The 57,671-nt window shown below is 55.6% G+C and carries 55 protein-coding genes (2 of these 55 cut by a window edge); 19 read left to right on the top strand and 36 right to left on the bottom strand.

The genetic code is table 11. The features are described 5' to 3' along the window. The 8 genes from QRN85_RS03460 to QRN85_RS03430 all read left to right on the top strand — a co-directional run. Positions 1 to 503, top strand: partial view of a polysaccharide biosynthesis protein gene (locus tag QRN85_RS03460; protein ID WP_284757254.1) — the final stretch only. 1,444 nt of this gene lie to the left of the window's left edge; 503 of the gene's 1,947 nt are visible here — the last part of the coding sequence; its start codon lies off the left edge, out of view; it ends in the stop codon at positions 501 to 503. A 21-nt stretch (positions 504 to 524) separates the two neighbouring features. After that, positions 525 to 1,436, top strand: coding sequence for an NAD-dependent epimerase/dehydratase family protein (locus QRN85_RS03455; protein WP_284757225.1), 912 nt, complete (start codon positions 525 to 527; stop codon positions 1,434 to 1,436). A gap of 59 nt (positions 1,437 to 1,495) precedes the next feature. Continuing rightward, positions 1,496 to 2,062 carry a sugar transferase gene (locus QRN85_RS03450; protein WP_284757226.1) on the top strand — a complete coding sequence of 189 codons (567 nt, stop codon included), beginning with the start codon at positions 1,496 to 1,498 and terminating at the stop codon, positions 2,060 to 2,062. A gap of 146 nt (positions 2,063 to 2,208) precedes the next feature. Continuing rightward, positions 2,209 to 3,312, top strand: a complete 1,104-nt coding sequence (locus QRN85_RS03445; RefSeq protein WP_284757227.1) for a glycosyltransferase — start codon at positions 2,209 to 2,211, stop codon at positions 3,310 to 3,312. A 380-nt stretch (positions 3,313 to 3,692) separates the two neighbouring features. Then, on the top strand, positions 3,693 to 4,181 hold the full coding sequence (locus tag QRN85_RS24480; protein WP_350225062.1) for a nucleotidyltransferase domain-containing protein: 489 nt from the start codon (positions 3,693 to 3,695) through the stop codon (positions 4,179 to 4,181). Then, positions 4,178 to 4,549: a HEPN domain-containing protein gene (locus QRN85_RS24475; protein WP_350225063.1), complete on the top strand. Its 372-nt coding sequence runs from the start codon at positions 4,178 to 4,180 to the stop codon at positions 4,547 to 4,549. Before QRN85_RS24480 ends, QRN85_RS24475 begins: the two co-directional genes overlap by 4 nt. A 129-nt stretch (positions 4,550 to 4,678) precedes the next feature. Further along, entirely contained in the window at positions 4,679 to 5,920 is a 1,242-nt protein-coding gene (locus tag QRN85_RS03435) for an AAA family ATPase (protein WP_284757228.1), read from the top strand. Then, positions 5,917 to 6,540 (top strand): retron system putative HNH endonuclease, encoded by a 624-nt coding sequence (locus tag QRN85_RS03430; RefSeq protein WP_284757229.1) that lies wholly within the window; start codon positions 5,917 to 5,919, stop codon positions 6,538 to 6,540. Before QRN85_RS03435 ends, QRN85_RS03430 begins: the two co-directional genes overlap by 4 nt. Before the next feature lie 26 nt (positions 6,541 to 6,566). Here the strand turns inward: QRN85_RS03430 and QRN85_RS03425 are convergent, their stop codons facing one another. Then, the gene (locus tag QRN85_RS03425) at positions 6,567 to 7,316 is read right to left on the bottom strand and encodes a hypothetical protein (protein ID WP_284757230.1); all 750 of its coding nucleotides are present in this window, start codon (positions 7,314 to 7,316) and stop codon (positions 6,567 to 6,569) included. Between the two features lie 1,882 nt (positions 7,317 to 9,198). On the opposite strand from QRN85_RS03425, the gene QRN85_RS03420 reads away from it, so the two are divergent. Further along, on the top strand, positions 9,199 to 9,948 hold the full coding sequence (locus QRN85_RS03420; RefSeq protein WP_284757230.1) for a hypothetical protein: 750 nt from the start codon (positions 9,199 to 9,201) through the stop codon (positions 9,946 to 9,948). A gap of 26 nt (positions 9,949 to 9,974) precedes the next feature. On the opposite strand, the gene QRN85_RS03415 is transcribed toward QRN85_RS03420, so the two are convergent. From QRN85_RS03415 to QRN85_RS03345, 16 genes are all read right to left on the bottom strand, one after another. Beyond that, a complete protein-coding gene (locus tag QRN85_RS03415) occupies positions 9,975 to 10,598 on the bottom strand; it encodes a retron system putative HNH endonuclease (RefSeq protein WP_284757229.1) in 624 nt (207 codons plus the stop codon). After that, entirely contained in the window at positions 10,595 to 11,836 is a 1,242-nt protein-coding gene (locus QRN85_RS03410; protein WP_284757228.1) for an AAA family ATPase, read from the bottom strand. The genes QRN85_RS03415 and QRN85_RS03410 overlap by 4 nt, the downstream gene beginning before the upstream one ends. 129 nt (positions 11,837 to 11,965) lie before the next feature. Beyond that, positions 11,966 to 12,337: a HEPN domain-containing protein gene (locus tag QRN85_RS24470; protein WP_350225063.1), complete on the bottom strand. Its 372-nt coding sequence runs from the start codon at positions 12,335 to 12,337 to the stop codon at positions 11,966 to 11,968. After that, entirely contained in the window at positions 12,334 to 12,822 is a 489-nt protein-coding gene (locus tag QRN85_RS24465; protein ID WP_350225062.1) for a nucleotidyltransferase domain-containing protein, read from the bottom strand. Before QRN85_RS24465 ends, QRN85_RS24470 begins: the two co-directional genes overlap by 4 nt. Positions 12,823 to 13,202: 380 nt before the next feature. Continuing rightward, positions 13,203 to 14,306 carry a glycosyltransferase gene (locus QRN85_RS03400; protein WP_284757227.1) on the bottom strand — a complete coding sequence of 368 codons (1,104 nt, stop codon included), beginning with the start codon at positions 14,304 to 14,306 and terminating at the stop codon, positions 13,203 to 13,205. A 146-nt stretch (positions 14,307 to 14,452) separates the two neighbouring features. Then, positions 14,453 to 15,019 (bottom strand): sugar transferase, encoded by a 567-nt coding sequence (locus QRN85_RS03395; RefSeq protein WP_284757226.1) that lies wholly within the window; start codon positions 15,017 to 15,019, stop codon positions 14,453 to 14,455. A gap of 59 nt (positions 15,020 to 15,078) precedes the next feature. Further along, the gene (locus tag QRN85_RS03390; protein WP_284757225.1) at positions 15,079 to 15,990 is read right to left on the bottom strand and encodes an NAD-dependent epimerase/dehydratase family protein; all 912 of its coding nucleotides are present in this window, start codon (positions 15,988 to 15,990) and stop codon (positions 15,079 to 15,081) included. Between the two features lie 21 nt (positions 15,991 to 16,011). Beyond that, positions 16,012 to 17,958: a polysaccharide biosynthesis protein gene (locus QRN85_RS03385; RefSeq protein WP_284757254.1), complete on the bottom strand. Its 1,947-nt coding sequence runs from the start codon at positions 17,956 to 17,958 to the stop codon at positions 16,012 to 16,014. Beyond that, the gene (locus QRN85_RS03380) at positions 17,949 to 19,316 is read right to left on the bottom strand and encodes an O-antigen ligase family protein (protein WP_284757224.1); all 1,368 of its coding nucleotides are present in this window, start codon (positions 19,314 to 19,316) and stop codon (positions 17,949 to 17,951) included. Before QRN85_RS03380 ends, QRN85_RS03385 begins: the two co-directional genes overlap by 10 nt. Beyond that, positions 19,313 to 20,050: a glycosyltransferase family 25 protein gene (locus QRN85_RS03375; protein WP_284757223.1), complete on the bottom strand. Its 738-nt coding sequence runs from the start codon at positions 20,048 to 20,050 to the stop codon at positions 19,313 to 19,315. The genes QRN85_RS03380 and QRN85_RS03375 overlap by 4 nt, the downstream gene beginning before the upstream one ends. Before the next feature lie 369 nt (positions 20,051 to 20,419). Next, positions 20,420 to 21,490: an ABC transporter ATP-binding protein gene (locus tag QRN85_RS03370; protein WP_284757222.1), complete on the bottom strand. Its 1,071-nt coding sequence runs from the start codon at positions 21,488 to 21,490 to the stop codon at positions 20,420 to 20,422. A gap of 3 nt (positions 21,491 to 21,493) precedes the next feature. Next, a complete protein-coding gene (locus QRN85_RS03365; protein ID WP_062587777.1) occupies positions 21,494 to 22,324 on the bottom strand; it encodes a carbohydrate ABC transporter permease in 831 nt (276 codons plus the stop codon). Between the two features lie 3 nt (positions 22,325 to 22,327). Next, on the bottom strand, positions 22,328 to 23,260 hold the full coding sequence (locus QRN85_RS03360) for a carbohydrate ABC transporter permease (RefSeq protein WP_284757221.1): 933 nt from the start codon (positions 23,258 to 23,260) through the stop codon (positions 22,328 to 22,330). Between the two features lie 113 nt (positions 23,261 to 23,373). Further along, positions 23,374 to 24,633 (bottom strand): ABC transporter substrate-binding protein, encoded by a 1,260-nt coding sequence (locus tag QRN85_RS03355; protein ID WP_113098104.1) that lies wholly within the window; start codon positions 24,631 to 24,633, stop codon positions 23,374 to 23,376. A 38-nt stretch (positions 24,634 to 24,671) separates the two neighbouring features. Further along, complete coding sequence (locus tag QRN85_RS03350; protein WP_284757220.1) at positions 24,672 to 25,847, bottom strand: PLP-dependent transferase; 1,176 nt, start codon at positions 25,845 to 25,847, stop codon at positions 24,672 to 24,674. Beyond that, positions 25,844 to 26,536, bottom strand: a complete 693-nt coding sequence (locus QRN85_RS03345) for a FadR/GntR family transcriptional regulator (protein ID WP_062587787.1) — start codon at positions 26,534 to 26,536, stop codon at positions 25,844 to 25,846. The genes QRN85_RS03350 and QRN85_RS03345 overlap by 4 nt, the downstream gene beginning before the upstream one ends. Positions 26,537 to 26,786: 250 nt before the next feature. Between QRN85_RS03345 and QRN85_RS03340 the strand changes: the two genes are divergently transcribed. Beyond that, positions 26,787 to 27,776, top strand: a complete 990-nt coding sequence (locus tag QRN85_RS03340; RefSeq protein ID WP_502870757.1) for an AraC family transcriptional regulator — start codon at positions 26,787 to 26,789, stop codon at positions 27,774 to 27,776. Positions 27,777 to 27,834: 58 nt separating this feature from the next. Beyond that, on the top strand, positions 27,835 to 29,043 hold the full coding sequence (locus QRN85_RS03335) for an MFS transporter (RefSeq protein ID WP_284757219.1): 1,209 nt from the start codon (positions 27,835 to 27,837) through the stop codon (positions 29,041 to 29,043). Positions 29,044 to 29,143: 100 nt separating this feature from the next. On the opposite strand, the gene QRN85_RS03330 is transcribed toward QRN85_RS03335, so the two are convergent. Beyond that, positions 29,144 to 30,055, bottom strand: a complete 912-nt coding sequence (locus QRN85_RS03330; protein ID WP_112962368.1) for a LysR family transcriptional regulator — start codon at positions 30,053 to 30,055, stop codon at positions 29,144 to 29,146. 141 nt (positions 30,056 to 30,196) lie between these two features. Between QRN85_RS03330 and QRN85_RS03325 the strand changes: the two genes are divergently transcribed. The 3 genes from QRN85_RS03325 (at position 30,197) to QRN85_RS03315 (ending at position 35,557) form a co-directional block, all read left to right on the top strand. Next, positions 30,197 to 30,994, top strand: coding sequence for an alpha/beta hydrolase fold domain-containing protein (locus QRN85_RS03325; protein WP_062587796.1), 798 nt, complete (start codon positions 30,197 to 30,199; stop codon positions 30,992 to 30,994). A 49-nt stretch (positions 30,995 to 31,043) separates the two neighbouring features. Next, positions 31,044 to 32,234, top strand: a complete 1,191-nt coding sequence (locus QRN85_RS03320) for an efflux RND transporter periplasmic adaptor subunit (RefSeq protein WP_284757218.1) — start codon at positions 31,044 to 31,046, stop codon at positions 32,232 to 32,234. A 131-nt stretch (positions 32,235 to 32,365) separates the two neighbouring features. Beyond that, positions 32,366 to 35,557 (top strand): efflux RND transporter permease subunit, encoded by a 3,192-nt coding sequence (locus QRN85_RS03315; RefSeq protein ID WP_062587800.1) that lies wholly within the window; start codon positions 32,366 to 32,368, stop codon positions 35,555 to 35,557. Between the two features lie 98 nt (positions 35,558 to 35,655). Here QRN85_RS03315 and QRN85_RS03310 read toward each other — a convergent pair whose 3' ends face one another. Beyond that, a complete protein-coding gene (locus QRN85_RS03310; protein ID WP_284757217.1) occupies positions 35,656 to 37,278 on the bottom strand; it encodes an LTA synthase family protein in 1,623 nt (540 codons plus the stop codon). 71 nt (positions 37,279 to 37,349) lie between these two features. On the opposite strand from QRN85_RS03310, the gene QRN85_RS03305 reads away from it, so the two are divergent. After that, positions 37,350 to 38,267, top strand: coding sequence for a lysylphosphatidylglycerol synthase transmembrane domain-containing protein (locus QRN85_RS03305; RefSeq protein WP_284757216.1), 918 nt, complete (start codon positions 37,350 to 37,352; stop codon positions 38,265 to 38,267). A gap of 8 nt (positions 38,268 to 38,275) precedes the next feature. On the opposite strand, the gene QRN85_RS03300 is transcribed toward QRN85_RS03305, so the two are convergent. From QRN85_RS03300 to ribA, 3 genes are read right to left on the bottom strand one after another with little or no spacing between them, the layout of a single operon-like run. Continuing rightward, the gene (locus tag QRN85_RS03300; RefSeq protein WP_284757215.1) at positions 38,276 to 39,031 is read right to left on the bottom strand and encodes an FkbM family methyltransferase; all 756 of its coding nucleotides are present in this window, start codon (positions 39,029 to 39,031) and stop codon (positions 38,276 to 38,278) included. Further along, positions 39,028 to 39,792 carry a CDP-alcohol phosphatidyltransferase family protein gene (locus QRN85_RS03295; RefSeq protein ID WP_062587804.1) on the bottom strand — a complete coding sequence of 255 codons (765 nt, stop codon included), beginning with the start codon at positions 39,790 to 39,792 and terminating at the stop codon, positions 39,028 to 39,030. The genes QRN85_RS03300 and QRN85_RS03295 overlap by 4 nt, the downstream gene beginning before the upstream one ends. A gap of 22 nt (positions 39,793 to 39,814) precedes the next feature. Next, entirely contained in the window at positions 39,815 to 40,921 is a 1,107-nt protein-coding gene (gene ribA, locus QRN85_RS03290) for a GTP cyclohydrolase II RibA (RefSeq protein WP_284757214.1), read from the bottom strand. A 154-nt stretch (positions 40,922 to 41,075) separates the two neighbouring features. On the opposite strand from ribA, the gene QRN85_RS03285 reads away from it, so the two are divergent. Genes QRN85_RS03285 through QRN85_RS03270 form a run of 4 tightly spaced genes read left to right on the top strand, consistent with a single transcriptional unit; the run spans position 41,076 to position 44,326 of the window. After that, on the top strand, positions 41,076 to 42,077 hold the full coding sequence (locus tag QRN85_RS03285; RefSeq protein WP_284757213.1) for a zinc-dependent alcohol dehydrogenase: 1,002 nt from the start codon (positions 41,076 to 41,078) through the stop codon (positions 42,075 to 42,077). 13 nt (positions 42,078 to 42,090) lie between these two features. After that, positions 42,091 to 42,489 (top strand): 6-pyruvoyl trahydropterin synthase family protein, encoded by a 399-nt coding sequence (locus tag QRN85_RS03280; RefSeq protein WP_284757212.1) that lies wholly within the window; start codon positions 42,091 to 42,093, stop codon positions 42,487 to 42,489. Beyond that, the gene (locus tag QRN85_RS03275; protein WP_284757211.1) at positions 42,486 to 43,532 is read left to right on the top strand and encodes a glycosyltransferase family 4 protein; all 1,047 of its coding nucleotides are present in this window, start codon (positions 42,486 to 42,488) and stop codon (positions 43,530 to 43,532) included. The genes QRN85_RS03280 and QRN85_RS03275 overlap by 4 nt, the downstream gene beginning before the upstream one ends. After that, positions 43,529 to 44,326 (top strand): class I SAM-dependent methyltransferase, encoded by a 798-nt coding sequence (locus tag QRN85_RS03270; RefSeq protein ID WP_284757210.1) that lies wholly within the window; start codon positions 43,529 to 43,531, stop codon positions 44,324 to 44,326. Before QRN85_RS03275 ends, QRN85_RS03270 begins: the two co-directional genes overlap by 4 nt. Here the strand turns inward: QRN85_RS03270 and QRN85_RS03265 are convergent. From QRN85_RS03265 to QRN85_RS03200, 14 genes are all read right to left on the bottom strand, one after another. Beyond that, positions 44,255 to 45,088, bottom strand: a complete 834-nt coding sequence (locus tag QRN85_RS03265) for a RibD family protein (protein ID WP_284757209.1) — start codon at positions 45,086 to 45,088, stop codon at positions 44,255 to 44,257. The genes QRN85_RS03270 and QRN85_RS03265 overlap by 72 nt on opposite strands. A 12-nt stretch (positions 45,089 to 45,100) precedes the next feature. Next, positions 45,101 to 45,634, bottom strand: coding sequence for a cytochrome b (locus tag QRN85_RS03260; protein WP_284757208.1), 534 nt, complete (start codon positions 45,632 to 45,634; stop codon positions 45,101 to 45,103). 167 nt (positions 45,635 to 45,801) lie between these two features. Further along, entirely contained in the window at positions 45,802 to 46,527 is a 726-nt protein-coding gene (locus QRN85_RS03255; RefSeq protein WP_062587816.1) for an SDR family oxidoreductase, read from the bottom strand. 36 nt (positions 46,528 to 46,563) lie between these two features. Continuing rightward, positions 46,564 to 48,198 carry an FGGY-family carbohydrate kinase gene (locus tag QRN85_RS03250; RefSeq protein ID WP_284757207.1) on the bottom strand — a complete coding sequence of 545 codons (1,635 nt, stop codon included), beginning with the start codon at positions 48,196 to 48,198 and terminating at the stop codon, positions 46,564 to 46,566. A 66-nt stretch (positions 48,199 to 48,264) separates the two neighbouring features. Beyond that, positions 48,265 to 48,996 (bottom strand): SDR family oxidoreductase, encoded by a 732-nt coding sequence (locus tag QRN85_RS03245; RefSeq protein WP_284757206.1) that lies wholly within the window; start codon positions 48,994 to 48,996, stop codon positions 48,265 to 48,267. Between the two features lie 39 nt (positions 48,997 to 49,035). Further along, positions 49,036 to 50,022, bottom strand: coding sequence for an ABC transporter permease (locus QRN85_RS03240; RefSeq protein ID WP_284757205.1), 987 nt, complete (start codon positions 50,020 to 50,022; stop codon positions 49,036 to 49,038). Then, positions 50,012 to 51,514 (bottom strand): sugar ABC transporter ATP-binding protein, encoded by a 1,503-nt coding sequence (locus QRN85_RS03235; protein WP_284757204.1) that lies wholly within the window; start codon positions 51,512 to 51,514, stop codon positions 50,012 to 50,014. Before QRN85_RS03235 ends, QRN85_RS03240 begins: the two co-directional genes overlap by 11 nt. Positions 51,515 to 51,585: 71 nt before the next feature. Then, the gene (locus QRN85_RS03230) at positions 51,586 to 52,497 is read right to left on the bottom strand and encodes an ABC transporter substrate-binding protein (protein ID WP_062587825.1); all 912 of its coding nucleotides are present in this window, start codon (positions 52,495 to 52,497) and stop codon (positions 51,586 to 51,588) included. 107 nt (positions 52,498 to 52,604) lie between these two features. After that, a complete protein-coding gene (locus QRN85_RS03225; protein WP_113098080.1) occupies positions 52,605 to 53,489 on the bottom strand; it encodes an AraC family transcriptional regulator in 885 nt (294 codons plus the stop codon). A gap of 351 nt (positions 53,490 to 53,840) precedes the next feature. Beyond that, positions 53,841 to 54,710 carry a D-psicose 3-epimerase gene (locus tag QRN85_RS03220; RefSeq protein WP_284757203.1) on the bottom strand — a complete coding sequence of 290 codons (870 nt, stop codon included), beginning with the start codon at positions 54,708 to 54,710 and terminating at the stop codon, positions 53,841 to 53,843. A 77-nt stretch (positions 54,711 to 54,787) separates the two neighbouring features. Then, a complete protein-coding gene (locus tag QRN85_RS03215) occupies positions 54,788 to 55,444 on the bottom strand; it encodes a nucleoside triphosphate hydrolase (protein WP_284757202.1) in 657 nt (218 codons plus the stop codon). A 53-nt stretch (positions 55,445 to 55,497) separates the two neighbouring features. Further along, positions 55,498 to 56,346 carry a sugar phosphate isomerase/epimerase family protein gene (locus QRN85_RS03210; RefSeq protein WP_284757201.1) on the bottom strand — a complete coding sequence of 283 codons (849 nt, stop codon included), beginning with the start codon at positions 56,344 to 56,346 and terminating at the stop codon, positions 55,498 to 55,500. Between the two features lies 1 nt (position 56,347). Then, positions 56,348 to 57,343 (bottom strand): ABC transporter permease, encoded by a 996-nt coding sequence (locus QRN85_RS03205; protein WP_284757200.1) that lies wholly within the window; start codon positions 57,341 to 57,343, stop codon positions 56,348 to 56,350. Then, a protein-coding gene (locus QRN85_RS03200; RefSeq protein ID WP_284757199.1) for an ABC transporter permease crosses the window boundary here: on the bottom strand, positions 57,343 to 57,671 show its end. The gene runs 685 nt beyond the window's last position; only the last 329 of its 1,014 coding nucleotides appear in the window; its start codon lies beyond the right edge, outside the window — the gene reads right to left on this strand; its stop codon occupies positions 57,343 to 57,345. Before QRN85_RS03200 ends, QRN85_RS03205 begins: the two co-directional genes overlap by 1 nt.

The following is a 57,671-nucleotide window of genomic DNA, read 5'->3' as shown; positions in this document are numbered from 1 at the left end:
CCCATCAGGATATAACCCGTTTCTTCATGACCATTTCCGAGGCCACGCAGCTTGTCGTTCAGGCGGGCGCAATGGGCACGGGCGGAGATGTGTTCGTGTTGGACATGGGCGAACCTATCAAGATCATGGATCTGGCGCGTCGCATGGTCGAGCTTTCCGGCCACACCGTTCAGGATGAGCGCCACCCCGATGGCGATATCCGTATCGTCATGACAGGCCTGCGCCCGGGTGAGAAACTTTACGAGGAGATGCTCATTGGCAATAATCCCGAACCGACTGAGCACCTTAAAGTCATGCGGGCGCAGGAAAAACTGCTCGCATGGCCGGAGCTGAAGCCCAAGCTGGACACTCTTGTCACCACGGTTGCTGGCGGTGATGCGGCAGCGGTAAAGCTGCTTCTTTCCGAGCTTGTGGAAGACTACACACCGTTTGACAAGATCGTAGACCACGTGTTTGTGCAGGATGGGCAAAGAAACTGTGACGTTTCCAAGACACCCACATAAGCCGAAACTCAGGAGGCGAAGATGTTTCTTGTGACCGGCGCCACGGGCTTTGTTGGTAGATCTCTGGTGCAGATGCTTCGCGAGCGGAATTTGCCATTTGCTGCGACCAGCCGGAAGCCTGGCGGTGACCATATTGCTGTCGGCAATATAGACGGTTCGACAGACTGGCGCAGCGCTCTTGCGGGAGCAGACACCGTCCTTCATCTGGCCGCCCACAATCAGAACGTCATCGATGGCACCACCGCCGAAGGTGAGACGATGAGGGTTGTGAATGTCGATGGCACGGCACGCCTCGCTGAACAATCAGCGGCAGCGGGCGTGAAGCGTTTTGTGTTCGTCAGCACCATCAAGGTGAACGGTGAACGCTCGCAGACGGGCAAACCCTTTACCGCGCAAAGCCTGCCAGCGCCGGAAACGGATTACGGCAGGTCCAAACTGGAAGCGGAAAATCGTATCAGGGAGATCGGTCGGGCTACCGGCATGGAGATTGTCATCATTCGCCCTCCCTTGGTCTATGGCAAGGGTGCGCGGGGAAGCTTCAATGCTCTGGTCAAACTTGTCAAAAGCGGCGCCCCACTTCCGTTTGGCGCACTAGACAATCGAAGATCCGTCATCCATGTCGACAATCTGGCCGATCTTATCGTCACTGCCGCGCTGAAACCCTCAGCTGCCGGACACGTCCTGATGGCCTCAGACGGTGCCGCACTTTCAACAGCGGATTTAATCCGCAAGATCGCTGCGGCAAGCGGACGCCGCGCGATGTTGTTTCCGGTGCCACCTTCATTCCTGCGAGCGGCGGGAGCAGTGACAGGAAAACGCGATGTCGTCGGCCGGCTCGTGTATAGCCTGGAGGCAGACTGTTCTGAAACCAAACGAATATTAGGCTGGACTCCCCCATTATCGACTGACGATGGGCTACGCCGCTCGGTCTAGATTGCTTCTCGATCCAGACAGACATTGCTCCAACCCAAGGCGAACAGGTGCCCGATCGCATGAAGAACTTCACCAAACGGCTGTTTGATATCGTGGCCTCCGCAGCCGGACTCATCCTGTTTTCGCCGGTGTTCATTGTCCTGATCATTCTCATTCGCCGGGATTCCTCAGGCGGGGCGTTTTTCCTGCAAGAGCGCGTAGGTCGCAACGAGCGCGTGTTTACCTGCATAAAATTCCGCACCATGGCGGTTGGAACACCACACGTCGGCTCGCATGATGCGCAGCAGTCGTGGATTACCCCGCTGGGTAAGAAATTGAGGTCCAGTAAGCTGGACGAAATACCCCAGCTCATCAATGTGTTGAGGGGGGATATGAGTCTCGTCGGCCCAAGACCATGTTTGCCTAATCAAGCGGACGTCATCGCGGCGCGTCGGCAGCGGAATGTCTTTGCCGTCAGGCCGGGTGTAACGGGGCTTGCCCAAATCAGGCAGATCGATATGTCCACCCCCGCGCAGTTAGCCGAGGCCGATGCGACATATATCGAAGAACAAGGGCTCCTCAGCGATTTGGCGATTATCCTTTCGACGGTATCTGGTGGTGGCAAAGGCGATAGAGCGACACGATAATTGCGATGAGTGACCGAAACAGACAGGCCTCCCTTTCGGTCAAGGAAATCGTCGATGTCTCATGCATAACAGGGCCTTGCCATGGTATTGACGTGCGGCTCCGTCGCTTTAGAAAGCGCAACAGCGGATAATTTGAGGTCTTGAAAATGCGCATTCTTCACGTCTTTAAGACCTATTATCCAGATTCATTCGGCGGTGTTGAGCGAACGATTCACGCCATAGCGAAAGGCGCCCTGGCGCATGGCATCCAGTCAGACGTGCTCTCCCTCAGCCATGATCCGGTAGGGAATACCGTCAAGTTCGATGGCCATATGGCCTACAAGGCTCGTCTTACATTTGAGTTTGCGTCAACCGGTTTTTCGCGCGATGCATTTTCGAAGTTCAAGGCGTTGAGCGCCAAGGCAGATATCGTCCATTATCACTTTCCTTGGCCGTTTATGGATCTGCTGCACCTGCTGCATCCACCGGGTAAGCCTACGATCGTCACCTACCATTCTGATATCGTAAAGCAAAAGCTCCTGTTGCAGCTGTACAAGCCGCTAATGCACCGGTTTCTGTCGAGCGTCACCCGTATTGTGGCGACATCGCCAAATTATCTGGAAAGCAGCGAAGTGCTGCAACGTTACCGAGGTAAGACGGAAATCATACCGATTGGCCTGGATGAAGCGGATTACCCACGCGCACCCACAGCCCTGAAGGACGGTTGGAAGATGCGCTTCCCAAAGCCGTTCTTTCTGTTTGTCGGCGTGCTGCGATACTACAAGGGTCTGCATACGCTGATCAAAGCGGCAAAGCACGTCAATGCTGATATTCTCATTGCTGGCGAAGGACCTATGGAGCGCGAGTTGAAAGCGCAGGTTTCAGAGGCCGGCCTAAGCAACGTGCACTTTCTCGGTTCCATCACTGACCTTGACAAGGCGGCGCTGCTGGAACTGTGCACCGCCTTTGTCTTTCCGTCACACCTCAGGTCTGAAGCCTATGGGCTTTCGCTGGTGGAAGCGGCAATGTTTGGCAAACCGATGATATCCTGCGAGATCGGCACGGGAACAAGCTTCGTAAACAAGCATGGCGAGACAGGCCTCGTTGTGCCGCCAGAAGATGCCTCGGCGATGATGAGCGCGATGAATGCGTATGTCGATGGTAGCGCTGATAGGGTCGATCACGGAGCCAAGGCTGCGGCGCGATACCAGGCAGAAATGCGCGCCGAAACAATGGTCGAGCGTTATTGTCGGTCCTATCAGAACCTTTAGTTTGCGCGCATGGCATATTGAGCGGAACGGGATGCTGCCGCCCATAGCGTTCGAGAAGCAGCAGAAAATCGAACCCGAAGACGGCTGCGAAACTCCGGGCCATTCAGGCCCATGTTCCGGCAGCACCGCCGCCGCGGCCATTTTTCCGGCCTGAGCACGGCTTCCCAGCCCGGTGTGACCAAACCACCCGCAGCAGAGCCGGTTTGTGCCGCACCACCCAACACCGCGAAACGGCCCTTCCCGAAACCGGGATTGTTCTGCTAAGGCAGACAGGCGGTTGGGGCAGGTGAGCGTTTGCCCTGCCACCTTTCGGGAGTTGCAAGGATTGTGAAATGGACATCGAGCGTCTGAGCCATTTGCCCGAAAAGAAGCGCCGCGAATTGCAGCGCATCGCGCAAATCCTGTTTGATGAATTTGACGAGTCCCTGAAAACCAAGCTCTCGGAAAAAGCCAAACGCGGACGCATCTTGAAGCTCATGCTCTTCGGCTCTTACGCACGCGGCAACTGGGTGGAAGATAGAAAGAGCGGCTACCTCTCGGATTATGACCTGCTCATCGTCGTCAATTATGAGCAGTTTGCCGAAAAATATGATGCCTGGGAAAAAGCCGCCGCACGCTTCGCGCAGGAGTTTGAAATCGCCGGACACCTCTCCGCGCCGGTCAATTTCATCGTGCATTCGTATCAAGAGGTAAATTCGCTGCTGGCAAGGGGCTGGCCGTTCTTCGTGGATATCGCCCGCGATGGCATCCCGCTCTACGAAGCCCCCGGCATCAGCTGGCCTCGCCGAAAAATCTGGCGCCGGAGGAAGCGCGAGCCGAGGCGCAGAAACATTTCGACCACTGGTTTCCGAGCGCTACTTACTGCGTGAAACAGGCGGAATACGCTCTTCAAGACCAGCAACACACTCATGCGGCTTTCCAACTGCACCAATCTGCTGAACGATTTTATCACTGCGTGCTGAACGTGGTTTCGCTCTACAGCCCAAAGTCCCACAAACTCACATTCCTGCGCTCACAGGCAGAGCAAATTGCCCCAGAACTCAGCACCGTCTGGCCGGACGACACCAAATTCGCCAAACGCTGCTTCAGCCGCCTGGATCGCGCCTATGTCGATGCTCGCTATTCCCCGGCGTATGAAATCGACGGCGAGGAGTTGGCTTGGCTGACGGAGCGGGTGAAGCTGTTGCAGGATGGGGTGAAGGGTGTTTGTGAGCGGGCGTTGAAGGCTGTGGTTTAAGAGGGGCTCCTGTCCAAAACTGAAATATGCCTCATAATTAATCAATTTGTCAGTCATTCGTTGATAAAATGCCAAATCGTATAGATGCGTTAAGGTCCAGGGCCCTTCTGCCTCCAGTTGGAAAAGCTAATGAAATTATCCTCAGTGAGTCTCAGAAATTTCCGAGGTGTGAACAAACTCGATTTAGAGCTTGATCCTCAGATTACGGTCATTGTTGGCAGAAACGGGGTAGGAAAGTCGTCCATTCTTGATGCCCTTGCTATCCTTTTGGGTAGAATTCAGGCTGTTTGGGAAAACGATAAGACTAAGTATAGTTTTGAAGCTGCGGTGTTGAAGAGAAGCGATGTAAAATTTGGAAGTGACGACTATGAACTCTCTCTAAACGTATTGCTTGAGGATGCGATAGGTGAGGATTTTCCGATCAATCTGGATTTGAATTATAGCGACGGGCACTTTCTTCGGAAGAGCTCTGCGTATGAGGATATTCGGAAGCTTGTATTTGATAATACTCTCTTGGCCGACAGAGACCGTCTTATAGTCTATTACCGACAGGATCGTGGTTTCGATGAGAGGGCCCCTGCATCTGGCAGGATTGAAGGGCCATCGTCGTTGTTTGGTTCCCTGAGAGCTATCTCGCAGCTGGAAAGATGGCTCGATCAGAGAGACGCGGAGGAAGCGCGCCGGGTTCGGGATACCGACCCTTCATATCGAGATCCACAGCTTCAAGCAGTCAGAGCACTGATCAGTGAAGTCGATGGCTTCGAGGGAATAGGGTTCTCGTCGTTGAGTGACATCACCGGCATCTATTTTGTAAAAGATGGCGGCGCTAAAATACCTGTAGCGTCGCTTTCTACAGGTGAGCGGTCGTTTATCATCTTGCTTGCCGATCTTGCCCGGCGACTTCAACAGACCGCTCCGGGTCTCGAGCTTCGAGATATCCCAGCAGTAGTGCTCATAGATGAAATAGATCTCAATCTCCATCCTTCTTGGCAAGGAAAAATTATACCTACATTAGCTAGAGTTTTTGCCTCATGCCAGTTTGTTATAACTACACACTCGCCTCAAGTAATTTCGTCTGTTCTTAGTGAAAAGGTAAGGATACTGAGTAAGACGGTATCTGAGGTTGAGGTGAGTTTTCCAATTAGAACAAAAGGGCAGACAAGTAATTATATATTAGAAGGTGTATTTGACTCTTACGAGCGATATCCTGAGATAGACAATCTTTTCGTCAGTTTTAATAATGCAATTGATGAAAATAACTTTGAAAAAGCCAAAGATATTTTAGAGCGTATCAAATTTGAAATGGAGGGCGAACCTGTCGAATTTGCAGTCTTGAGGAAGAGATTGAGAGGGATCGAGCCGAAGCTATGAAAGGTAGTCGCAAAACTGGAATGCCCGAAGTGATGAAAGCGTGGTTAGAAGATGCTAATGTAGATTGGCGCCCAGAGTATCCCTTCAATGAAAGCCGCGTGAGAAACGCGGTGCGGAAAAGCTTGCTTAAGGAGCAGAGAGGTCTTTGTCTGTATTGTGGTGTTCAACTCGATACTTCAATGCCGGGGGATACTTTTCATATTGAACATTTTATCCCTCAGAGCATATCGAAGGCGGATGCAATTAACTACAATAATCTATTCTTAAGTTGCGGAACAAAAAATAAGCAAGGCAAACCTTCACCAACTTGCGGTAACGCAAGAAAAAATTGGTATCATGAAACTGATCATGTAAAGCCTGAATATCCTGATTGCGTGTCTAGGTTTAGGTTTTTGCTCACGGGTAAGGTTGTTCCCGCGGTTCCTAATGATACTGCAGCCCAAAACATGATAGATAACATGAAGTTGAACCACGCAGAGTTGGTTATTGCGAGACGAGACGTTTTTGATTTGATTGATAGCGGGGCGATGACGGTGGAAGATTACTATGATGACGAGTCGGGAATTGCGGAGAGTTACGCTCACATAGTTTATCTACATTTTGATGAGGTTTTACCATAGTAACCGTCTGGGCGTGAACAAATCACTCATGAGCTTTTGAATATTGCGTCTGGGTAGAATGTCGCGAGCCAATCTCGCTTTTGTAGAGAGAACGCCAACCTTGTCGGTATTGCAAGCGCCCAAGTGGCTGGTATTATAGCGTTTATTAGTTCGCCCACCTGTACGGCGAGCCGCCCCATTTCGGAAATTACTGCTTCGAGCGCTGTCGCTTCCATAAAAGGGCCGATGACGGCATCACCGTCTTTTTGCGGCCGCATCATGTAGTCCGATTTCATGGTGGGATGGCTAGCGAGTTCGGAAAATAGCTCGTAAATCTCGGCGCGCCGCTTCGAAGTGAGACCATCTCGTAGGTCAAGCTTCTCACGCACCTTTACCGGCGAGAACTCCTTCATGCGTGTTTTCTTATCCGCAAGGCGCCAGCGTTCAATTTGTGTTCTGTCACCAGCAAAGAGGCTAAGTAGGAAGACGGTTTCAAGCACGTCCCGCAGGATCATGGCGCTATTTTGGTTATATCCAGAGAGTGCCAGCTTTAGACTTGCGGCGAATGCATTGAAGGTCCGCATCGCGAGAATTTGCGTGACTTTGAGATTTTCATCGTTTGTGTCGAGTTGTCGGAAGATGTCCGCTAGATCCATAACGGATTCGATTGCGGTGAGATGCAGTTGGAGCCGCTTGTCCGCTGTGATGATCCCGAGCGCTTTTTGACGTAGCTCCTCCTCGCCGTTATGAAGTTTGGTGAGGTTGGATGGAAGGATATTGGTATTTTTCGTCATCATTCGTTTGCGCTTCCCTATTTTTGGGGTTCTTTTTGAGCCGTTGACGCACTTATTAGCACCTGACGATCATTAGCTGTAGCTCGGGATCTCTGTGATCGAAATGTGTATCTGTCATTTGCTTCAGCGAGCTGGCGGTCGCTAGACCAAGATTTTCGTATTCTGTGCGCAAATGTTCATATGCCTCTGAGGATAGGAAAATATTCATAAAAGTCTTTACTGCAGGGCTTTATTCCGCTATGTTCTTTTTCGATCAATTTCCATTCTGGTACTCCAGGTGGGAGGTGAAGCAGGAGTGACCGTGGTGGAAAGACGCAAGCCATCGTGATTGTTTCTGGTCCGATCAAGTGAGAGCGAGATGGCAGGTGAATGAGGTTGAGTTGGCACTAAGGGGAACGTGAGCAAAAGGTATTGATAGCAGGCAGGAGTTAAGCCGACGCACAGGGCCCGTGTTCGGCATAGCGGATGACGGAATGATCGGGGCGCTGAAAGGTGCCGCATAGAATACAATTTTCGAGGCAGCTTCCAGCGCCCCGTTGAAAACGCTCGTCGGCTTTCCGGCTTGATGGGAAAAGAATGGTGATAACGTGGGGCTCTTTTAGTTCCGCGAACGCGAATTTGTATCCTCATGGAGAAAGGTAGTTTAGTCGGGCGATCAACAAATAAATATATATAAAATCTAAATTTGTTTTGCCGCATATGTTTAAGCATATATTTGCGGAACGATTTGGCGTGGAAAATATATATTATTGGCCTGAGATTTGATTTTTGGCCAACCCAAAGCCATGCGCGATTTTATATGAATCAACTCAAACAAGTGCAGAAACCGGCTGAAAACCGCTAAAATCGAGGGGAATTGGCAGATGAATGAGAACTGGAGCGGGAAAATGTGGGTGGATTTGAGTGCGGAACCGAACCGGATCGAGATTATAGTAACAGTATCATGATACTGTTACTATAATCTCGATCCGGTTCGGTTCCGCACTCAAATCCACCCACATTTTCCCGCTCCAGTTCTCATTCATCTGCCAATTCCCCTCGATTTTAGCGGTTTTCAGCCGGTTTCTGCACTTGTTTGAGTTGATTCATATAAAATCGCGCATGGCTTTGGGTTGGCCAAAAATCAAATCTCAGGCCAATAATATATATTTTCCACGCCAAATCGTTCCGCAAATATATGCTTAAACATATGCGGCAAAACAAATTTAGATTTTATATATATTTATTTGTTGATCGCCCGACTAAACTACCTTTCTCCATGAGGATACAAATTCGCGTTCGCGGAACTAAAAGAGCCCCACGTTATCACCATTCTTTTCCCATCAAGCCGGAAAGCCGACGAGCGTTTTCAACGGGGCGCTGGAAGCTGCCTCGAAAATTGTATTCTATGCGGCACCTTTCAGCGCCCCGATCATTCCGTCATCCGCTATGCCGAACACGGGCCCTGTGCGTCGGCTTAACTCCTGCCTGCTATCAATACCTTTTGCTCACGTTCCCCTTAGTGCCAACTCAACCTCATTCACCTGCCATCTCGCTCTCACTTGATCGGACCAGAAACAATCACGATGGCTTGCGTCTTTCCACCACGGTCACTCCTGCTTCACCTCCCACCTGGAGTACCAGAATGGAAATTGATCGAAAAAGAACATAGCGGAATAAAGCCCTGCAGTAAAGACTTTTATGAATATTTTCCTATCCTCAGAGGCATATGAACATTTGCGCACAGAATACGAAAATCTTGGTCTAGCGACCGCCAGCTCGCTGAAGCAAATGACAGATACACATTTCGATCACAGAGATCCCGAGCTACAGCTAATGATCGTCAGGTGCTAATAAGTGCGTCAACGGCTCAAAAAGAACCCCAAAAATAGGGAAGCGCAAACGAATGATGACGAAAAATACCAATATCCTTCCATCCAACCTCACCAAACTTCATAACGGCGAGGAGGAGCTACGTCAAAAAGCGCTCGGGATCATCACAGCGGACAAGCGGCTCCAACTGCATCTCACCGCAATCGAATCCGTTATGGATCTAGCGGACATCTTCCGACAACTCGACACAAACGATGAAAATCTCAAAGTCACGCAAATTCTCGCGATGCGGACCTTCAATGCATTCGCCGCAAGTCTAAAGCTGGCACTCTCTGGATATAACCAAAATAGCGCCATGATCCTGCGGGACGTGCTTGAAACCGTCTTCCTACTTAGCCTCTTTGCTGGTGACAGAACACAAATTGAACGCTGGCGCCTTGCGGATAAGAAAACACGCATGAAGGAGTTCTCGCCGGTAAAGGTGCGTGAGAAGCTTGACCTACGAGATGGTCTCACTTCGAAGCGGCGCGCCGAGATTTACGAGCTATTTTCCGAACTCGCTAGCCATCCCACCATGAAATCGGACTACATGATGCGGCCGCAAAAAGACGGTGATGCCGTCATCGGCCCTTTTATGGAAGCGACAGCGCTCGAAGCAGTAATTTCCGAAATGGGGCGGCTCGCCGTACAGGTGGGCGAACTAATAAACGCTATAATACCAGCCACTTGGGCGCTTGCAATACCGACAAGGTTGGCGTTCTCTCTACAAAAGCGAGATTGGCTCGCGACATTCTACCCAGACGCAATATTCAAAAGCTCATGAGTGATTTGTTCACGCCCAGACGGTTACTATGGTAAAACCTCATCAAAATGTAGATAAACTATGTGAGCGTAACTCTCCGCAATTCCCGACTCGTCATCATAGTAATCTTCCACCGTCATCGCCCCGCTATCAATCAAATCAAAAACGTCTCGTCTCGCAATAACCAACTCTGCGTGGTTCAACTTCATGTTATCTATCATGTTTTGGGCTGCAGTATCATTAGGAACCGCGGGAACAACCTTACCCGTGAGCAAAAACCTAAACCTAGACACGCAATCAGGATATTCAGGCTTTACATGATCAGTTTCATGATACCAATTTTTTCTTGCGTTACCGCAAGTTGGTGAAGGTTTGCCTTGCTTATTTTTTGTTCCGCAACTTAAGAATAGATTATTGTAGTTAATTGCATCCGCCTTCGATATGCTCTGAGGGATAAAATGTTCAATATGAAAAGTATCCCCCGGCATTGAAGTATCGAGTTGAACACCACAATACAGACAAAGACCTCTCTGCTCCTTAAGCAAGCTTTTCCGCACCGCGTTTCTCACGCGGCTTTCATTGAAGGGATACTCTGGGCGCCAATCTACATTAGCATCTTCTAACCACGCTTTCATCACTTCGGGCATTCCAGTTTTGCGACTACCTTTCATAGCTTCGGCTCGATCCCTCTCAATCTCTTCCTCAAGACTGCAAATTCGACAGGTTCGCCCTCCATTTCAAATTTGATACGCTCTAAAATATCTTTGGCTTTTTCAAAGTTATTTTCATCAATTGCATTATTAAAACTGACGAAAAGATTGTCTATCTCAGGATATCGCTCGTAAGAGTCAAATACACCTTCTAATATATAATTACTTGTCTGCCCTTTTGTTCTAATTGGAAAACTCACCTCAACCTCAGATACCGTCTTACTCAGTATCCTTACCTTTTCACTAAGAACAGACGAAATTACTTGAGGCGAGTGTGTAGTTATAACAAACTGGCATGAGGCAAAAACTCTAGCTAATGTAGGTATAATTTTTCCTTGCCAAGAAGGATGGAGATTGAGATCTATTTCATCTATGAGCACTACTGCTGGGATATCTCGAAGCTCGAGACCCGGAGCGGTCTGTTGAAGTCGCCGGGCAAGATCGGCAAGCAAGATGATAAACGACCGCTCACCTGTAGAAAGCGACGCTACAGGTATTTTAGCGCCGCCATCTTTTACAAAATAGATGCCGGTGATGTCACTCAACGACGAGAACCCTATTCCCTCGAAGCCATCGACTTCACTGATCAGTGCTCTGACTGCTTGAAGCTGTGGATCTCGATATGAAGGGTCGGTATCCCGAACCCGGCGCGCTTCCTCCGCGTCTCTCTGATCGAGCCATCTTTCCAGCTGCGAGATAGCTCTCAGGGAACCAAACAACGACGATGGCCCTTCAATCCTGCCAGATGCAGGGGCCCTCTCATCGAAACCACGATCCTGTCGGTAATAGACTATAAGACGGTCTCTGTCGGCCAAGAGAGTATTATCAAATACAAGCTTCCGAATATCCTCATACGCAGAGCTCTTCCGAAGAAAGTGCCCGTCGCTATAATTCAAATCCAGATTGATCGGAAAATCCTCACCTATCGCATCCTCAAGCAATACGTTTAGAGAGAGTTCATAGTCGTCACTTCCAAATTTTACATCGCTTCTCTTCAACACCGCAGCTTCAAAACTATACTTAGTCTTATCGTTTTCCCAAACAGCCTGAATTCTACCCAAAAGGATAGCAAGGGCATCAAGAATGGACGACTTTCCTACCCCGTTTCTGCCAACAATGACCGTAATCTGAGGATCAAGCTCTAAATCGAGTTTGTTCACACCTCGGAAATTTCTGAGACTCACTGAGGATAATTTCATTAGCTTTTCCAACTGGAGGCAGAAGGGCCCTGGACCTTAACGCATCTATACGATTTGGCATTTTATCAACGAATGACTGACAAATTGATTAATTATGAGGCATATTTCAGTTTTGGACAGGAGCCCCTCTTAAACCACAGCCTTCAACGCCCGCTCACAAACACCCTTCACCCCATCCTGCAACAGCTTCACCCGCTCCGTCAGCCAAGCCAACTCCTCGCCGTCGATTTCATACGCCGGGGAATAGCGAGCATCGACATAGGCGCGATCCAGGCGGCTGAAGCAGCGTTTGGCGAATTTGGTGTCGTCCGGCCAGACGGTGCTGAGTTCTGGGGCAATTTGCTCTGCCTGTGAGCGCAGGAATGTGAGTTTGTGGGACTTTGGGCTGTAGAGCGAAACCACGTTCAGCACGCAGTGATAAAATCGTTCAGCAGATTGGTGCAGTTGGAAAGCCGCATGAGTGTGTTGCTGGTCTTGAAGAGCGTATTCCGCCTGTTTCACGCAGTAAGTAGCGCTCGGAAACCAGTGGTCGAAATGTTTCTGCGCCTCGGCTCGCGCTTCCTCCGGCGCCAGATTTTTCGGCGAGGCCAGCTGATGCCGGGGGCTTCGTAGAGCGGGATGCCATCGCGGGCGATATCCACGAAGAACGGCCAGCCCCTTGCCAGCAGCGAATTTACCTCTTGATACGAATGCACGATGAAATTGACCGGCGCGGAGAGGTGTCCGGCGATTTCAAACTCCTGCGCGAAGCGTGCGGCGGCTTTTTCCCAGGCATCATATTTTTCGGCAAACTGCTCATAATTGACGACGATGAGCAGGTCATAATCCGAGAGGTAGCCGCTCTTTCTATCTTCCACCCAGTTGCCGCGTGCGTAAGAGCCGAAGAGCATGAGCTTCAAGATGCGTCCGCGTTTGGCTTTTTCCGAGAGCTTGGTTTTCAGGGACTCGTCAAATTCATCAAACAGGATTTGCGCGATGCGCTGCAATTCGCGGCGCTTCTTTTCGGGCAAATGGCTCAGACGCTCGATGTCCATTTCACAATCCTTGCAACTCCCGAAAGGTGGCAGGGCAAACGCTCACCTGCCCCAACCGCCTGTCTGCCTTAGCAGAACAATCCCGGTTTCGGGAAGGGCCGTTTCGCGGTGTTGGGTGGTGCGGCACAAACCGGCTCTGCTGCGGGTGGTTTGGTCACACCGGGCTGGGAAGCCGTGCTCAGGCCGGAAAAATGGCCGCGGCGGCGGTGCTGCCGGAACATGGGCCTGAATGGCCCGGAGTTTCGCAGCCGTCTTCGGGTTCGATTTTCTGCTGCTTCTCGAACGCTATGGGCGGCAGCATCCCGTTCCGCTCAATATGCCATGCGCGCAAACTAAAGGTTCTGATAGGACCGACAATAACGCTCGACCATTGTTTCGGCGCGCATTTCTGCCTGGTATCGCGCCGCAGCCTTGGCTCCGTGATCGACCCTATCAGCGCTACCATCGACATACGCATTCATCGCGCTCATCATCGCCGAGGCATCTTCTGGCGGCACAACGAGGCCTGTCTCGCCATGCTTGTTTACGAAGCTTGTTCCCGTGCCGATCTCGCAGGATATCATCGGTTTGCCAAACATTGCCGCTTCCACCAGCGAAAGCCCATAGGCTTCAGACCTGAGGTGTGACGGAAAGACAAAGGCGGTGCACAGTTCCAGCAGCGCCGCCTTGTCAAGGTCAGTGATGGAACCGAGAAAGTGCACGTTGCTTAGGCCGGCCTCTGAAACCTGCGCTTTCAACTCGCGCTCCATAGGTCCTTCGCCAGCAATGAGAATATCAGCATTGACGTGCTTTGCCGCTTTGATCAGCGTATGCAGACCCTTGTAGTATCGCAGCACGCCGACAAACAGAAAGAACGGCTTTGGGAAGCGCATCTTCCAACCGTCCTTCAGGGCTGTGGGTGCGCGTGGGTAATCCGCTTCATCCAGGCCAATCGGTATGATTTCCGTCTTACCTCGGTAACGTTGCAGCACTTCGCTGCTTTCCAGATAATTTGGCGATGTCGCCACAATACGGGTGACGCTCGACAGAAACCGGTGCATTAGCGGCTTGTACAGCTGCAACAGGAGCTTTTGCTTTACGATATCAGAATGGTAGGTGACGATCGTAGGCTTACCCGGTGGATGCAGCAGGTGCAGCAGATCCATAAACGGCCAAGGAAAGTGATAATGGACGATATCTGCCTTGGCGCTCAACGCCTTGAACTTCGAAAATGCATCGCGCGAAAAACCGGTTGACGCAAACTCAAATGTAAGACGAGCCTTGTAGGCCATATGGCCATCGAACTTGACGGTATTCCCTACCGGATCATGGCTGAGGGAGAGCACGTCTGACTGGATGCCATGCGCCAGGGCGCCTTTCGCTATGGCGTGAATCGTTCGCTCAACACCGCCGAATGAATCTGGATAATAGGTCTTAAAGACGTGAAGAATGCGCATTTTCAAGACCTCAAATTATCCGCTGTTGCGCTTTCTAAAGCGACGGAGCCGCACGTCAATACCATGGCAAGGCCCTGTTATGCATGAGACATCGACGATTTCCTTGACCGAAAGGGAGGCCTGTCTGTTTCGGTCACTCATCGCAATTATCGTGTCGCTCTATCGCCTTTGCCACCACCAGATACCGTCGAAAGGATAATCGCCAAATCGCTGAGGAGCCCTTGTTCTTCGATATATGTCGCATCGGCCTCGGCTAACTGCGCGGGGGTGGACATATCGATCTGCCTGATTTGGGCAAGCCCCGTTACACCCGGCCTGACGGCAAAGACATTCCGCTGCCGACGCGCCGCGATGACGTCCGCTTGATTAGGCAAACATGGTCTTGGGCCGACGAGACTCATATCCCCCCTCAACACATTGATGAGCTGGGGTATTTCGTCCAGCTTACTGGACCTCAATTTCTTACCCAGCGGGGTAATCCACGACTGCTGCGCATCATGCGAGCCGACGTGTGGTGTTCCAACCGCCATGGTGCGGAATTTTATGCAGGTAAACACGCGCTCGTTGCGACCTACGCGCTCTTGCAGGAAAAACGCCCCGCCTGAGGAATCCCGGCGAATGAGAATGATCAGGACAATGAACACCGGCGAAAACAGGATGAGTCCGGCTGCGGAGGCCACGATATCAAACAGCCGTTTGGTGAAGTTCTTCATGCGATCGGGCACCTGTTCGCCTTGGGTTGGAGCAATGTCTGTCTGGATCGAGAAGCAATCTAGACCGAGCGGCGTAGCCCATCGTCAGTCGATAATGGGGGAGTCCAGCCTAATATTCGTTTGGTTTCAGAACAGTCTGCCTCCAGGCTATACACGAGCCGGCCGACGACATCGCGTTTTCCTGTCACTGCTCCCGCCGCTCGCAGGAATGAAGGTGGCACCGGAAACAACATCGCGCGGCGTCCGCTTGCCGCAGCGATCTTGCGGATTAAATCCGCTGTTGAAAGTGCGGCACCGTCTGAGGCCATCAGGACGTGTCCGGCAGCTGAGGGTTTCAGCGCGGCAGTGACGATAAGATCGGCCAGATTGTCGACATGGATGACGGATCTTCGATTGTCTAGTGCGCCAAACGGAAGTGGGGCGCCGCTTTTGACAAGTTTGACCAGAGCATTGAAGCTTCCCCGCGCACCCTTGCCATAGACCAAGGGAGGGCGAATGATGACAATCTCCATGCCGGTAGCCCGACCGATCTCCCTGATACGATTTTCCGCTTCCAGTTTGGACCTGCCGTAATCCGTTTCCGGCGCTGGCAGGCTTTGCGCGGTAAAGGGTTTGCCCGTCTGCGAGCGTTCACCGTTCACCTTGATGGTGCTGACGAACACAAAACGCTTCACGCCCGCTGCCGCTGATTGTTCAGCGAGGCGTGCCGTGCCATCGACATTCACAACCCTCATCGTCTCACCTTCGGCGGTGGTGCCATCGATGACGTTCTGATTGTGGGCGGCCAGATGAAGGACGGTGTCTGCTCCCGCAAGAGCGCTGCGCCAGTCTGTCGAACCGTCTATATTGCCGACAGCAATATGGTCACCGCCAGGCTTCCGGCTGGTCGCAGCAAATGGCAAATTCCGCTCGCGAAGCATCTGCACCAGAGATCTACCAACAAAGCCCGTGGCGCCGGTCACAAGAAACATCTTCGCCTCCTGAGTTTCGGCTTATGTGGGTGTCTTGGAAACGTCACAGTTTCTTTGCCCATCCTGCACAAACACGTGGTCTACGATCTTGTCAAACGGTGTGTAGTCTTCCACAAGCTCGGAAAGAAGCAGCTTTACCGCTGCCGCATCACCGCCAGCAACCGTGGTGACAAGAGTGTCCAGCTTGGGCTTCAGCTCCGGCCATGCGAGCAGTTTTTCCTGCGCCCGCATGACTTTAAGGTGCTCAGTCGGTTCGGGATTATTGCCAATGAGCATCTCCTCGTAAAGTTTCTCACCCGGGCGCAGGCCTGTCATGACGATACGGATATCGCCATCGGGGTGGCGCTCATCCTGAACGGTGTGGCCGGAAAGCTCGACCATGCGACGCGCCAGATCCATGATCTTGATAGGTTCGCCCATGTCCAACACGAACACATCTCCGCCCGTGCCCATTGCGCCCGCCTGAACGACAAGCTGCGTGGCCTCGGAAATGGTCATGAAGAAACGGGTTATATCCTGATGGGTCAGCGTGATGGGGCCGCCTTCATGGATTTGCCTTCGAAACAAAGGAACGACGGAACCGGATGAGCCGAGAACATTGCCAAATCGCACCATCGATAAAACCGTCTGCGAACCATCAGCAGCCAGGGCCTGCAGACACATTTCCGCCAGCCGTTTGGTCGCGCCCATCACATTCGTAGGCCGGACGGCCTTGTCAGTGCTGACAAGTATGAAATTCGATGCCCCCGCATCAATGGCCGCCTTTGCAACGGTCAAAGTCCCAAAGACGTTTGTCTTGACCCCCTCTACCGGATTCTGCTCCACCAGAGGAACGTGCTTATATGCGGCAGCATGATAGATTGTCGCGGGCTTCCATGTCTGCATGATCTTCGAGATACGGGTCTCGTCGCACACATCGGCGAGCAGAGGAATAATTTGCGGGCAGCTATCACCGTGTTTCAGAAGCTCGGCTTCCAGGGAGTAGAGGCCGAACTCGCTTTGATCGAGCAGGATCAGCATCGAAGGCTCGGATTTTATGAGCCCTCGACACAACTCACTGCCGATTGAGCCAGCCGCGCCTGTGACAAGCACCACCTTGCCCCTGACGTTTCTATCAAGCAACTCCTGGTTTGGCAGTACCGGCTCACGCCCCAGAAGATCCTCAACATCCAGCTCCTGCATATCCGCGGTCTGGCCTTTTCCAATCGCAAGTTCGCTGACATTGGGCACAGTGCGAACCGCGACACGCGCGCCGCGCAGTTCTTCTATGATGTCATTGCGTCGCTTCCGGTCTACTTTTGGAAGAGCAAGCAGAACAGTGCTGATGTCTAGCGCGCCACAAATATCGACAATTTGCTCTGGCTTAAAAACCTTGACCCCACCGATGAGGCTGCCCTGAAGGTTCTTGTCATCATCAAGGTAGCCACAGAGACGAAAGTCCAGGCTTTGATTGAGGATGCTTGCAAACTGCCTGCCTTCAAATCCAGCTCCGTAGATCAGAACGTTACGCCGACTGGATTGCTTCAGAATGCGGTTGTATGCCTCAGACAAGAAATATCGCGCCGTAAACCGTGACAAGGCTATTGCAATCAACAACAATAATGGCTGCAAGATGCCGACCGTACGCGGTATCCCGGGAAAGCTCACCGCAGTGAATATGGCCATAAAGGCTAGACCATAAATCGCCACGGCCTTGATAACGGCGATGAAAGCAGCCCACCCCATAAACCTGAATATGGCCCGGTATAGGCCCACAGTGATGAAAATGGGGAGTGCGATGGCAAGCGAAACTGGAATGGTCAGCAGCTGGATTCCAGAAAGCGCAACCCAGTCATTCAGGCGAAAGCAAAATGCCAGCCAGATCGTCAGCACGCAAAAAGAGGCATCAACGACGAGTGCCAAGGCGCGCTTCGTTGATCGCGGCAAATTAAGTATTTGCTGTATGTATTTATCTTCGATCACGCGTATGTCTGCCTTTTGCGGTCCATACTTGCCTCAGCGACCGTAGCTCCGGATTGAGGAGTACTTTCAACGTCAGGGCGCGCCATTTTCATACTTATTGTACACGCAAAGCAGACAGCGCTAAAAAGCAGAACGTAAGATTCGCCCAGCGCTAACCGGTTATTTGAGTTGCTTAAAATCGTGAAGGCAAAATAGATGGCACAAACAAAGTAACACAAGAAAGCGCTTTTGCTGAGAAGCCCCTGTTTTGATGCACGAAAGACGCGATAGATGCTTGCTACAAATATCAGCCCATAAATGGCTAAGCCAACAAAACCATGCCGAACGAGAACCTCGAGGTAGCCATTATGCATGAGTGTATAAGGGATGCCTGCGTAGTGCGTCGTGTGCCAGATAGCCAGCCAATGATTACCGCTTCCAAAAATGGGCGATGCCGCAATGATTTCGGATGCATTCGACCACAGTTGAAGACGTTCATCGACACTGAATGGCGTTTCAGGAGATGCAATGGCGTCGCCCAAAAAGCTGGACACGGAGCGACCGCCCACAAAGTCATCATACAGCGTAACAACTGTTTTCGCTGTAGGGCCAACCACCGCCAGAATATTCTGGTGGGCAAGAAAAACGCCTGAACCCAGAAGCAAAACACCGGCCACCAGTGATACCAAAACCTCTTTTCTGCGTAGAAAAAGAAATGCGCTGGACACGATCAGGAGAAAGGTGGGTATGAGCGCCAGCCAGACCCCTTTGGATTTAGACCCCCAAATATTAAAAAGCGCGATTGCGATGACGAGCATAGCAATTGAAGTCACGGCGGTTCGCACAGCACGAGTGCTACCCATCTCATAATTGTGTGACGCCCAGTAAAAGGCGCCAATGACGAGAAAGCCGCAGCCAACGGCACCGTGGATCGGGTTTTGATGGAACAGAGGGAAAATACGCTCGCCGGTGAGCGCTCGAGCAAAGTCGGTAGATATCAAAAGAAGCAAAAGCGCGATACAGAAGAAACAGGCGATCACAACTCGCAGAATGCTCCTGCTGCCATATAGCGCCCTACCCAGAAGAGGAAAGAGCAAAGGAAAGGCATACAGCCACTCCGAAGCGCCTTTTTCACCTGTCATGATCAACTGATAGAGAAAACGGAAAAGCGCAATACTACCGCAGGCAACACATAAAACGGCAAGCCAATCATGAAGGTTTGCGTTATCTTCCTTCGGAAGAAAAAACACGAATATAATAATGACTGAAAGCGCAGCATATCTGTAGGCGTCGCTTTCAACCAACGTGACCGACATCATGACGAGCCAGCAAATACCCATCAAGGCATTGAGGACGAAAAGCCTGGAAAAGGATGGACCGCTCACAACGCGTACCAAATGCGGCGCAAATATTCGATCGCCCTGATAACATGGGTCGACATCTTACGAAGCCCTCTGATCTTGACCGCGCGATACTGGCTGCGGTCAGCGATTTGACTGTTACTCGAATGTTTCGAGAGATTTACAATATTGTTGGCTACCGTATAGACCTCTACTCCCGTCTTCCAGCCACGCTCAAGCGCAATGTCGTAAGGATAGCGCATCGTCTGTATTTGATCGAGCAACTTGATAGCACCGCTGCGCGTAACCAAATAACAAGCGGCGGATCCTTGTGGCCCGTGAAGACAGCGACCGACCCGATCGCCGTAGGCCGTGACGATGGACTCTCTGAAACCTTTAGCACGGTGGTTCAGAAGTTTTACGAGTTCAGCAGATGGTAGGTGATCGCGGATCGCAGCCACACGAGGGAGAAAATTCTCCGTCAGATCGACATCGTCTTCGACAATGATAGCGGCGGAGTGAGGACTTGCGACAAACATCTCTAAAACAGAGAGGTGAGCCTTATAACACCCATATTCGCCGGGCAGTATTTTCCGCCCATTTCTAAGTTCAAATTTCTTTTCGTCAACGTTTATCCAATCGCCGCTGCGTATTGCACATCCATCAACACCGGGAACACGTTCAATGCTGACGCCGATACTATTTGCTTGAGAAAGTATAGTATTCCAACGATCTGGAGACCTCTCGAGATTAATAACGTATATGACGAACGTCTCCACAAGCTCCCCACTTCGTCGTACATCTGTTCTCAAACACGCGCTCACAGACGTTCACTTAAAATCGGCTGATTGGACAGAAACGTATTATAAACCGTATGCGTCCACCCAAATTACTAGCAGCAAACAATTGATTCAACTAGAGATATTAAGCACGTTTTCAACAAGAAATGAATATTCCGCGAGAGTTGAAGTTAAACGGAGGGCCCTCAATTGGTTGCGGCATCTGATAACCCGGGGTGGTCTCCTCTCGGCTCCGGGAGCAAAACTGCAGACCAAGGCTAGGCCGGCTGTTGTTGGCCAAACGCCATTCTTTAGCGATCGTGACGGTGTTTTCGTTGGCAACGCCGGCGGCTTCGACCTCATGATAAATCAGTCGATCCGGTCGCCCTTCATGTCAAAGACATGCAGCTTTTCCGGCGGCAGACCGACGGTGATGGATTTGCCCGGCTGCAAGAGCGCCCTGTCTGACGAAAACAGCTTGAAGGGCATCCCGTGGACGGCGAGATGCAGGATGATGCCAAGGCCCGTCGGCTCGACAAGGTCCACCTTGGCCTCAATGCCTTGTGCGTCCGGAGCCACAATCACGTGCTCGGGTCGAATGCCAAGCGTTATCGCCTCGCCATCTTTAACAGCAATGCGCCGCTGAAGCGGCAATATGCTGCCATCCGGCAGAGCCATCTGGCTTGCCTCAGCCCCTTGAACGCAGCGTCCTTCAAGGAAATTCATTCCGGGTGAACCGATAAAGCCTGCAACGAACAGGTTGGCCGGACGATCATAAAGATCGAGCGGCGCGCCGATCTGCTGCACATATCCGTCATTCATGGCAACGATGCGGGATGCGAGCGTCATGGCTTCGATCTGATCGTGGGTTACATAGACGGAGGTGGCACGCAAATCTGCCTGCATACGCTTGATTTCTGCCCGCATCTGCTCGCGCAGGCGCGCATCCAGATTCGAGAGCGGCTCGTCGAAAAGGAATGCTTTTGGCTGGCGCACGATTGCGCGACCCATGGCGACGCGCTGGCGCTGTCCGCCGGAAAGCGCCTTTGGACGCCGTGCCAGATAGGGGTCAAGCCCAAGCTTGCCGGAGGCGGCGGCAACCGCTGAGGCAATCACCTCCTTGGGGCTTTTGCGCAGACGTAGGCTGTAGCTCATATTGTCTGCCACGCTCATATGAGGGTAAAGCGCGTAGGACTGGAAGACCATGGCGATATCCCGGTCCTTCGGCTTGAGGTCGTTGACCAGTTGCCCATCAATTGTGAGGGTGCCTGATGTGATCTCTTCGAGACCGGCGATCATGCGCAGAAGCGTCGACTTTCCGCAGCCGGATGGCCCAACGAGGACGACGAATTCGCCATCGGCAATGGTAAGATCGACACCGTGCAGGACGGGATGATCCCCATAGGATTTAGCGACGCGATTAAGCTCGATGGAAGCCATGGATTATCCTTTCACCGCACCGGCCGTCAGGCCCTGCACGAGGTATCGTTGAATGAGCAGGAAGAAGAGGCATGCGGGGATCAATGCCAGCACGCCGGCCGCCATCATCTGTCCAAAGTCGACCGAGAATTTCGAGACGAAGGTCAGCAGACCAACCGGGAATGTGGCGCTTTCGTTTCCCGAGATCAGCATCAGGGCAAAGAGCAGCTCGCTCCAAGCTGCGGTGAAGACGAAGCCAAGCGTTGCGGCGATGCCCGGCAGCGTTAGCGGCAGAATGATCTGCCGGAACGCCTTGAACCGGCTGGCGCCATCAATCATCGCAGCTTCCTCAAGGTCTTTCGGAATGCCATCAAAGAAGGATTGCATGAGGAACGTCGCAAAGGGCACGTTGAAGGCCGTGTAGACGATGACAAGGCCCGTGAGGCTGTTCGTCAGGCCCAGCGGCGAAAGCATTTTGAAAATGGGCGCCACCAGCATGACGAGCGGAAACATCTGTGTGACCAGCATCAGTCCGATGACCCAGTATTTGCCGCGAAAACGGAAACGCGACAGCGCATAACCGGCCAGCGAAGACAGGATGGTGACCGCAAAAGCCGTAGAGCCCGCAACGATGACGCTGTTCTTGAAGAAGGTTGGAAACGCGCTGTTTTCGATGACGTAGCGATAGTGATCAAGCGTTGCATGCGATGGCCACATCCGCACGCCTTCGCTGTAAAGAAGATCGTTGGGCGTGACCGACACCTTGAGGAGCCAGAACAGCGGGAAGAGCGCAAAGATGACGTAGAGAAGAAGTGCGAAACGATGCGCAATTGTCAGGAAAATCCTGCTGGTCATAGGTCAATCCTTCTCAATAAGGCGCTGGCGCATGATGACGATGACCATGGAATAGGCGAGCAGAAGGACCAAGAGAGCCAGCGCGATGGCGGATGCGTAGCCGAAATCGAGCCGCTTGAAGGCCTGCGTGAAGATGTAGCTTGCAACGATCTGCGTGCGGTCGGCAGGCCCGCCATTGGTCATGACGATGATGAGATCGGCGAAATTCGCGATCCAGACAGTCCGCAGCAAAACCGTGATTGCGATGGTTGGCGCAAGAAACGGCAGCGTGATGGATGTGAAGCGCTGGAGCGGCGTTGCGCCATCAATCGATGCGGCCTCGTAGAGATCACGCGGAATGGCCTGAAGGGCGGCCAGCAGCGTGATGGCAAAAAACGGAATGCCCCACCAGACATTGGCGATGATCGGACCCCACATGGCCAGATGCGGATCCGCGAGAATGTTGTTGGGCGCAGAGAGCAGCCCCAGCGACGTCATCCAATGCGGCAGCGGACCGATGACCGGATTGAACAGCCATGCCCAGTTGAGCCCGGCCAGAAACGTCGGCACGGCCCATGGCAGGAAGACGAGCGCCTGCACCACGCCACGGCCCGCAAAAGGTTTGTCGAGAAGCAGGGCGAGAATAAGTCCGAAAAAGAATTGCAGAAAGACCGAAGCGCCGGTCCACCAGAGCGTGTTCTTCAGCGCGCGATAGAAGGCAACATCCTGCGAAAGCTCTCTGAAATGGTCGAGGCCGATGAACCCGCCGGAGAAAGGGTTGAGCAGTTGAACGTCGCGGAATGCGTAGGACAAGCCCAGAACCAGCGGCACCATCATGACCGTGATGATAAGGACCAGGACTGGCGCACTGTAAAGCCATGGCTCGGCGGCTCTTGCCAGACGCTGCAAAGCGGGCTTGCGGGCGGCCACGGGCCCGGCGGTTTGGGTATAGGACATCGAATGCTCCCCAGCGAAAGACGGCGAACGAGTGCGCCATGCGCTGATCTCGTTTGTTTCTGAACCGAAGCGGTGATCAGGCAGCGCGGATGGTCACGCGCTGCCTGTCTCGTTTATTTCGATTGCAGGAACTTCTGCTGAGCCTTGGTCATGTAGTCAGCCCACTGCTTGGCAAGTTCTTCCGGGGTGATGTCACCCAGAAGAGCTTCCTGCGATGACTTGATGACGAGCGAGTCCTTGAAGAATGCAAATTCCTCGAGATAGGTCGGCATGGTCGTCGGCACGGCATTCTTGTCTGCCAGTTCCTCGAACCAGCCCTTGAACTGCTCGCTGGCATAGAACGGATCTTTTTCTGCCGAGGTGTGAACGGGAAGCGCACCGGTTTTCTTGTTCCACTCGATGTTGCCTTCCGGCCCTTCCAGCGTCTCGATCAACTTCCAGGACAAGTCCTTGCTCTTGGAGGACGCCATCATCGACCAGCCCGCAAAGCCGATTGTGGGGAAGGTCTTGCCATCGGGACCCTTCGGCATCGTCATCACGCCGAAATCTTCCGCCTTCATGCGCTGGGCAATGGCAATCAGCGCATCCGGGTCCTGATCGAGGAAAGCGCATGTGCCGGAGTAGAAACCGGCCACGATCTCATTGAAGCCCCAGTTGACGCTGTCCTTCGGTGCGTAGCCGTTCTTGTAGAGATCGATGACATAGGTCAGGCCCTTTATCCAGCCGGGGCTGTCAAAGGTCGACTGTCCGTCCTTGGTGAAGAACTCGTTGGAGCCGGCCATGGACGCGCCGAACATGACCCAGCCATTCAGACCGCCCGGACCGCCGCGCAGGCAATATCCGTATTTTCCGGGGATGGCGGCAACCTTCTTGGAGGCATCGGCGAAGTCTTCCAGCGTCTTCGGCGGTTCCTTCACACCTGCCTGCTCAAGCAGCTTCTTGTTGTAGAACATGGCGCGCAGGTAAAAACCGTAGGGCAGCATGTAGGCCGTGTCCTTGACGTCACGGCCAAGCTCCAGCGTGCGGGCGCTCAAACCGGCGGTGTGTTCCCACTTTGCCAGATAGGGCTCGAGGCTTTCAAGCATGCCGTTATTGGCATAGAGCGACAGCCATGTATCAGGCATTTCAATGACATCGGGAACATCGCCTGCCGAAACCATGGTGGCAAATTTCTGGAATGCTTCGCTCCATGGAAGGGAGACGATTTCGACCTTCGTGCCGGGATTGGCGGCTTCGAATTTGGAGACGAGGCCCTTCAGGGTCTCGGTGCGTTCAGGGCTCGTGATGACTTCCACGAGCTTCAGAGTCGTGTCCGCCAGTGCCGTTCCGGCCATCAGGGCGGTGAAAAGTGTTGCTGCTACCAGTTTTTTCATTGCGTTCTCCCATTTTTTTGTCGTCGTTGGTCAATGCGTCAGGCGGCGGCAGATGCCTCCATGATCGCAGTATCAAGATCGTTCCAGAGCGCTTCTGTACCCTCAAGACCGACATGCAGGCGCACGGAGCGCGGGCTGATACCGAACGTATGCGCCGAATTCGGCTGCGCCTTCTGTTCGAGCACCACTTCGCCAGGGACGATCAGGCTTTCATGTCCTCCCCAGGAAACACCAAGTTTGAAAAGTTGAAGACGGTCGGCAAAGGCCCTGACATCAACGCCCTCGCGGAAAATGAATGAAAACAGGCCCGATGTGCCATTCAGGCCCGGCGGCAGGCGGTTCGCCAGACCCGGATGGCAAACCGTCTCGACGACATCGAGCGCCTGCAGACGTGAGGCGATTGCCAGCGCCGATTCCTGATGCGCCCGCATGCGAATGGGCAGCGTGCGCAATCCGCGGATCAAAAGCCAGGCATCAAACGGAGACATCTTGCCGCCCAGATAGGGATAGGCTTCGGCACGGATGGTATCGATCATCGCTTTCGAGCCCGCAACGATGCCGGACACCACATCGCTGTGGCCGCCGAGATATTTTGAGGCCGAATGCACGACCAGATCGACGCCAAGCGACAGCGGCTTTTGAAAGATCGGGCTCGCCCAGGAATTATCGATAACCGAAACCGCTCCGTGACGGCGCGCAATCGCAGCAAGCGCGCCGACATCATGCGCTTCCATGACCCAGCTCGTGGGGCTTTCCATGTAAAAAAGCTTTGCGCCCGGCATCGCCTTTTCGACGGCAGCCTCATCACGACCATCGACATAGGTCACGCCGATATTCATGCGCTTCATCAAGGTGCCGAAAAGACGGAAGGCATCCGGATAGACATGGCGCACGGCAACGATACGGTCTCCCGGTGAAACGAAAGACAGAACGGTGGACGAAATCGCCGCCATGCCACTGGCAAAGCCAAGCGCATCCTCCGCACCCTCAAGCTTGGCCAGCATTTCCTCAAACATCCGAACCGTCGGGTTCAGTCCACGCGTATAGACGGGGCGATTTCTCTCTCCACGATAAGTGGCGACCATTTCGTCATAGCTTGAGAAGGTGAAAAGCGAGGTCTGGACGATGGGCGGCACCACAGCCTCAAAGGCATGCGTTTCATCATGGGCAACGATGAGAGATGCGGGATCGTAGAGATCATTGCCTTGGCTCATTTGGACATGTCCTTGATATCTTCCTCGACGATGGCGAGGATTTTCAGCGTTTCTTCGCGTGCAGAGACCGCGTCCGAAGCGACAATGGCGTTGAACAGCGTGCGGTGGAATGGAAAGGAGCGCGCCGCGAAATCCGGCCTGTCGAACGGTTTCAACCAGAACCGCTCGAAGCCCTCACGCATCTGCTCCAGAAGCTGCTTGAACAGCGAATTGTGGGTGGCGTCATAAATGGAAAGGTGAAACGCGAGATCGGCCTTGCCGGACGTACCCTCGGCAAGATGGACACATTCCATTTCCTCAAGCCGCAGGCGCATGGTCTCGATATCCTCTTCCGTTCTGCGGCGCGCAGCGGCCATGGATGCCTCGACCTCTATTCCGCGTCGAACCTCCAGCGTCATCAGCAAAGCATCGCGCAGGCTTTCCGCCTCAATGGAAATCGGCATGTGAACGGTTGCGCTGGAAATCGGCTTGAGAAGGTAGTTGCCGCTACCCTTGCGGCTATCGATAACGCCAAGCGCCTGAAACTTGCGGATGACCTCTCGGATGGTGGAGCGCCCGACACCCAGCGCTGTCATAAGTTCACGCTCTGCAGGCAGGCGACTTCCGGCCTTCAGCCCGGCCCTGTTGACGAATTCCGCGAGCGCAGCCTCGACCTGGCGCACTCTGTCGACCGCAGGCAGCGGCGTCATCAGGTGACTGTCTATTGGCTTGTCCATCCAAAAACCCCGACCGTGCAGACGATAAATTGGTCTGACATCTTACCGATTAACACATATTAGGATTTTATCAAGACGGTCTCGTATTTTGGCCACCAGCCATTGTCCGAGGGAGCACACACATGCGGCTTCACACTGAAGGACCAATAGCCAGACATACTGCTAGCGCTGATTTGCGAAGATCAGCATTGAAAATGAGATGATCTGCATATAAATCATGTCCATGCTTGACCATTCACCCGAGAAGTTACCGTCTCCAGATTTGCCCATGGACGCCCTGAGCGAGGTCCTGCGGGACTTTCGCTTGAGCGGTGTCAACTATGGACGTTGCGAGTTGCGGCATCCGTGGAGCATTGCCTTTCCCGAACAACCGTTGTTGCGCTTTCACTTCGTCAGCCAGGGCCCATGCTGGATTCATACGGAAGCGCAGGGTTGGCAGGCGCTGAGTGATGGCGATCTGGTCCTCTTGCCACAGGGTGTTGCTCACCGCCTGGCAAGCGCACCGGATGTAGAGGGCGATTGCCGTAAATCATGCCAGGTAACGAAGCTTGAAAGCAGCGTCTGCGAAGTCGTCCGAGAGGGAACGGGTGCCACCGCAACCCTGTTCTGCGGATCCATGGCCTTGGGCGAGCACGCGCTTCATCCTCTGATTTCTTTGATGCCACCCATCATCCGGGGCTGTGATGTGGCCGGTAACGACCCGCTTATAGGACCCTTGCTGGCTGCCATGTCTGTCGAGGCCTCACAGCCACAGATGGGAAGCGCGACGGTTCTTTCGCGCATGGCCGACCTGCTGGCTGCCCGGCTTATTCGCTGCTGGGTCAATTGCAGTGGGGCATCAACCACCGGCTGGCTGGCTGCAATACGCGATCCTCATATCGGACGCGTGCTGGCCGCCATCCACCGCCAGCCTGGCCACCATTGGACGCTGGAAAACCTTGCCATTGTAGCAGGCCAATCACGCTCCATCTTTGCCGAGCGGTTTAGTTCTGTACTCGGCGAGGGCCCGGCCCGTTACCTCGCCCGTCTGCGTATGGAGCTTGCAAGAGAACTCCTGTCTCGAAAAGGGGTATCCGTAGCTGAAGTCGCCACACGCTTCGGATACGAATCGGAAGCGTCATTTGCGCGGGCGTTCAAACGTGTAACAAACATCTCTCCGGGCACTGTGCGCCGCACAAATTCCGGACGAACGGATATGAATTTAGGATTTTAAGGCACAGATCATCCTGAAAACTCCGTCTATAGATGTCCTTAGTTTAGGAGACACCGAAATGACGGACACGACTTTGCAGCTCGACAAACCAATCACCGATTTAGAAACAGAAGAACAAAGCACATGGACGGCAGCGACCTGGCTTGCCGTCCTTTCCATGGCCGCTACCAGCTTTGCTCTGGTGTCGGCCGAGTTTCTGCCAGCCGGACTCTTGACGCCGATGGCGCGCGACCTGGGCATCAGCGAAGGGACAGCCGGGCAGGTCGTCACGGCCACGGCCTCCGTTGGCGCGATTACGGCGCTATTCAGCAATGTCCTGATCGGTAGATTGAACCGCAAGACAGTTTTGGTTGCTCTTACCGCACTCGCAGTCGGATCTAACATCCTTGCCGCTACGGCGAGCGAATTCTGGTTGTTGTTGGTAGGTCGAGCCGGATTGGGCATTGCACTGAGTGGCTTCTGGGCGCTTTCGGTTGCCGTCGTTGCAAGACTGGTGGGCACCAATGCAACGGGCCGCGGCATGGCGATCGTCACCCTCGGCGTTTCCTTGGCCACCATAGCTGCGCCTTCCATGGGAGCCCTGATCAGCGACTGGCTGGGTTGGCGAACGGCGATGGGGTTAACTGCCGGACTTGCCGTCATTGCCATGGTGATGCAGGCGGTGAGCCTGCCATCCCTGCCTGCCAGCACAAGCAACAGCCTGATCGACGTGCTCAAGCTGACGCGGCGACGCGGCGTTCAGTTGGGCATGTTAGCCATCCTTTTGCTTATGACCGGACATTTCGCTGGCTCGATCTATGTACGACCATTCCTCGAGCAGGTGACGTTGCTCGATACGCAATCAATCGCCCTCGCCCTGCTCGGTTTCGGCATCGCCTCCGTTGTCGGCAACGTCGCTGGTGGCAGGATGGCAGATGCCAGTATCAGCATGGCGCTCGTGGTCACCGCTGCACTGATGGCGTTGGCGGCAATCACTCTGGTCATTAGCGGTGCTTATGCTGCTGTCGCGTTCACTTTGGTCGCGCTCTGGGGCTTCGCCTTCGGCATGGCGCCAGTGGTGCTACCAACCAACCTGTCCCGCAGCGCACCTGATGATCTCGAGGCGGCAGGCAGCCTGATGGTTGTTTCCTTCCAGGTCGCAATCAGCATCGGGGCGGTTGTCGGTGGTTATGTCGTGGATACATACGGTGCCGCAGGGCCGCTGACCCTGACTGCCATCCTCGCGGCCGCGACCGTCGCGCTGGCGCTCGTTCAACCCCGCAGTTGACGGCTTGGCTTGAAGCAAGTGACCCTCATCAGGACAAGTCGATCTTGTCCTGATGTATGAGCTTGGAGCACATCTGCTGCCTCCAGGAAGCCCGGCCGGATTACAAAGACCCCAGCGCACTTCTGTTCAGCAGCTTTGCCACCCAGTCCACGAAAACGCGAACCTTGTTCGTCACGTGTCGCGTCTGCGGATAGACGATATAGATGGGCATGGCCTCGCTTTTCCACTCGGGAAGGATTTGGACCAGTTTGCCCTCCTTTATCTCCTTCCTGATGGAGAACGGCACCAGTTGCCCGACACCCATCCCAGCGAGAATTGCGTTTTGATAAGTACGGGCGTCGTTGGCGGAGACGATGTAGCGGGGGGTGATCTCCGTTGAGCGAATACCATTATCGAAGGCCATGCTCATGACTTGTCCTGCGCTGGCATTGAGATATCCAACGCAGTAGTGATCGATCTCAAGGTCTTCCGGCTGCTGGGGTATGCCGAAACGTTCGATGTAACCGGGTGATGCGCAGGTGATGAAATCGAGTTCCGATACTTTGCGGGCAATGAGCGACTGGTCGCGCAGGGTCCCTACCCGCAAGGCGCAATCGACGTTTTCTGCGATATAATCGACCAGCCGGTCTCCGACGCCGATATCGAGCCGAATCAGAGGGAAGCGCTCGTGAAAATCGCAAAGGTTTGGAATGATGATCTCGTCGGCAAAGACACCAGCCATTTCCACACGAAGGCGGCCCGATGGCTGGACGTTGGCGTTGGAAAGGCTGCTGTCCAGTTCATCGATTTCCGACAGGATCTGGGTCGCGCGTTCGTAATAAAGCGCACCGTCCGTTGTGACCATAACCCGGCGCGTTGTCCGGTTCAGAAGCGTGGTCCGCAGATGCGCTTCAAGCCCCTGCACCATGTTGGTGACCGTGGTCTTTGGAATGTTGAGAGCGTTGGCAGCCCGGGTGAAATTCCCTGTTTCCACCACCCGTGCAAACACACGCATCGCCGCTAACTGATCCATTGTTGGCCTTTTCGTTCGATTGTCCGTGAATTTGGAATAGTGTTTTCAATTTTGCCCGCTTGTGCAATTTATCTCGAACAATAATATCTAATTCAGAAATTGCTGCAAGACCCGTTGCAAACGGGTCGCGAAGGAAACGAAATGAACACGCAGTGGCAGACGATCGAGAGCAGCGGGGCAACACAGCCACCCTTGTCCGTTCGTATCTACAAGGGTGAAGGTGAAAACCGGACGCCGCCGCTCGTGCTTTATCTTCGTGGCGGTTCTTTTCTGGAGCAAGGCGCTCGCTGTCCGGAGCTTCCGGTTGCACGAGCACTTGCCGACAAGGGTGCAGTCGTCATCGAAGCGGATTACAGCACAAGCTCGTGCAACGAGTTTCCAGCTGTCATCGATTGTGCGTTCGAGGCCCTGAATTGCCTGAGCAACAGCCGCAAGCAATATGGCAGCGCAAAATCGCTGCTGTTCGTTGCGGGTGAAGAGGCAGGCGGCAATGTGGCAGCCGGTCTGGCGCTAAAGGCGCGAGACAGGATGCCGGGAAAATTGGCAGGGCAGATTTTGCTCTCACCGATGATCGATCCGCTGATGGCGTCCATGTCCTTTCGGGATGCCGACAAGATCGGTATGCGGCAGCGCTGGGCTGAGGGCTGGAGCCGGTATCTGGCAAAGGCCTGCGGAGTGGCACATCCCTATGCCGCCCCCTGCCAGTGTACGCGGCTCGACCGGGTGGCACCGGCATTGATTTTTACAGCCGAGGACGATCCTCTGCATGACGAGACCGTCAATTACGCCGGTCGCCTGAGTGATGCAGGAATACGCGTTCGGCAGCATGTTTTCCCTGCCGGTTCCGGCTGGACGGGGCTTTATCGCGGTGAAGGTGGCACATGGCTTTCTGCTGTCTGCGCCGAGTTTGCGGATTTCGTTCAAGACCTGAAGCATTAGCATTCATTACACCAACTGATCGGCTTCTGATGAGGCCAAGGAGTATCCCATGACGCTCAAGAACAAGCGCCGTGCCCTTGCGGGTGCCGGCATCGGCCTTGCCGTGTCCGTTGCAGCAGCGGCATTTCTATTCGATCTTCCCATGACTACGGGTGCCGTGGCAGCATCCGCTCCTGCAGAAACGCCGGCGATTCCTGTAACCGTCGCCACCGTTGAAAGCCGTGACATCACGCATTGGGAGCAGTTTTCAGGCCGTCTCGAAGCGGTAGAACGCGTCCAGATCCGCTCCCGTGTCGCGGGCCAAATCCAGGCAGTCCATTTCCGTGAAGGCGCATTGGTCAAGGCCGGTGATCTCCTCTTTACAATCGATCCCGCACCGTATCAGGCAGCGGTTGCCGGTGCGGAAGCACAGGTTGCCTCTGCACAGGCCAAGGTTGGGCTCGCCACAACCGAGCTTGAGCGCGGTCGCCGCCTCTCGGACAACCGCACCATCTCGCAAAGCGATCTCGACCAGCGCCAGAGCAATGTTGCGGATGCCGAAGCACAGTTGCGGGCCGCCCGTGCCGCATTGACCACGGCGCAGCTCGATCTCAGCTATACACAGCTTCGCGCACCAGTCTCCGGACGCGTTGGCAAGCTGGATATTACCGTCGGCAATCTGGTTGCCGCCGGATCTGCCTCGCCAGCGCTTACGACACTGGTATCGGTCGACCCGATCTATGCCAGCTTCAACGCCAGCGAAGAGATGGTTACCAAGGCGCTGTCGCAATTGCCCGTATCCGATGGCGCGCTTCAGGCCTTGGAGCAAATCCCGGTCGAAGTCGGCACGCTTGCCGATGAGGGCACGCCCATCAAAGGCACGCTTCATCTCATCGACAATCAGGTCGATGGTGCAAGCGGCACCATCGGGGTGCGCGCCGTCTTTGCCAACACGGATGGACGCCTGATCCCCGGCCAGTTCGTGCGGGTGCGCCTGGGTGAGCCGAAGTCGGAAAACCGCATCGTCATCACCGACCGCGCCATCGGCACCGATCAGGACAAGAAGTTCGTCTTCGTGGTGGATGGCGAGAATAAGGTTAACTACCGCCAGATAAAGCCCGGCGCAGCCGCAGATGGCCTGCGTGTGGTGGAAAGCGGCCTTGCCGCAGGCGACAAGATTGTCGTCAACGGTTTGCAGCGTATTCGCCCCGGTGCCGTTGTCGCTCCGCAGACCGAAGACAAGGTCGCAGCCTCGCAATAACATTCCGGCGGGCCTGCTCCCAAGGGGTCCGCCGTCCCCATTGATCAGAACAGGAAACGAAGACCTGCCGGTGGCAATTGCCGCCGGAGCGGTCCTTCGCGTCCAGATTTTCACCCGGAGAGGGCTAAATCATGAACATCTCCAGATTTTTCGTAGACCGGCCGGTCTTTGCCGGCGTCCTATCGGTCCTTATCGTGGTCGCTGGCCTTATCGGCATGCGCGCGCTTCCGATTTCCGAATATCCGGAAGTCGTGCCACCTTCCATCGTCGTGCGCGCCACCTACCCTGGCGCCAACCCGAAGGTCATTGCTGAAACGGTTGCAACACCGCTTGAAGAGCAGATCAACGGCGTAGAAGACATGCTCTACATGTCCAGCCAGGCGACTTCGGACGGCGTCATGACGCTGACCGTCACCTTCAAGCTGGGCACGGACCCGGACAAGGCGCAACAGCTGGTCCAGAACCGTGTTTCGCAGGCAGAACCTCGCCTGCCCGCCGAAGTCAGAAGCCTTGGCGTCTCGACCGTCAAAAGCTCGCCCGACCTGATGATGGTCGTGCATCTGGTGTCACCCGGCAATCAGTATGACCTGACCTATCTGCGCAACTACGCCGTCCTCAACATCAAGGACCGTCTGGCGCGCATCGAAGGTGTTGGCCAGGTGCAGATTTTCGGTGCCGGCGACTATTCCATGCGCGTGTGGATCGATCCGCAAAAGGCGGCTGAGCATAATCTTGCCGCCAGCGACATCAGCAACGCCATCCGCGAGCAGAACGTGCAGGCCGCGGCCGGCACGATCGGTGCCTCGCCAAGCCTTAACGGCGTTGATCTTCAGCTGAACGTCAACGCTCAAGGACGCCTTTCGACACCGGAGGAATTTGGTAACATCATCGTCAAAAGCGGTGCGAATGGTGAAATTACCCGCCTTCGTGACGTTGCCCGCGTAGAACTGGGTGCAGCCGATTACGCGCTGCGCTCGCTGCTGGATGGCGAATCTGCCGTGGCCATTCCCGTCTTCCAGGCGCCCGGCTCCAACGCGATTACCATCTCGGATCAGGTTTCGGCGACCATGCAGGATCTGCAGAAGGCCATGCCAAACGGCGTGAAATACGAGATCGTCTACGATACGACGCAATTCGTCCGCGCCTCCATCGACAAGGTCATCGACACCCTGCTGGAAGCCATCGCGCTTGTCGTCATCGTCGTCATCCTGTTCCTCCAGACATGGCGCGCCTCGATCATCCCGCTCATTGCCGTCCCCGTATCCATCATCGGCACATTCGCGGTGATGTATGTCTTCGGCTTCTCGATCAATGCACTCAGCCTCTTCGGTCTGGTGCTTGCCATCGGCATCGTGGTGGACGACGCCATCGTGGTGGTGGAAAACGTCGAGCGCAATATCGAGAACGGCCTGTCTCCCCGCGATGCGACCTACCGCGCCATGAAGGAAGTCTCCGGCCCCATCATCGCCATCGCGCTGGTGCTGGTCGCCGTCTTCGTGCCGCTTGCCTTCATCTCGGGTCTGTCGGGCCAGTTCTACCGCCAGTTCGCCTTGACGATTGCGATTTCGACCGTCATCTCGGCCATCAATTCTTTGACGCTGTCTCCAGCGCTGGCTGCCTTGCTTCTCAAGGATCACCATGCGCCTAAGGACTGGCTGACCCGTGGGATGGACAAGGTGCTTGGCGGCTTCTTCCGTGGCTTCAACCGTGCCTTTGGTGCGGCCTCGAATGGTTACGGCAGGAGCGTCGGCGGCTTGCTCAATCGCAAGAGCATCGTGATGCTGGTCTATGTGGTTCTCGCTGGCGCGACCTATGGCATGTTCAATGCCGTTCCCGGCGGCTTCGTGCCCGCGCAGGACAAGCAGTATCTGATCGGCTTTGCCCAGCTGCCGGATGCCGCAAGTCTTGATCGCACGGAAGATGTCATCAAGCGCATGAGCGACATCGCCATGCAGCAGCCTGGTGTCGAACATGCGATTGCGTTTCCTGGCCTATCCATTAACGGCTTCACCAACAGCTCCAATGCGGGCGTCGTCTTCGTGGCCTTGAGCCCGTTCGAGGAGCGCACGACACCGGAACTATCGGGCGGCGCCATTGCCATGGCACTGAACCAGAAATTCGGCGCCGTTCAGGATGCTTTCATCGCCATGTTCCCGCCACCGCCGGTTAACGGTCTTGGCACAACGGGCGGTTTCAAGCTGCAGATCGAAGACCGGGCGGGCTTCGGATACCAGCAGCTGGACGAGGTGACCAAGGCCTTCCTTGCGAAAGCCTATCAGACGCCTGAACTGGCCGGTCTGTTCTCCAGCTTCCAGATCAACGTGCCGCAGCTTTATGCGGATCTGGACCGCGCCAAGGCCGAGCAACTCGGCGTTTCCGTCACCGATGTTTTCGAGACGCTGCAGATCTATCTCGGCTCTCTCTACGTCAACGACTTCAATGCCTTTGGTCGCACCTACAGCGTGCGGGTACAGGCTGACGCGAAGTTCCGTTCGCAGGCGGAAGATATCGGCCAGTTGAAGGTTCGCTCGTCGAATGGACAGATGATACCACTCTCGGCACTGCTGAAGGTGGATGCAACAACAGGACCTGAGCGGACCACCCGCTACAATGGCTTCCTCTCTGCCGATATCAATGGCGGTCCTGCACCGGGCTTCTCTTCCGGCGAAGCGCAGGCAGCCATAGAACGCATCGCCAACGAGACCTTGCCATCGGGTATCGCTTACGAGTGGACGGATCTGACCTATCAGCAGATCCTTGCCGGAAGCTCGGGTTTCCTCGTCTTCCCGCTCGCTCTGCTGCTGGTCTATCTGGTGCTTGCCGCGCAGTATGAAAGCCTCACATTGCCGCTCGCCATCATCATGATCGTGCCCATGGGCGTGCTGGCGGCCATGACGGGCGTCTGGTTGACAGGAGGTGACAACAACATCTTCACCCAGATCGGCCTCATCGTCCTTGTAGGACTATCGGCGAAAAACGCGATCCTGATCGTGGAATTCGCCCGGGAACTGGAGTTCGAAGGCCGCTCGCCGGTTGCCGCAGCCATCGAAGCAAGCCGCCTTCGCCTGCGCCCGATCCTGATGACGTCACTCGCCTTCATCATGGGCGTGGTGCCGCTGGTCATCTCCACCGGTGCTGGTGCGGAAATGCGCTCGGCCATGGGTGTCGCCGTGTTCTCCGGCATGATCGGCGTCACGATCTTCGGCATCTTCATGACACCGGTCTTCTACGTCCTGGTCCGAAAACTCTCCGGCAACCGCCCGCTGATCCAGCACAAGGAAGAACCTGCCAATACCGACTATAAGATGCACGAAGCCGTTTGATTGCTGAATCATGAAAAACCAAGCCCCGGGACAAGACGTTCCGGGGCTTTTGTTTTGAACGCCGGCCAGTCTTTCTGGGCTGAGAGACGGGCCGCAGCTCACATCCCGCCAAATGCGCCAAGCAGTAGGCTGCGTAACTCATCCATTCGCGGTTCACCTCTCGCTCCAGATACCGTCATGCCATCCGTGAAGCCAGCCTCCAGAAACGGGGCCAGAAGCTTCGCGTCGTCCGCGACGATATGTACAGGGACGGCTCTGGATGCGCCGGGGCCGGTAATGATGGATGCGGGCTGGTGATCTCCAAGGATGATATAGATGGCGCCCCGTCCCTGCCGCGCCATGAAATCTCCAAGGGTTGCAAGGGAATAATCGATGGTCTGGATATATTGCCGTCTCACACGATCGGGATTGGCCCAGACTACGGAGGGAGGATCGCCGCTGGTTGCCTGCTCGTCGAAAGCTGAGCCATCGCCCACCTCGTTCCAATCAATGAGTCTGGGCACTGGTGTCCAAGGCGCGTGGCTGGAAATGAGGGCAATTTCTGCCATGACGTTCTGCCCGCGCTGATGCGCAGGCTTTATCGCCAGCCGATCAAGCGCAGACAGGGTATACTGATCCGGCATGGTGACCCAGTTGAACGGCTTGCCCCGATAGTCGAGGTCAGATGCCGCCAGGATCTGGTCATAGCCGAAATAGTTGGCCTCCGGCCATGCCATCGTGATTGCAGGCATGACTGCCACACTGTGCCAGCCAGCTTCAGAAAACAGCCGGTTCAGGCTCGGTTGTCGGCTGATCATCAATCGGTCGTAACGGGCCTGACTATCGACCCAAAGGCCGGACAGCAACGTGCCGTGCGCCAGCCAGCTTAACCCGCCCACTGTTGGAGACGTGATCCAGCCGCTGGCAGACTGGAGACCGACCGCTTGGATTTGCTTCTCGATGGCGGCGAGCCTTGGCGACGTTACGTCTTTATATTGCGAATCCTCGACGGCAGATCGCCCGTAGGATTCCACAAAAATAACGTAGATGTCCTTGCCCTTCACGGCTTGAAAGAGGTTTTGCCCGTTTTGCGGACCGATGCCCTTTGCCAGTTCCTTTTCAAAGACCCGCATATCCGCAACAGAGCGGACAATAAGGTCGAGCCTGGAAGAAAGGTAGGCGGGCGTTGCGAACGTGACCTGTGGCGCTCCGAGCAAAAGCAGACAGCCAGATGCAGCCGTGACGAGGGCAAAGGTTCCAGCCAGCAGGTGCAGCAGGCGTTGCGGGGCTTGGGTCATCCACTTCAACGACTTGAGAAACAGGGCTGCCACCAGAAGGATGAGGAGTGCACCGCAAATCAGAGCGACAACGGCTGCTGCAGTGCCTATCGTACCGGAAATCAGGTTCCAGCCATCGGTCAGCATCTTCAAATCGAGATAAGGATTGAACTGTCTCTGAAAGGCGCTCTGGACGCCGATATCTGCGACCTTCAACAACAAGACGAGAAAAACGATGAAGCCGGAGACAAAGACAATTGTACGTCTGAGCCATCCCCGCGATATCAGCACCAGAAGAGCGATGAGAGGCCATTCCAGCGGCAGGCGGGCGAAGTTGCTTGCACTTAGGGTGTCTGGATGGTCAGGCAGCGTGAAGGCGACAAACGCGGTTGCAGAGAATAGTAGAGCGCCAATCAACGCTTTCAAGGTAATGTGATCCCATCCTGCCCTGATTGTGCTGCTCACTTCGATCCGCTCCTCACTATGTTATGCAAAGGTCTGCTAAATAACCGCAGAGAATATAAGGGCCTCAACGCTTGAACACACTGCGCATAATAATATCGGTCATAACGCTGATCGCGCTTGCCGCTATTATCGTCCAGACTGATCTGTCGGCACTCGAGCAATCTCTGTCGCGCATCTCGTGGGTAGCGATCATCGCCTGTCTCGGATTGGTGCAGGTGCAGATTATCGTCTCGGCGTTGCGGTGGCGGTTTACCTCCCAGCGGCTGGGGCATCACATAGCGCTGCCGATGGCAATCCGGGAATATTACGTCGCAAGCTTTCTCAACCAAACTCTGCCCGGAGGAGTGACGGGCGATGCCATAAGAGCGTGGAGAATGCGTGGCGATGAACCTGGGGCCTGGAGGCAACCCGCTAAGGCGGTTCTTTTTGAAAGACTGTCCGGCCAGATCGTGTTTTTCGGGCTGGCATTGATTGGGCTCGCTGTCTGGCCATTCGTGACCACGAGCAGTTTCGGCCAGTATACCAATCATTATGTCTGCGTCGGCGTCGCGTTGAGCGCGATCGCTTTGATCGTTGTACTTCTGGTGAAGCGTAAGGGAGCGGTCATAGGCACGCTCAGTGAAGAGCTTTTGGAGGTCTTTCTTCGGCGAAGGGCTTGGCTTTTTCAGGCAGTCACAAGCATCGCCATTCTTGCCAGCTACGTAGGTGTATTCTTTATCGCCGCGACGGCTACAGGATCTGACTTGCCCTGGACTGCGTGTCTCACGATCATCCCCTTCTGCCTCGTTGCGATGTTGATACCAACCGGCTTCGGGGGATGGGGGACACGCGAGGCAGCGGCCATGGCGCTCTGGCCCATGCTCGGCGCATCGTCCGTCGACGGACTTGCCGCCAGCATTACCTACGGATGGCTGTCGCTTGCGGGAGCAGCGCCGGGAATCGTCTTTCTCGCAGCGGCTGCCTTTCGAAAGCGGCCAAGCCATGCGTGACACCGATTTCACGCGCGGCTGACCCTGGCGTAGACATCGCCCGATAAAGCGTCTTGCGGCATCGCTTTCAGTTCCGCGAGGATCTCTGCGCCGGTTTTCCAATCCGGAGATACAAACCGATGCGTTTCACCCTCAACGCGATTGAACCGGTAGTCGGCAAGTGCCTGCAAAACAGCGATGGCCTCAGATGCAACGGACGGCATTGCGGGAATATATTCGAAAGCAACGAGATTGATCGGCCTCGTGAGACCGGAAAGCACTTCCGCTTCCGCGCCCTCCACATCGATCTTGCAAAAGGCTGGCAGGCCATATGTATCAATGAGGTCATCCAGCGTTTTCATGGGCACGGTAACTTTCCGATCCCATTCGACGTGGGCAAAGCCTGCACTTTGCTTTACGGCATCGACAAAGCTTCCCGAAACACTTGTCACGGTGGGATGGCGGCTGGAAATCAACAGTTCCACCTCGCCCTGCCGCCGACCAACCGCTACACGTTCGAAACCCTCAAGCTCCTGGCCAAGACGTCGCTCCACGAAATCAGCGAACAAAGGCTGCGGCTCGATTGCCACGACTTTGGCACCGATGTCTAAGAGCGTCCGCGAGCGGCTGCCAACGTGAGCGCCGATATCAAATGCGAGTTCACCGGGAGCGACAAGAGAACGGTAAAAGCGTTTCAGTGCGTATCGTCGCCATGGCTGGCCATAATAGACGACGAGGGAACGAGCGAGTCCCAACGATGAAGAGAGGCTGTCGGCAGTTTTCATATGCCCACCCGCCGCCGTGTGAGATAGACAATATCCAGTGTAAAGGAATAGGCCAGCATGGCGAGGGCGATAGCCGCAAGATAGCCGGACAATGGCACCGTTACTGCCGGAACGAGTATCAGGCAGAGGACCGACACCTGTACGACGCAAACGAATTTTCGTCTGAGTGAAGGTGGCAAATCAGCGCTGAGAAAGGGTGCAACCCAGCCTGCAGCGACGAAAGCGTATCGCATGAGCCCTATCATGAGCACCCAAGCGCCGGCTTTATCCAGCATTGCAGCGGCGACAGAGAGGATGAGGATAAGTAGAGCATCCACCTCCATATCGAAGCGAGCGCCGAGTTCCGATTCCTGATGATATCGCCGTGCGAGATAGCCATCTATGCCATCCAGCGAGAGTGCAAGCGCAACGACGCCAACGAGTATCCAGAGAACCGTGTCGGCGTTGTGCAGGCTTTCGAAACACAGGACGGTAGCGCCGGTGAGGCAGACAAGCGTGGCCCGAAACGCTGTGACGATGTTCGCGTATCCAAACCGTCGATGCGGATAATCCGGCAGAAGATATACGACAAAGCCGAAAACGATGGATAGAGAAAGGATGGCGGCCGCGACGAAGTCCCATCCGAGAGACATTTCGGTGCGAACCAGTAGCGCGACGATGATTGTTCCGAGCATCAAATAGCCAAGATGCCCGAGCGTGTTTTGCACAAGCGGCCGTCTTCCCTTGAGGCCGCCAGGTACCTCACCATGGATCAGTGCCATTCAGTCCTCCCTACGACCGCATTCACTCGGCCGCAACCAATGCATTGAGATCCATGAGGTGACCAGCACGTAGTGTTTTGGTACGAAGGTAGTTCTGGTTTTCCAGGGTCACCGTACCATTTACCGCAGCGCGGGCATCGACTTCGATACCACCTGCCCTCAGCCCGTTGATCTTCGTTGGATTGTTCGTATAGACCGCGACCTTGGTGATGTTCAAATGGCGGAGAATTGCGACCGCCGCTTCATAGCGTCGGTGATCGTCTGCCAGACCGAGTTCGGCGTCAGCGTCAATCGTATCCAGGCCCTGATGCTGATAGCCATAGGCACGCATTTTTGCGCCAATGCCGGTGCCGCGTCCTTCCTGATCGAGATAAAGGAGCACGCCGCCGCCCGCCTGTTTCAACAGGGCCAGACCGTTACGAAGCTGATCGCCGCAATCGCACTTCAAGGAGCCGCAGAGATCGCCCGTGATGCAGGACGAGTGGATACGGATTGGTACCGTTCGTGACACGTCGGGTTTGCCAACAATGACTGCAACCTGGTCCTTCTGGGCAAGACCGCCGCGGAAGACGACAAATTCGGAATCTCCAAGATCCTTGAGAGGGACCCGGGTGCGCACCACCTGTTCGAAGCGCTGACGCGCTGTCTCCGCACCCTTCAGCCGTGCAGCGGATACCTCACAGCATCCGGCAAAATCGTCCTGGAAAGCCGAAACGTCGGCCAACACCATTGCGGGGAGAAGGAGAGCTGTCCTTGCCAGCTCTGCTGTTTGCGACGCCAGCTCATCTGCCTCCATCCATGTGTCCGGCTTGTCCGCGCCGAGCACATAAGAGAAAGTGGACGCCTGCTCAAAACTCACACCAGCGAGGGGCGCCAATATGTCGCCGTTGCCGACAATGCCGAGCCGGGTGGCGCGGGGCGCAGTGAGGAGCAGTGAGTGCGTGTCCCTCGTTGCCTCGGCGAACTGATCGTATAAAGACGGCGTGACAGCGTCGAGTGCCATGACGGCGATCTTTCGTTCACCTGATGACATGAGGACAGGGCGACCGTAGCGAAGCTCAGCAACGGCGCGTTCGACCTCCATCTCAGGAGTTGCAAGTCGGAAAGCTGACTGGTTGATTGGCGGCATATGACATACTCTCCCTAAGCTTTATTGTTTTTTACGGAGAGGATCGCATCTGGATTTCTCTCGCGTCATAAATTTATTTTGGCAGTGACCACGGAACAAAACGCGCGTCTCGGCAATACGCTCCATTCAACACGCATTAATCGGGATCACCCTTTTGGCATCTCCTATCGGCACCGCCACACAGTCCGGACACACCCCATGCCGGGCACTTTGGATCGAGCGCGCAGAATATTGTGAATTGAAAGAGGAGCAGCTCAGGCAACGCCGCGATAATGAGGTGCTCGTACGCACTCTTTACACCGGTATCAGCAGGGGTACGGAAGCGCTGGTGTTCAAGGGCGCCGTGCCCAGCACCGAATTTGAGAGAATGCGTGGCCCCCATATGGAAGGCGACTTTTCGTTTCCCGTCAAATACGGTTATTCCTCCGTCGGGATTGTGGAAGAAGGGCCAGCCGACGTGGTCGGCAAGACCGTCTTCTGTCTTCACCCTCACCAGAACGCCTTCGTTACGGCGAAGGACATGGTCACTGCATTGCCGGAGAAGCTTCCGCCCGCTCGGGCCGTGCTCGCCGCCAATATGGAAACGGCGCTCAACATCGTGTGGGATGCTGTCATTCAACCCGGAGACCGCGTTGCGGTCTTTGGCGGTGGTGTTGTGGGCACAATGGTCGCCAATCTCTCCAACCGGATTGCAGGGACGGAAACTGTCCTTGTCGATACCAACCCAGAGCGTCGTCATCACGCAAAAGCCATGGGTTTAGCCTTCATAGAGGCCGAAAATCTGGAGGGGGAATTCGACGTCCTCATCAATGCTTCGGCATCCGGCGAAGCACTTGCGCAGGCCATCCATCATGCAGGAATGGAAGCGCGCATCGTGGAGGCCAGCTGGTACGGCGACAAATCCGTCACGATCCCGCTGGGCGGCAGCTTTCACTCCAGACGGCTTTCGCTCGTGAGTTCGCAGGTCGGTTCCATTCCCAAATTACACAGCGCGCGTTGGACGTTCGGCCGGCGAATGGCGAAAGCACTTGAACTCCTCCTCGACGACACACTCGACCACCTGATTTCCGGCGAGACAGCCTTTGCTGATCTGGCGGGCGATTACCCACGTATCCTGTCATCACAGGACACGCTTTGCCACCGCATCCATTACTGAAGAAAGAGAGACCATGTTCGCAGTCGAAGTCAGAGATCACATCATGATCGCCCATAGCCTTCCACGCCCCGTTTTCGGCCCGGCCCAAGGTATGCACGGCGCGACCTTCGTCGTTGATGCAGCGTTTTTCACCAAGGATGTGGACGAAGATGGACTTGCGGTGGACATTGGAGCGGCAACGACTGTCCTTTCGGAAGTCCTCAAACCTCTGAACTATCAGAACCTCGACGAACTGGATGTTTTCAAAGGCAAAATCAGCACGACTGAGGTCATCGCCAAGCATATTTTCGACGAGCTTTCCGGAGCCGTGGCAGACAAACGTCTCGGTCCCGGCAGTCACCGGATCGCGCGCATCAAAGTCACGCTGCATGAATCTCACGCTGCACGCGGCTGGTACGAGGCAGACCTTTGAGACCAAATCTCACTCTCGCCTATCCCGGGAACCTGAACCTGAAGACCGGCGGATATGGTTATGACCGGGAAATCGTCAAGGGTCTGAGAGAGCTGGGCTGGAATGTCGAGCTTCTAGCCCTCGGCGAGGGCTTTCCCTCTCCATCGGCTGAGGCGCTTCATGAGGCGGAAGCACGGCTTTCGGCGTTGGAAGACGGCGCCCTCGTCCTGATCGATGGCCTTGCTTTCGGTGTGATGGATGAATGGGCACAGAGAGAAGCGGGGCGGCTTAAAATCGTCGCGCTTGTCCATCACCCTCTTGCCCTTGAGACAGGTTTGACTGAGGCGCAGCAGGCCCCTCTGCGCAGGAGCGAGACAGCGGCGTTGGCCGCCACGCAACACGTCATCGTGACGTCACCGATGACAGCAGGTGAACTGGCGAAGAATTTTGGCGTCGCCGCTGACAAAATTACCGTGGCTGTTCCCGGCACCGTAAAGCCAGCTTCCGAGAGCAAGACGCGGAACGATATTCCGTATATCCTTTCTGTCGGGTCCCTCACCAGACGCAAGGGGCATGACGTTTTCATCGCTGCGCTGAAAAAGCTCGAAGATCTCGAATGGCGCACGACGATTGTCGGTAGTCCGCATCTGGATCCCGCCGTAGCGACTGCCCTTGCCCAGCAGATCGAAGCCGCAAAGCTATCGGACCGCATCATTCTGGCTGGCGAATTTGACGAGCTTGGACCATTCTATACCCAGGCAGACATTTTCGCTTTGGCGAGCCGCTACGAGGGCTATGGCATGGTCTTTGCCGAAGCGTTGGCCTACGGCCTGCCAATCGTTGCCTGCAAGGCAGGTGCGGTGCCGGATGTCGTACCGAGCGACGCGGGAATCTTGGTGCCAGTTGACGACATAGACGCAACAGCAGCTGCCATCCGGACATTGCTGACCGACAGCCAGGAGCGGGCACGTCGCGCGGAGGCCGCAGCGCGCGCGGGCAAGCTGTTACCGAGTTGGGAAGAAACCTCAGAAATCATCTCTAACAGATTGAAAGCATTGGCATGAGTGGCTTCGACAAGGACTGGCTGACACTCAGGGAGCCGGCAGACCGTGACGCGCGATCACTGTCACTCCTGCAGAGCTTTAACAGGTACATATCCTCCGCGCCGCCGCCGCGGACTATCCTGGACATCGGATGCGGGACAGGATCGACCTATCGGACACTCGCCCCTGCATTGCCGGACGCGACCTGGAAGCTTCTCGACTATGAGGCTACCCTGCTGGAAGAAGCAAAACGGCAGATCGGTGAAAAGGACGGCATCGAGTTTCTCTGCCGAAATCTCAATCAGCTGGACGATGCCGTGCTCGATGGTGTGTCAATGGTGACGGCATCGGCTCTCTTTGACCTTTGCTCGGCACAATTTAGCGACCGGTTTGCAGCACAGCTTGTCGGTCGGAACATCGGGCTCTACGCTGCTCTTAATTATGACGGCCAAATGCAGTGGACGGTTCGACACCCCTTCGATGAGCAGGTGGTAGAGGCCTTCAACCGCCATCAGCACTTCGACAAGGGGCTCGGCCCGGCACTTGGCCCAGACGCAACCGACCACCTGTCTTCCCTATTTGAGGCGAGCGGATTTTCCGTTAGCGTGGCCACGAGTCCCTGGCAGCTGCGCGGCGACATGGCCGAACTGCAAATGGCTTTTCTGGCAGGCCTGAAGCGGCCAATCCTCGAGATTGGCAACATCGAAGAGGCGGCATTCAGTGAGTGGCTTGACTTCCGTCTGTCACAGATTGGCAGCGACGATAGCGTATGCATCGTCGGCCATACGGATCTTCTCGCCTTTCCGAACCTCTGACCGGTCCTCCGATTTAAGGCGACAGTCAAACAAAACGTCGCTGCCGAGCGAATAGACCTCGGCGGCGGGTCGGTGGGCGTTGCAGAGTTGGGCTATAGGCGGCAGCGAGATGCCGCAGGGGCCGGACCCGATGATGACAGGTGCGATTGCGACGTGAAGCCGATCGACGAGGTTGGCGTCGATGAAGCGGGCAATTGTCCTTGCGCCACCCTCCACAAGAATGCGTTTCAAGCCCCGCTGGGAAAGACTTTCAAGTATGTCGTTAGGATCAAGACCAGCGGCTCCGCGAGCGAGCTGTACCACATCGGCGCTATGCATCGTTTTTTGCGCGTCATGTCCCTGGATAACGATGACCGGCGCGCCGCCATCGTGGAACAGGCCTTCGTCGCCTGTGAGCTCTCCGCGGCAGTCGATAACGACGCGTGTTGGGCTCGGCCCACTGACCTCCCTCACCGACAATCGGGGGTTATCATTCTGCACGGTGCCAATGCCAACGATGACGGCATCCACCAATGCGCGACAACGATGGAGGTGAGCCAGACCGTCAGGCCCGGATATGTCCCGGGCGTCCCCGCTTGGGGTCGCTACCCGGCCGTCCAGCGATTGACCGACCTGTGCCAGAACAAACCCGCCGCGAGCGGAAGCAACTGGTCCATACAGCGTCATTGCCGCCTCTGCCTCGGTTCTTCTTAGAGCATCCGCGCCATTGCGAATTGAAAGAAGCCGGTTCCAGAGCCTGTCAGTCATGTGAAGATTGCGCATCGACGTCCCAGTCTAGAGAATACGGTAAAGCGTGGTATCCCGGCGGATCACATGGTGAAAGATGACCGCCAACAGGTGTAACGCGAAAAGCACCAAAACGATCCATGCGCTCCACTCATGCATCGTTGACAGAAGCGGAGCTATCTGGGGAGATTTCTCAATCGGGCTCCAGACAGGAAACAAACCGAACCATTGCAATGGAAAGCCGTGGGCGTTGGTGGCGAGAAAGCCCGACACCGGCATTATGATCAGAAACATGTAGATGAGACCGTGGACCGTATGTGCGGCGACGCGCTCGCCAAAACTCCCCTGAATAGGAGGGGCCGGCGCATATAGCCGGGCGCCAACCCTCAGCAGCATGATCCAAAGCACGAGAAAGCCCAGACTTTCATGGACGAGATAAAAATCGAGTTTCACCTCGTCCTTTACGAAGCCGATCATAAGCCCCATCGGCCAGGTCATGAACACCAACAGGGCCACAATCCAGTGAAGAGCCCGTGAGACACCACTATATTTCGGCAACTGGTATGTCGAGTTATCGGCCATCATCTTCCTCCTCCAGGAATTGACGAGCCACATCATACCGGGAGAGGAGACGCTTTACGAGGACGGAAAAGAGCCTTCGGAAATCAGGGCCCTTCTGACGCTTCGATTAATCTGAAGACCTGCAGAACTTTGGCTTCAACCCTTGCTTAGTCTGGCGCATCAGAAGCTCATACGGCCAGGAAGCCACCATCCACGCTCAGAACGGCGCCATTGACCATGGCCATATCTGACGACAGCACAGCGGCGATCGTGCGTGCGACATCGTCTACTTCGGCAAAACGACCGACCGGGTGACGGACCATCATCGGCTGGGATTTTACCGGGTCGCTCCATGCGGCCATGGCGAGTTCGGTGAGTGTTATGGTTGGCGCTACGGCGTTGACGCGGATGCCGTGCGGGCCAAACTCCTTGGCAAGAACGCGGGTCGCCCCCTCCAGACCTGCCTTTGAGGCGGCGTAGCACAGATGTTCGGCAAAGCCACGGTGCCCGGCAATCGACGTGATGTTGACGATGGCACCGCCGCCGCCCGCGGCAACCCGCGCGCGTCCAAATTCCTGGCAGGTGATGAGGGCTGCCCGTAGGTTGATGCCCATGACGGCGTCGTAGCCTGCTTCCGTCATGTCGAAACTGGATTCCAGCACATTGATGCCCGCGCTGTTGATAAGGAAATCCGCCGTTCCGGCCTGTGCCATTGCCCGACGAGTCGCAGCCGGATCGGCAAGATCCACGACCACAGAGCGCCCGCCGATTTCAGCGCGAAGACTGTCGAGATCCGACGCAGTCCGGCTCAGCGCGATGACTTCGGCTCCACGCTCCGCCATGGTTCTGGCGCAGGCGCGACCGATGCCCTTGCCCGCGCCGGTGATGATGACAGATTTGCCTGAAAACTGCATTATATACTCCTCCTGATATGCATGTATTGCAGCGGATTAATGAGAGCCTGCGGTCAAAAGCGGTTCTATGTCGTCCCGCACCTCTCGCGCAATTTCCTGAATTTTGAGGAAGGCCTTGTAGCGTGCTTCATGCAAAGCCCGGACGGGGCCAGAGGCCGGTTCACTTCGACCCGAAACACTGGACATGGCGGGCATTGCGGTTTGCAAATCCGGATATGTTCCCGCAGCAACGGCAGCCAGCATGGCCGAACCCAACAGCACCGGCTCGGGGCATGCGGTTACTTCAACAGGAATTCCGGTTGCATCTGCCAGGATTTGACGGGTGAGCCTGTGAGTGCCGGCACCGCCAGAGACCGAAATGGACGAGATGGACACGCCATGTCTGGCCTGTGTGTCGATGATCTGGCGCAGACCGTAACCAAGGCCGCACAGCCCGGCGACATAGAGTGAGACCAGACTGTCAACACCGGTTTCCATTCCCAGACCCATAACGACAGCACGCGCGGCGGGATCGGCGAAGGGGGCGCGGTTGCCGAGAAACTCCGGAACGACGTTCAACTGTCCCGCAACGAAAGCGGCGTTGGATGGCTCATCGACAGATGCCAGCGCTTTTGCCGCCAGCCACTGCGGCAATCCAAGGCCTTCTTGTCCTGCATTGGTTCTTGCCTTGTCGGCATAGGGGTGGAGGCTGAGCAACTGGTCGATCGCAGCGCCAGCGGCGGACTGGCCACCTTCATTGAGCCACATGCCGGGCACCATGGCGGAGTAGTATGGCCCCCACACGCCGGGAACGGAGACTGGCTCCGTTGTGGTCGTCATCGTGCAGGATGACGTACCAAAGACATAACCCAGGCAGGCAGCGGGATTTTCTGCGCCGCCACGAGCAGCGACGGTACCGATACCGCCAGCATGGGCGTCGATGAGCCCTGCTCCGACGGCGGTGCCGGGGCGCAAGCCCATTGCCATGGCTGCATCATCGTTCAGCCCCGCGCCAAGCGGCGTGCCGGGAGGAACGACACGCGCACCGATCCGCCTGAAGCCATCGGCGGAAAGGTCGCCCAAGCCTATCTTTGCGAAATAGTCTTCGTCCCAGCGGTTCTCATGAGCGAGATAGGTCCATTTGCAGGTGACCGTGCAGGAGGAACGCTCCAGTGCGCCCGTGGACTTCCAGGTCAGGAAGTCCGTGAGGTCGAAGAAATTGCGGGCGCTTGTATAAATCTCCTCCCGGTTCTCCTTGAGCCAAAGGAGTTTGGGTGTCTGCATTTCTGGCGAGATAACGCCGCCGACATAGGACAGAACGGCATGGCCCATCTGGTTGATACGTCGAGCCTGCCCGATGGCCCGATGATCCATCCAGACGATGATATCGCGTTCAGGGTAAGCTTTATCACCCACCCCGCCATTTGCGCCCTCGACCACCAAGGAGCAGGTCGCATCAAAACCAAGGCCGACAACAGAGGCAGCATCAACTCCGGCTGCATCCACGGCGTCGCGAACGGCGGCGCACACCGCATCCCATATCTGAGCGCTCGATTGCTCCACATGGCCGTTGTCGTCACGAAATATCAGGATGTCATGCTTGGCCGAGGCCAACATCGTGCCGGTAGCATCGAAAACGCCAGCCCGGGCAGAGGCTGTGCCGACATCGACGCCAATAAAATATCCACTCATAACATCCTCCTGTTAAACTCGTCGCGCCGTGTCCACAGGACAGGCGCGACGACACTTTCCTCAAGCTTAGACGCGATCAAAATTGGTCGGCAACACCAACATATCGCGGATCGTTACATTGCGATTGCGTGTGAGGATATATTCCACAGCATCAGCGACTTCGCTCGGCTCGATGATGCTGCCGGATTCCTTGGCGGCGCGGAGATTTTCCTCCGGCCAGTCTGCCAGCAGCGCGGATGATACGGGACCCGGCGACACCTGGGAGACGCGTACACCGTGCGGGATCATCTGACGGCGCATCGTCTGCACGAAGCAGGTGATTGCCCATTTGGAGCCAGCATAGACGGGCTCCCAATGGGTTGGAAAATGGCCCGCGATTGAACTTGTGACGATGATGTCGCCCGTCTTGCGTTCGCTCATATGCGGCACGACGGCGTGGACATTCTTCATGACGGCGTTGATGTTGAGGTTCAACATGCGGTCGATTTCTTCTGCCGTCGTTTCGGTGAGATCGCCGCCGATGTAGGTGCCGGCATTGCAGTAGAGAATGTCGATATGATCGACCTTCTCAAGGACCTCAGGAATCATCGCGGCACAGCTTTCGGCATCGAGCAGGTTGGTCACTTGCGGAATGGCATTTTTGCCGAGTTTGGCGGCGAGTTCATTCAGGGCTTTCTCGTTCCAGTCGACCATGACGACGGTGCAGCCATTGGCCAGCAGCTTTTCGGTGGTCGCAAGGCCGATGCCCGAGGCAGCGCCGGTAATGACTGCAATCTTGCCTTCCAGTGATTGGGCCATGTTGGTTCTCCTGTGATTTTGAGGTTGGGAGGTAGTCGATCAGCGCCATTCGCGGGCGATGTAGATGGCGAGAAGGATGATGAAGCCGCGAATAATGTCCTGCAGGTATGGGTTGATCCCCATGAGGTTGAGGCCATTATTGAGGATGCCCAGCAGCACGGCACCGATGAGCGTTCCGAGTATGAGCCCCCGTCCGCCCGCAATTGCGGTGCCGCCGAGAACGACCGCCGCGATGGCGTCGAGTTCAAAGCCCACGCCGGCATTCGGCTGTCCGGACATAAGACGACCAGTCAGAATGATGGCGGCAAGGCCGGCAGTCAGACCGGAGATGACGTAAACGGCAAGCTTGATGCGTCCCGTCTTGACGCCAGACAGTTTCGCAGCCACCTCGTTGCCGCCGATGGCATAGACATGCCGGCCGAAGGCTGTGCGTTCCAGAAGGACCCAGGCCAGCGCGTAGACCAGGACCATGGCGATGACCGGAACTGGGATGATGCCGATACGTCCGACGCCGAACCATGAAATCCAGGAGGGCAAGCCGGAGATCGGATAGCCGCCCGAATAGATCAGGCCCGCGCCGCGGGCAATGCCCATGGTGGCAAGGGTGACGATGATGGCAGGCATACGTCCCCAGGCAACCAGCGCCCCGTTGAACAGTCCCAGCGCGATGGCGAGGCCGACACCCGCAAGCAAACCCACCCAGCCTGGCATACCGAACTTTACCATCAAGCCAGCGGCGATTGTGCCTGCAAGCGCCATGACGGCACCCACGGACAGATCAATGCCTCCGGTCAGGATGACGAAGGTCATGCCGACCGCGAGGATCGCCACGATTGAAACCTGCCTCAGCACATTGAGAATATTTGATACGGAAAAGAAGTTATCCGAGGCAAAACCCATCAGCAGCGAAACCATGATCAGTCCTGCCAATGGCAAGGCCAGCGGCGAGTGAATGATGGATTTCCAGACGGGCGTCGCGGCCTGTTGCGCTTGCGCGCCGGTGATAGCGTCAGCATCATGCGACATGTTGTGTCCTCCCGGTTGTTGCGTGGGTCATCACCGTCTCGGAGGTGATCGCGTCGCCTTCCACGGTGGCGACAATGCCTCCCGAGCGGAAAACGCAGACCCTGTCAGACATGCCGATCACTTCCGGCAGCTCCGACGAAATCATGATGATGGAATGGCCCTGCGCGGTGAACTCGCGCATCAGCTGGTAAATCTCGGTTTTGGCGCCGACATCGATACCGCGTGTCGGCTCATCGAAAATCAGTACCTTCATGTTGTGGTTGATCCAGCGCGCAATCACGACCTTTTGCTGATTGCCGCCTGAGAGCGTGTCGACCCGCACATGCGGGTGCGGCGCCTTCACACGGACGCTTTGCATCGCAGCGCGGGTGTCACTCAATTCGCGGCGGCGGTTGATGAAGAAGTGGCCGAGGAGATATTTGCCGTAATTGTTGAGCGAGACGTTTTGGAGGATGGGAAAGCTTGTAATAAGCCCCTGTTCCTTTCTGCTTTCCGGCAGCAAACCAATACCGGCGGCGAGAGCCTCCGAAGGATCGGCAAAGCGTATCTCGACTCCATTCATTCGCAGCTTGCAACGCGCTGCCGGATAAGCGCCCAGCATGGCGAGTGCCGTTTCCGTCCGCCCTGATCCCACAAGCCCGGAAAAGCCAAGAATTTCTCCCTGCCGGAGTTTAAAGCTGGACACGGGGCCACCTTTGGCAAGTTGAACCTCCTCGACATCAAGGACGGTCTTGGCCTCAGCGGGAATGACCGGCTTGGGCGGAAAACTGTTTTCGATCCGGCGTCCCACCATCATCTCGACAAGCCGCGACTGGTCCACGTCAGCGACATCGCAGGAGGCGACATATTCGCCGTCGCGGAGCACCGTGATGCGGTCGCAAATCTCGAATATTTCCTCCAGATGGTGCGAGATGAAAATGATGGAAACACCCTGGGCACGAAGGCTTCTCATGACACGGAAGAGGTGCTCTACCTCCGTCGGTGTCAGCGTTGCCGTTGGTTCGTCAAGCACAAGAATGCGTGCATCCAGCGCCAGTGCCTTTGCGATCTCGACAAATTGCTGCTCAGCGACGGAAAGGTTGCGAATGGGAACGCCGAGCGGAATCGTGATGCCAAGCTGCTTCATGATTTCGCCAGCACGCTTGCGCATGGCAGCGCGCTTCATGAAGCCCATACCATTGCAGAGTTCGCGCGCGAGAAACATGTTCTCGACCGCATTGAGGTAGGGAACCAGCGAAAACTCCTGGAAAACCACGCCGATACCAGCATTGATGGCCTCGTTGTAATCGGCAAACTGGCGCTTCTCTCCTTCGATCCAGATCTCGCCTTCGCTGGGCTTGAGAATGCCGCACAGGATCTTCGTCAGCGTTGACTTGCCAGCGCCGTTCTCGCCCAGAAGCGCATGAACCTCGCCCGCGTTCACCGTCAGATCGACACCGTGCAGGACCTCGATTTTGCCGAAGCTTTTCTTGATGCCTCTCAGTTCGAGCATTGTTTCCTCCAGCAATTACATGGACAAGCATCGCCCCCGCCCAAAGGCGAGGGAGATGCAGGCGAAGCCGCTTACCAGCTGAAGCCGGCAGCGTTTTCCTTGGTGACGGGGCGCACATCGATAGGAACTTCTTTTGGCACGACGCGGGCACCCCATTTCTGGGCTAGCGCCATGGCGAGGCCGACACGCACTTGGTCACGTGGGAACTGCGCCGTGGTCTGGACGAATGGCGTGCCCTCAGCGATGGCCTGTACTGCCTCCGGGGCACCATCGACGGACGTCAGCTTGACATCACGACCAGCCCCCTGGATTGCCGCAAGAGCACCCATTGCGCCGCCGTCATTGACGGAGAAGATGCCCTTGAGGTTTGGACGCGACTGCAGCATGTTCTCGACCACGCCGAGCGCGACCGAGCGATCCTGACGACCGTTCTGCGTATCGACCAGCTTGATGCCCTTGAATTCCGCAAGAGCTTCCTTGCAACCTTCGACACGCTGCAGAATTGGCACGACGGGAATACCATCGAGGATGGCGACCTCGCCCTCGCCGTTTATTGCCTTGCCGAGCGCCTGGCACGACTGGTAACCGGCATCCTTGTTCTTGGACCCAACAAACGTATCGACGGGGCCGTTTGCGTTGGCATCAACGGCAACGACAATCACATTTTGTGCCTTGGCGGCCTGCACGGCGGCTTCGACGCCAGCTGAGTCAGTGGGGTTGATAAGGAGAATGTCGATCTTCTGTTGCAACATGTCCTCGACATCGGAGATCTGCTTTGCAACGTCGTGTGCAGCGTCGGTGACGATCACCTCAGCACCGATGGCCTTTGCGGCTTCGTCCAGAGCTTCTTTCATGGACACGAAATAAGGATTGTTCATTTCCTGAAAGGTCATGCCAATCTTGAGTTTGGCGTCCTGCGCAAGAGCCGAACTTGCAGCTAAAGTCGCGACGGCAATCGACAAAGCGGTCAATGTCTTTTTCATCCCGGTTTCCTCCCTGTGGACGACGACAGGCAAAGCCTGTCCGTTTCCGGAAAGCACCATGCCTCCCGAATTGATGATCCCCGCGGTGGGGTATGGTTGAGGCTCGCTTATCCGGTGGCTCTAAAGGCCTCGTTGGCGTTGAAAGTGGCGCGGAATTGCGAAGGCGGCATTCCCTTCAGCTTCTGGAAATGCCTGTTGAAATTAGACAGGTTGGAAAAGCCGATTTCGTAGCAAATTTCGGCAATCTTCACCTCGGGTCGCGTCAGCAGCGCAAGGCACGCCAGATCGACCCGCAACTGGTTGCGGTAACGGACCAGCGTCGTACCGGTATGGCGCTTGAATGCCCGTGAGAATGAACTTGGACTGCGTCCCACCATCTCGGCCAGATCGCGCTCATCGATATCGTCGGTCAGATGTTCGCGCAGATAGGCAATCGCGCGGTTGACGCCGCCCTCATTGATGTTGGAAAGATCCAGTTCGTAACTCAAGCTGGCCAAAACTTCCGGTTCAGGCGCAGTTGCCAGCACATCGAGAATTTCCCAAAACAGCGCCAGACGTTTGAGACCGCGCGTTTCAATCAACGTCTCTATCAAGGGCCGCACCGTATCGCTTGTGCCCTTGTCGAATAGCAAACCCCGACGGCTGCGCTCCAGAAGCGGAACCACCGCCTCCATCTCCGCCATGCCGGCAATGCTATCTTCCACGAATTTTTGCGGGAACTGGATGACCAGCGAGCGAGCAGGTACGACTTCGCCCGGTTCGATGTCTGAGATCCAGTTCTGCGGCAGGTTCGGACCGGTGACGATCAACTGTCCCGGCTCGAAGCGACCGATATGATCGCCGATATAAAATCGACCCGATGTCGCAACGACCAGATGGATTTCATATTCGGGGTGGTAGTGCCAGCGGACGGTCCGAAATGGATAGCCGTGCGTCCACGCTGCGAAGGATTCGCCTTTGCGGATATGAACGAGTTCCAGATCGGGTTGCACAGCGTCTCCTCCTACCGAGCGCGAAATCCAGCTATCCAAAACTGCAAACCTCCGATTTTGCAGTTTTTGTCAGCACGGGGATATTAAGCACTGATATTGCTACGCATCTACATCAACGCTGAATTTAAGCTGATACTTTTTTGACGATTGAATGCGCAAGAACTTCCAGCGAAGTCCGCAAGCCATGCAGGGAATTTGCTGCGCGCAGCGCGAATTCTGACATTGCCAACAAGGCCTTATCTCGGTGCCGTTGGCTGTCGGGGAGCACGTATTTGTGAAGGTATTCGCCGCAATTGGCGGCCCGGTGTAACGGTGGCGACTTGCCCCACCGTTACAGTTTTTGTCCAGATGTCAGTGACCGAGCACGAAGCGGGAGAAGGCGAGCGAGTTTCTCGCATCCTCATCCATCTGCGCCTCGTCAGCGCCATTGCTGAGATCTCGCCAGACCCGGATATCTGAACCGATGGTGCCGCCTGTCTTGACGAAGGGTTCCATGACGACAGCGCCGGTATAGTTGATCTCGCGAAGCGCTGTACCGATTTCATGCCAAGGCATTCTGCCTGTGCCCGGTACACGACGGTTGCTTTCGCCGGTGTGGAAATGGCCAAGCAAAGGCCCTGCGGTGCGGATCGCATCGCCGAAGCTGTCTTCCTCGATGTTCATATGGAAGGTGTCGAGCATGACCTTGACGTTGGACTTGCCAACATCCTTCACGAAAGCGACGCCCTCGGCAGCGGTGTTGAGAACGTGGTTTTCAAAGCGGTTGAGGACTTCGATGCACAGATTGATGCCGAGATTGTTGGCGAAGTCGGCAATGCCGTGAATGCCTTCCACGCCGCGTGCACGATCACCAACCTTATCGACGGGCTGTGAATAATCGACCGGCCAATAGGAATGCAGCGCGCCGCCAATCGTCTTGATGTCGAGCTTGGCAACATTGGTCAGCGTCTGCTCGAAGAACAATTTGCCTGCCTGACGCACAGCGACGTCTGGCGAAGACAGGTTCTTGCTCTTGGAGGGGCCGATGCCAGCGGTCAGAATAATGCCGTTGTCTTTGGCACTCTGCTTGATCTCGGCCAGTTCCGCATCGCTGTATTCATTGATGTGATGGGCTGCGACTTCGATGATGTCGAAGCCAAGCTTGGCGACCTTTTCCACATAGGGGCCGAACTTGGCGCTCCACTCATGTTCCCAATAGGAGTAATAAATGCCGTGTTTCATGGTAACTTTCTCGATTAACAGATGAGGGATAAGCTATTGAAATGGTTCGGAACGTGTCGTGAGATCACTCGCAGGTTCTAGCCAGCGCCGGGGTTCTTCACCCGCATGTGAGGCTCGTCGCTGCCGGAGATGATCGCGCGACCATTGGGAAGGTCGTTTTCCTCGACTTTCCTGGTGATATCGGCGTCACCAGGCCCAAAGCTGCGCCATCTTTCGCGGAGCCTGCTGCGGAGGTCATCCTCGGCGACATCAACGAAAACAGTGAGATCGAAAATCGGCTTCAGCAGGTTCCACGGCTCCTGCCGTGAGAGCAGGTAATTGCCTTCACACACGATGATGTTGACGGATTGCGCAATCAGTCTGCCGCCAGCGCGGGCGATCTCGATGGAGCGATCAAAGACAGGGACCGCGACCACATCATCCTCATTCGCCTTCAGGCGCTTGAGCGTATGACGCAGGCCATGCGCATCAAACGTATCGATTGCACCCTTGTAAGGCAGGCGACCCATTTCCGTGAGAACTGCATCATCGTAATGGAAGCCATCCATCGGGAAGAGTGCCGCCGAGACGCCGGATTCACCGTTCAGAACCTCCACGACCTGCTCGGCAATCGTTGATTTTCCCGAGCCCGGCGCTCCGGCAATGGCGATCATGAGCCGCCGCCCTTTATTCTCTGCGAATTGCCGGAGTGTGCGTGCTGCAATCTCCCGTGCACTATCTTCTACGCTACTCAATGTGACCTCTTCACAATCCGAAAAACAACGGTAACTGGCGTGCCAACGAAGGCTCAGAATATTCCGTACTGATCCGCCTTGTTGCGCAGGAAGGCGACGCCCTTGTCCAAAACCTCGTCCCTATCGCGCGCGACGGGACGCCAGGTGGAAATGGAGCCTGCCATCTCTGCCTGCATGGTAACGAAGCTCTCAAGCGTCAGCAGGCCCTTGAAGCCGATGGCCGCGAGCGCCGCGAAAATCTCATCCCATGCAATATTGCCGAAGCCCGGCGTGCCGCGATCGCTTTCCGACATGTGCATGTATTTCAGGTGATCGCGCGCAGCGATGATGCCGTTGGCGAGACCCTTCTCTTCCATGTTCATGTGGAATGTATCGAGGTGGACGAAGACGTTATCCAGTCCGATGCGCTCGACCATATCGACCGCCTGTTGGGCCGAATTGATGAGGTGGCTCTCATATCGATTGACGGCCTCGATGCCGAATTGCAGGCCGAGCGTCTTGGCATGGCGAGCCGCAGCGCCAAGCGCGCGGGTCAGATTATCATACTCGCGCTCAGTCGGCGGAAAGCCGGTCCGCTCATTCGTGCCGCCGAAGGTAACACCCGTCAGCGCCACGGCGCCAATTTCAGATGCCTTGTCCAGAGCGGCTGTCAGATGCTCGATTGCAGCGTCGGGGCGAATAGAGGCCCAGGCATGTTCCGGCAGAACCAGAGAGCATGCTGCACCGATCTTATGCTTTTCAAGAAGCGCGCGGCTGTGTTTCGCATCGACGGTAGGGATATCGATTAGCGGTATTTCGATATAATCCTGTCCGCAGCCCGCAGCCCCGGCAATTGCCCGTTCAGCGCCCTCGTGGTCCCACTTGGTCGACCACACCATTGCGTGAATGCCAAAACCCTTCACGTCACACCTTCTTTCTACGAGACAGGAAGTAAGAGGATGCGATTGTGCGTGCCGCCATGACGACGATCATCAACACACCCCAGAGAGCCGTTGCCAGATGCTGGTTGGCACCCATCAGATTGAGGCCCGATGACAGAAGCTGCAGCACGACAAGCGCGACGAAGACCGGCAGCACGCGTCCAAAGCCCCCGAACGGATTGATGCCGCCCAGAAACGCCGCCAGCACCGTGATCAGCAGGTAGGATTCACCGTGGCCTATGCGCACCGAGTTGAAGCGGGCCATCATGATGATACCAGCGACGGCGCACATCATGCCGGACAGCGTATAGACGAGAATGAGGATGCGGCGCGTGTTGAGGCCGGAATAGGCCCCGGCTTCGATGTTTGACCCGATCATCAACAGGCCAAAACCAAGCTTGCTGCGCGTCAATAACACCTGCCAGAGCGCCACACAGGCGATGAAAATGAGGAGCGGCACGGGGACGCCGAGGATCAGGCCATGACCGATTGGGGCGACATATTCGGGAAAGCCGGAGACGTCGCCGCCTCGGGTCAGGAACTCGCCCAGACCGCGCAGGAAGATCATCATGGACAGCGTGATGAGGATCGGATGACCGCGGGTGTAGGCAATCGCCGCGCCGGTCATCAAGCCTGCGGCACCACCGGTCGCAAGTGCGGCTACGAGGGCGAGCGCGAAGGCGCCGGCTGGCGCATCGACGCCGCCATACATCTGAAGCACACCGGCAGCGGCAAGGCCCGACAGGTTGGCCGTGAAGGTAACGGAGAGGTTGATACCGCCAGTCAGAAGCGGCAGCAGCATTGCCAGCGTCAGAAGCCCGAGTTCAGGCAGCTGAAACGCCACCGAACCGAATGTGCCAAGCGACAGGAAATTATCCGCACCCAACCCGAAGATCACCATCACGGCGACGAACGCGATGATCGGTCCGGCCATGTCAGCGCCGAATGCGCTGTTGAATTTCTGGATGAGCGACGACATCAGCGTGCACCCCTCTTCTGAACATTGCCCTTTGAGAAGAAAGGCAGAAGTTTATCGATGCGTGAGGAGGAAAGCGTGATGGCTACGAGGATGATGGCGCCAACGATCATCTTGAAGGCGAAGGGGGACACGCCCATCAGGTTCAGGCCGTTCTGCGTAATCGAAACCATGAGAACGCCGAGAACGCAGCCAATGACGGATCCCTTGCCGCCGCCGAGACGTGCACCGCCGAGAACAGTCGCGGCAAGCACGTCCAGTTCACGGCCATAGAGCGCATTGGGCACGACCTCTTCCGCGTAATGCGCCTGCATCAGCCCGGCAATCCCAG

The sequence above is a fragment of the Agrobacterium sp. fls2-241-TYG-188a genome (assembly GCF_030209845.1).
The sequence above is the reverse complement of the archived record's forward strand: the minus strand, read 5'-3'. Positions and strand labels throughout refer to the sequence as shown.

Bases quoted from the DNA above. Each gene is read 5' to 3' on its own strand.
- QRN85_RS03330 (WP_112962368.1), bottom strand. From the start codon at position 30,055: ATGGATCAGTTAGCGGCGATGCGTGTGTTTGCACGGGTGGTGGAAACA.
- QRN85_RS03395 (WP_284757226.1), bottom strand. From the start codon at position 15,019: ATGAAGAACTTCACCAAACGGCTGTTTGATATCGTGGCCTCCGCAGCC.
- QRN85_RS03425 (WP_284757230.1), bottom strand. From the start codon at position 7,316: ATGATGACGAAAAATACCAATATCCTTCCATCCAACCTCACCAAACTT.
- ribA (WP_284757214.1), bottom strand. From the start codon at position 40,921: ATGCCGCCAATCAACCAGTCAGCTTTCCGACTTGCAACTCCTGAGATG.
- QRN85_RS03390 (WP_284757225.1), bottom strand. From the start codon at position 15,990: ATGTTTCTTGTGACCGGCGCCACGGGCTTTGTTGGTAGATCTCTGGTG.
- QRN85_RS03400 (WP_284757227.1), bottom strand. From the start codon at position 14,306: ATGCGCATTCTTCACGTCTTTAAGACCTATTATCCAGATTCATTCGGC.
- QRN85_RS03450 (WP_284757226.1), top strand. From the start codon at position 1,496: ATGAAGAACTTCACCAAACGGCTGTTTGATATCGTGGCCTCCGCAGCC.
- QRN85_RS03345 (WP_062587787.1), bottom strand. From the start codon at position 26,536: ATGACGCCGCTGCCTGCGGTCGACAGAGTGCGCCAGGTCGAGGCTGCG.
- QRN85_RS03435 (WP_284757228.1), top strand. From the start codon at position 4,679: ATGAAATTATCCTCAGTGAGTCTCAGAAATTTCCGAGGTGTGAACAAA.
- QRN85_RS03315 (WP_062587800.1), top strand. From the start codon at position 32,366: ATGAACATCTCCAGATTTTTCGTAGACCGGCCGGTCTTTGCCGGCGTC.
- QRN85_RS03270 (WP_284757210.1), top strand. From the start codon at position 43,529: ATGAGTGGCTTCGACAAGGACTGGCTGACACTCAGGGAGCCGGCAGAC.
- QRN85_RS03350 (WP_284757220.1), bottom strand. From the start codon at position 25,847: ATGAGCCAAGGCAATGATCTCTACGATCCCGCATCTCTCATCGTTGCC.
- QRN85_RS03265 (WP_284757209.1), bottom strand. From the start codon at position 45,088: ATGCGCAATCTTCACATGACTGACAGGCTCTGGAACCGGCTTCTTTCA.
- QRN85_RS03295 (WP_062587804.1), bottom strand. From the start codon at position 39,792: ATGGCACTGATCCATGGTGAGGTACCTGGCGGCCTCAAGGGAAGACGG.
- QRN85_RS03355 (WP_113098104.1), bottom strand. From the start codon at position 24,633: ATGAAAAAACTGGTAGCAGCAACACTTTTCACCGCCCTGATGGCCGGA.
- QRN85_RS03245 (WP_284757206.1), bottom strand. From the start codon at position 48,996: ATGGCCCAATCACTGGAAGGCAAGATTGCAGTCATTACCGGCGCTGCC.
- QRN85_RS03360 (WP_284757221.1), bottom strand. From the start codon at position 23,260: ATGTCCTATACCCAAACCGCCGGGCCCGTGGCCGCCCGCAAGCCCGCT.
- QRN85_RS03255 (WP_062587816.1), bottom strand. From the start codon at position 46,527: ATGCAGTTTTCAGGCAAATCTGTCATCATCACCGGCGCGGGCAAGGGC.
- QRN85_RS03320 (WP_284757218.1), top strand. From the start codon at position 31,044: ATGACGCTCAAGAACAAGCGCCGTGCCCTTGCGGGTGCCGGCATCGGC.
- QRN85_RS03260 (WP_284757208.1), bottom strand. From the start codon at position 45,634: ATGGCCGATAACTCGACATACCAGTTGCCGAAATATAGTGGTGTCTCA.
- QRN85_RS03415 (WP_284757229.1), bottom strand. From the start codon at position 10,598: ATGAAAGGTAGTCGCAAAACTGGAATGCCCGAAGTGATGAAAGCGTGG.
- QRN85_RS03340 (WP_502870757.1), top strand. From the start codon at position 26,787: ATGCTTGACCATTCACCCGAGAAGTTACCGTCTCCAGATTTGCCCATG.
- QRN85_RS03280 (WP_284757212.1), top strand. From the start codon at position 42,091: ATGTTCGCAGTCGAAGTCAGAGATCACATCATGATCGCCCATAGCCTT.
- QRN85_RS03325 (WP_062587796.1), top strand. From the start codon at position 30,197: ATGAACACGCAGTGGCAGACGATCGAGAGCAGCGGGGCAACACAGCCA.
- QRN85_RS03220 (WP_284757203.1), bottom strand. From the start codon at position 54,710: ATGAAACACGGCATTTATTACTCCTATTGGGAACATGAGTGGAGCGCC.
- QRN85_RS03365 (WP_062587777.1), bottom strand. From the start codon at position 22,324: ATGACCAGCAGGATTTTCCTGACAATTGCGCATCGTTTCGCACTTCTT.
- QRN85_RS03445 (WP_284757227.1), top strand. From the start codon at position 2,209: ATGCGCATTCTTCACGTCTTTAAGACCTATTATCCAGATTCATTCGGC.
- QRN85_RS03410 (WP_284757228.1), bottom strand. From the start codon at position 11,836: ATGAAATTATCCTCAGTGAGTCTCAGAAATTTCCGAGGTGTGAACAAA.
- QRN85_RS03250 (WP_284757207.1), bottom strand. From the start codon at position 48,198: ATGAGTGGATATTTTATTGGCGTCGATGTCGGCACAGCCTCTGCCCGG.
- QRN85_RS03335 (WP_284757219.1), top strand. From the start codon at position 27,835: ATGACGGACACGACTTTGCAGCTCGACAAACCAATCACCGATTTAGAA.
- QRN85_RS03300 (WP_284757215.1), bottom strand. From the start codon at position 39,031: ATGAAAACTGCCGACAGCCTCTCTTCATCGTTGGGACTCGCTCGTTCC.
- QRN85_RS03240 (WP_284757205.1), bottom strand. From the start codon at position 50,022: ATGTCGCATGATGCTGACGCTATCACCGGCGCGCAAGCGCAACAGGCC.
- QRN85_RS03230 (WP_062587825.1), bottom strand. From the start codon at position 52,497: ATGAAAAAGACATTGACCGCTTTGTCGATTGCCGTCGCGACTTTAGCT.
- QRN85_RS03235 (WP_284757204.1), bottom strand. From the start codon at position 51,514: ATGCTCGAACTGAGAGGCATCAAGAAAAGCTTCGGCAAAATCGAGGTC.
- QRN85_RS03430 (WP_284757229.1), top strand. From the start codon at position 5,917: ATGAAAGGTAGTCGCAAAACTGGAATGCCCGAAGTGATGAAAGCGTGG.
- QRN85_RS03420 (WP_284757230.1), top strand. From the start codon at position 9,199: ATGATGACGAAAAATACCAATATCCTTCCATCCAACCTCACCAAACTT.
- QRN85_RS03455 (WP_284757225.1), top strand. From the start codon at position 525: ATGTTTCTTGTGACCGGCGCCACGGGCTTTGTTGGTAGATCTCTGGTG.
- QRN85_RS03370 (WP_284757222.1), bottom strand. From the start codon at position 21,490: ATGGCTTCCATCGAGCTTAATCGCGTCGCTAAATCCTATGGGGATCAT.
- QRN85_RS03205 (WP_284757200.1), bottom strand. From the start codon at position 57,343: ATGTCGTCGCTCATCCAGAAATTCAACAGCGCATTCGGCGCTGACATG.